At 45.5% G+C, this 57,671-nt stretch carries 47 protein-coding genes (1 of these 47 running past the window's edge); 15 read left to right on the top strand and 32 right to left on the bottom strand.

What is annotated here, in order from left to right; translation table 11 throughout:
* From gltB to purF, 4 genes are all read right to left on the bottom strand, one after another.
* Positions 1–1,141: the start of a glutamate synthase large subunit gene (gene gltB / locus AB5026_RS08545; protein ID WP_215638515.1), read on the bottom strand. Its footprint begins 3,413 nt before the window's first position; the window shows 1,141 of its 4,554 coding nt (coding positions 1–1,141); it begins with the start codon at positions 1,139–1,141; its stop codon lies off the left edge, out of view.
* Complete coding sequence (locus AB5026_RS08540) at positions 1,138–2,766, bottom strand: CTP synthase (protein ID WP_022426745.1); 1,629 nt, start codon at positions 2,764–2,766, stop codon at positions 1,138–1,140. The genes gltB and AB5026_RS08540 overlap by 4 nt, the downstream gene beginning before the upstream one ends.
* A 321-nt stretch (positions 2,767–3,087) precedes the next feature.
* Positions 3,088–3,312: an HPr family phosphocarrier protein gene (locus tag AB5026_RS08535; protein ID WP_022426744.1), complete on the bottom strand. Its 225-nt coding sequence runs from the start codon at positions 3,310–3,312 to the stop codon at positions 3,088–3,090.
* A 287-nt stretch (positions 3,313–3,599) separates the two neighbouring features.
* On the bottom strand, positions 3,600–4,994 hold the full coding sequence (purF, locus tag AB5026_RS08530; protein ID WP_015525743.1) for an amidophosphoribosyltransferase: 1,395 nt from the start codon (positions 4,992–4,994) through the stop codon (positions 3,600–3,602).
* Positions 4,995–5,385: 391 nt separating this feature from the next.
* Between purF and AB5026_RS08525 the strand changes: the two genes are divergently transcribed.
* Positions 5,386–7,488 (top strand): glutamine synthetase III, encoded by a 2,103-nt coding sequence (locus tag AB5026_RS08525; RefSeq protein ID WP_114001431.1) that lies wholly within the window; start codon positions 5,386–5,388, stop codon positions 7,486–7,488.
* A gap of 292 nt (positions 7,489–7,780) precedes the next feature.
* On the top strand, positions 7,781–9,505 hold the full coding sequence (locus tag AB5026_RS08520) for an ammonium transporter (protein WP_173739920.1): 1,725 nt from the start codon (positions 7,781–7,783) through the stop codon (positions 9,503–9,505).
* A 111-nt stretch (positions 9,506–9,616) separates the two neighbouring features.
* Here AB5026_RS08520 and AB5026_RS08515 read toward each other — a convergent pair whose 3' ends face one another.
* The 9 genes from AB5026_RS08515 to AB5026_RS08475 all read right to left on the bottom strand — a co-directional run bounded on the left by AB5026_RS08515 (position 9,617) and on the right by AB5026_RS08475 (position 19,930).
* The gene (locus AB5026_RS08515; RefSeq protein WP_022426741.1) at positions 9,617–10,267 is read right to left on the bottom strand and encodes a trimeric intracellular cation channel family protein; all 651 of its coding nucleotides are present in this window, start codon (positions 10,265–10,267) and stop codon (positions 9,617–9,619) included.
* Between the two features lie 216 nt (positions 10,268–10,483).
* On the bottom strand, positions 10,484–10,996 hold the full coding sequence (locus AB5026_RS08510; protein WP_021651124.1) for a transcription repressor NadR: 513 nt from the start codon (positions 10,994–10,996) through the stop codon (positions 10,484–10,486).
* Between the two features lie 188 nt (positions 10,997–11,184).
* A complete protein-coding gene (nadC, locus tag AB5026_RS08505; protein ID WP_021651122.1) occupies positions 11,185–12,039 on the bottom strand; it encodes a carboxylating nicotinate-nucleotide diphosphorylase in 855 nt (284 codons plus the stop codon).
* 101 nt (positions 12,040–12,140) lie between these two features.
* The gene (locus AB5026_RS08500; protein WP_173739921.1) at positions 12,141–13,400 is read right to left on the bottom strand and encodes an FAD-binding protein; all 1,260 of its coding nucleotides are present in this window, start codon (positions 13,398–13,400) and stop codon (positions 12,141–12,143) included.
* Between the two features lie 73 nt (positions 13,401–13,473).
* Positions 13,474–14,379 carry a quinolinate synthase NadA gene (nadA, locus tag AB5026_RS08495; RefSeq protein ID WP_161209440.1) on the bottom strand — a complete coding sequence of 302 codons (906 nt, stop codon included), beginning with the start codon at positions 14,377–14,379 and terminating at the stop codon, positions 13,474–13,476.
* Positions 14,380–14,818: 439 nt separating this feature from the next.
* Entirely contained in the window at positions 14,819–15,739 is a 921-nt protein-coding gene (locus AB5026_RS08490; protein ID WP_015525733.1) for a sugar phosphate isomerase/epimerase family protein, read from the bottom strand.
* Positions 15,736–17,844, bottom strand: coding sequence for a cytidylate kinase family protein (locus AB5026_RS08485; protein WP_114001428.1), 2,109 nt, complete (start codon positions 17,842–17,844; stop codon positions 15,736–15,738). Before AB5026_RS08485 ends, AB5026_RS08490 begins: the two co-directional genes overlap by 4 nt.
* Positions 17,845–17,889: 45 nt before the next feature.
* Complete coding sequence (locus tag AB5026_RS08480; protein WP_173722613.1) at positions 17,890–18,723, bottom strand: sugar phosphate isomerase/epimerase; 834 nt, start codon at positions 18,721–18,723, stop codon at positions 17,890–17,892.
* Positions 18,724–18,925: 202 nt separating this feature from the next.
* Positions 18,926–19,930, bottom strand: coding sequence for a Gfo/Idh/MocA family protein (locus tag AB5026_RS08475; protein ID WP_015525730.1), 1,005 nt, complete (start codon positions 19,928–19,930; stop codon positions 18,926–18,928).
* A gap of 512 nt (positions 19,931–20,442) precedes the next feature.
* Here AB5026_RS08475 and AB5026_RS08470 point away from each other — a divergent pair.
* Positions 20,443–21,726: an O-acetylhomoserine aminocarboxypropyltransferase/cysteine synthase family protein gene (locus AB5026_RS08470; RefSeq protein WP_173739922.1), complete on the top strand. Its 1,284-nt coding sequence runs from the start codon at positions 20,443–20,445 to the stop codon at positions 21,724–21,726.
* A gap of 189 nt (positions 21,727–21,915) precedes the next feature.
* On the opposite strand, the gene AB5026_RS08465 is transcribed toward AB5026_RS08470, so the two are convergent.
* Entirely contained in the window at positions 21,916–22,209 is a 294-nt protein-coding gene (locus tag AB5026_RS08465) for a phage holin family protein (RefSeq protein WP_092069275.1), read from the bottom strand.
* 255 nt (positions 22,210–22,464) lie between these two features.
* Positions 22,465–23,178 (bottom strand): TraX family protein, encoded by a 714-nt coding sequence (locus AB5026_RS08460; RefSeq protein WP_021885873.1) that lies wholly within the window; start codon positions 23,176–23,178, stop codon positions 22,465–22,467.
* A gap of 542 nt (positions 23,179–23,720) precedes the next feature.
* Between AB5026_RS08460 and AB5026_RS08455 the strand changes: the two genes are divergently transcribed.
* On the top strand, positions 23,721–24,713 hold the full coding sequence (locus tag AB5026_RS08455; RefSeq protein WP_092069272.1) for an aldo/keto reductase: 993 nt from the start codon (positions 23,721–23,723) through the stop codon (positions 24,711–24,713).
* A gap of 203 nt (positions 24,714–24,916) precedes the next feature.
* Here the strand turns inward: AB5026_RS08455 and AB5026_RS08450 are convergent, their stop codons facing one another.
* Positions 24,917–25,927, bottom strand: a complete 1,011-nt coding sequence (locus AB5026_RS08450) for a GGGtGRT protein (RefSeq protein WP_015525727.1) — start codon at positions 25,925–25,927, stop codon at positions 24,917–24,919.
* A 40-nt stretch (positions 25,928–25,967) separates the two neighbouring features.
* Positions 25,968–26,660: an iron-sulfur cluster assembly scaffold protein gene (locus tag AB5026_RS08445; RefSeq protein WP_015525726.1), complete on the bottom strand. Its 693-nt coding sequence runs from the start codon at positions 26,658–26,660 to the stop codon at positions 25,968–25,970.
* A gap of 246 nt (positions 26,661–26,906) precedes the next feature.
* On the opposite strand from AB5026_RS08445, the gene AB5026_RS08440 reads away from it, so the two are divergent.
* Positions 26,907–27,644 carry a TraX family protein gene (locus AB5026_RS08440; protein ID WP_173739923.1) on the top strand — a complete coding sequence of 246 codons (738 nt, stop codon included), beginning with the start codon at positions 26,907–26,909 and terminating at the stop codon, positions 27,642–27,644.
* Positions 27,645–27,771: 127 nt separating this feature from the next.
* Here AB5026_RS08440 and AB5026_RS08435 read toward each other — a convergent pair whose 3' ends face one another.
* From AB5026_RS08435 to AB5026_RS08405, 7 genes are all read right to left on the bottom strand, one after another.
* The gene (locus AB5026_RS08435; RefSeq protein ID WP_021651109.1) at positions 27,772–28,440 is read right to left on the bottom strand and encodes a transferase; all 669 of its coding nucleotides are present in this window, start codon (positions 28,438–28,440) and stop codon (positions 27,772–27,774) included.
* Entirely contained in the window at positions 28,437–30,488 is a 2,052-nt protein-coding gene (locus AB5026_RS08430; RefSeq protein WP_021651108.1) for a DNA topoisomerase, read from the bottom strand. Before AB5026_RS08430 ends, AB5026_RS08435 begins: the two co-directional genes overlap by 4 nt.
* Position 30,489: 1 nt before the next feature.
* Entirely contained in the window at positions 30,490–31,245 is a 756-nt protein-coding gene (locus AB5026_RS08425) for a formate/nitrite transporter family protein (protein ID WP_015525722.1), read from the bottom strand.
* Between the two features lie 181 nt (positions 31,246–31,426).
* Positions 31,427–31,663 carry a DUF3343 domain-containing protein gene (locus AB5026_RS08420; RefSeq protein WP_015525721.1) on the bottom strand — a complete coding sequence of 79 codons (237 nt, stop codon included), beginning with the start codon at positions 31,661–31,663 and terminating at the stop codon, positions 31,427–31,429.
* Positions 31,664–31,762: 99 nt separating this feature from the next.
* On the bottom strand, positions 31,763–32,848 hold the full coding sequence (gene asd, locus AB5026_RS08415; RefSeq protein ID WP_021651107.1) for an aspartate-semialdehyde dehydrogenase: 1,086 nt from the start codon (positions 32,846–32,848) through the stop codon (positions 31,763–31,765).
* Positions 32,849–32,941: 93 nt separating this feature from the next.
* Positions 32,942–34,321, bottom strand: a complete 1,380-nt coding sequence (gene argH / locus AB5026_RS08410; RefSeq protein WP_015525719.1) for an argininosuccinate lyase — start codon at positions 34,319–34,321, stop codon at positions 32,942–32,944.
* Between the two features lie 151 nt (positions 34,322–34,472).
* Positions 34,473–35,138: an epoxyqueuosine reductase QueH gene (locus tag AB5026_RS08405; RefSeq protein ID WP_368213107.1), complete on the bottom strand. Its 666-nt coding sequence runs from the start codon at positions 35,136–35,138 to the stop codon at positions 34,473–34,475.
* Between the two features lie 129 nt (positions 35,139–35,267).
* Here AB5026_RS08405 and AB5026_RS08400 point away from each other — a divergent pair, with 129 nt between their 5' ends.
* Positions 35,268–36,035 carry an ABC transporter ATP-binding protein gene (locus AB5026_RS08400; protein WP_092069257.1) on the top strand — a complete coding sequence of 256 codons (768 nt, stop codon included), beginning with the start codon at positions 35,268–35,270 and terminating at the stop codon, positions 36,033–36,035.
* Positions 36,028–36,822 carry an ABC transporter permease gene (locus tag AB5026_RS08395; protein ID WP_022426268.1) on the top strand — a complete coding sequence of 265 codons (795 nt, stop codon included), beginning with the start codon at positions 36,028–36,030 and terminating at the stop codon, positions 36,820–36,822. The genes AB5026_RS08400 and AB5026_RS08395 overlap by 8 nt, the downstream gene beginning before the upstream one ends.
* A 29-nt stretch (positions 36,823–36,851) precedes the next feature.
* Here the strand turns inward: AB5026_RS08395 and AB5026_RS08390 are convergent, their stop codons facing one another.
* Positions 36,852–39,278, bottom strand: coding sequence for a putative bifunctional diguanylate cyclase/phosphodiesterase (locus tag AB5026_RS08390; RefSeq protein WP_368213106.1), 2,427 nt, complete (start codon positions 39,276–39,278; stop codon positions 36,852–36,854).
* 159 nt (positions 39,279–39,437) lie between these two features.
* Complete coding sequence (locus tag AB5026_RS08385; RefSeq protein WP_110102068.1) at positions 39,438–40,091, bottom strand: DUF3786 domain-containing protein; 654 nt, start codon at positions 40,089–40,091, stop codon at positions 39,438–39,440.
* Between the two features lie 356 nt (positions 40,092–40,447).
* Between AB5026_RS08385 and AB5026_RS08380 the strand changes: the two genes are divergently transcribed.
* A complete protein-coding gene (locus AB5026_RS08380) occupies positions 40,448–41,587 on the top strand; it encodes a glucose-1-phosphate adenylyltransferase (protein ID WP_021651100.1) in 1,140 nt (379 codons plus the stop codon).
* 1 nt (position 41,588) lies between these two features.
* Positions 41,589–42,710: a glucose-1-phosphate adenylyltransferase subunit GlgD gene (glgD, locus tag AB5026_RS08375; protein ID WP_015525715.1), complete on the top strand. Its 1,122-nt coding sequence runs from the start codon at positions 41,589–41,591 to the stop codon at positions 42,708–42,710.
* Positions 42,711–42,796: 86 nt separating this feature from the next.
* On the opposite strand, the gene AB5026_RS08370 is transcribed toward glgD, so the two are convergent.
* Both AB5026_RS08370 and AB5026_RS08365 read right to left on the bottom strand, forming a co-directional pair.
* The gene (locus tag AB5026_RS08370) at positions 42,797–43,507 is read right to left on the bottom strand and encodes a hypothetical protein (RefSeq protein ID WP_368213104.1); all 711 of its coding nucleotides are present in this window, start codon (positions 43,505–43,507) and stop codon (positions 42,797–42,799) included.
* Between the two features lie 170 nt (positions 43,508–43,677).
* Positions 43,678–44,676, bottom strand: a complete 999-nt coding sequence (locus AB5026_RS08365; RefSeq protein ID WP_368213103.1) for an acyltransferase — start codon at positions 44,674–44,676, stop codon at positions 43,678–43,680.
* Positions 44,677–44,910: 234 nt separating this feature from the next.
* Between AB5026_RS08365 and AB5026_RS08360 the strand changes: the two genes are divergently transcribed.
* From AB5026_RS08360 to rfbD, 4 genes are all read left to right on the top strand, one after another.
* Entirely contained in the window at positions 44,911–46,092 is a 1,182-nt protein-coding gene (locus tag AB5026_RS08360; RefSeq protein WP_368213101.1) for a methyltransferase domain-containing protein, read from the top strand.
* A 129-nt stretch (positions 46,093–46,221) separates the two neighbouring features.
* Positions 46,222–47,118, top strand: coding sequence for a glucose-1-phosphate thymidylyltransferase RfbA (gene rfbA / locus AB5026_RS08355; RefSeq protein ID WP_015525711.1), 897 nt, complete (start codon positions 46,222–46,224; stop codon positions 47,116–47,118).
* Positions 47,119–47,210: 92 nt separating this feature from the next.
* Positions 47,211–48,245, top strand: coding sequence for a dTDP-glucose 4,6-dehydratase (rfbB, locus tag AB5026_RS08350; RefSeq protein ID WP_015525710.1), 1,035 nt, complete (start codon positions 47,211–47,213; stop codon positions 48,243–48,245).
* Positions 48,242–49,174 (top strand): dTDP-4-dehydrorhamnose reductase, encoded by a 933-nt coding sequence (gene rfbD, locus AB5026_RS08345; RefSeq protein WP_092069245.1) that lies wholly within the window; start codon positions 48,242–48,244, stop codon positions 49,172–49,174. Before rfbB ends, rfbD begins: the two co-directional genes overlap by 4 nt.
* Before the next feature lie 120 nt (positions 49,175–49,294).
* Here the strand turns inward: rfbD and AB5026_RS08340 are convergent, their stop codons facing one another.
* From AB5026_RS08340 to AB5026_RS08325, 4 genes are all read right to left on the bottom strand, one after another.
* The gene (locus AB5026_RS08340; RefSeq protein WP_129975947.1) at positions 49,295–50,920 is read right to left on the bottom strand and encodes an LCP family protein; all 1,626 of its coding nucleotides are present in this window, start codon (positions 50,918–50,920) and stop codon (positions 49,295–49,297) included.
* Between the two features lie 219 nt (positions 50,921–51,139).
* Positions 51,140–52,978 (bottom strand): glutamine--fructose-6-phosphate transaminase (isomerizing), encoded by a 1,839-nt coding sequence (gene glmS / locus AB5026_RS08335; protein ID WP_110102076.1) that lies wholly within the window; start codon positions 52,976–52,978, stop codon positions 51,140–51,142.
* An 81-nt stretch (positions 52,979–53,059) separates the two neighbouring features.
* Positions 53,060–54,448, bottom strand: coding sequence for a phosphoglucosamine mutase (glmM, locus tag AB5026_RS08330; RefSeq protein ID WP_129975949.1), 1,389 nt, complete (start codon positions 54,446–54,448; stop codon positions 53,060–53,062).
* 128 nt (positions 54,449–54,576) lie between these two features.
* Positions 54,577–56,277 carry an AAA family ATPase gene (locus AB5026_RS08325; protein WP_129975951.1) on the bottom strand — a complete coding sequence of 567 codons (1,701 nt, stop codon included), beginning with the start codon at positions 56,275–56,277 and terminating at the stop codon, positions 54,577–54,579.
* Positions 56,278–56,547: 270 nt separating this feature from the next.
* Between AB5026_RS08325 and AB5026_RS08320 the strand changes: the two genes are divergently transcribed.
* Both AB5026_RS08320 and AB5026_RS08315 read left to right on the top strand, forming a co-directional pair.
* The gene (locus AB5026_RS08320) at positions 56,548–56,916 is read left to right on the top strand and encodes a hypothetical protein (protein ID WP_243113522.1); all 369 of its coding nucleotides are present in this window, start codon (positions 56,548–56,550) and stop codon (positions 56,914–56,916) included.
* Positions 56,906–57,562 carry an Rpn family recombination-promoting nuclease/putative transposase gene (locus AB5026_RS08315; protein ID WP_243113524.1) on the top strand — a complete coding sequence of 219 codons (657 nt, stop codon included), beginning with the start codon at positions 56,906–56,908 and terminating at the stop codon, positions 57,560–57,562. The genes AB5026_RS08320 and AB5026_RS08315 overlap by 11 nt, the downstream gene beginning before the upstream one ends.
* Positions 57,563–57,671 lie beyond the last annotated feature (109 nt).

Raw genomic sequence — 57,671 nt, 5'->3', positions numbered from 1 at the left:
AGCCATCCGATGTGATATAGTATCTGGATGGACGAAGACCGTTTCTGTCAAGAACCGCTCCCATCACATCACCATCTGAGAACAGAATGGACGCAGGACCGTCCCATGGCTCCATCATAGTCGCATAGTACTGATAAAAATCTCTCTTCTCCTGAGAAATCGTATCGTTGTTTGCCCATGGCTCCGGAATCGTGATCATCACTGCAAGTGGAAGATCCATTCCACTCATAACCAGGAATTCCAGTGTATTGTCAAGCATTGCAGAGTCAGAACCATTGCGGTTAACTACAGGAAGGACCTTGTGAAGCTCATCCTTCAGATACGGAGACTCCATGTTTTCCTCACGTGCAAGCATCTTATCGGCGTTTCCGCGGATCGTGTTGATCTCACCGTTATGTACGATGAAACGGTTCGGATGTGCTCTCTCCCAGCTTGGATTCGTGTTGGTACTGAAACGGGAATGTACCACTGCAATGGCAGACTCGTAATCCTGGCTCTGAAGATCGCCAAAGAAGGTACGGAGCTGTCCTACCAGGAACATACCTTTGTATACGATGGTACGGCTGTTCATGGAAACTACGTAAGTATTATCATTACTCTGTTCAAATTCACGACGTGCGATGTAAAGCATACGGTCAAAGGCAAGACCTTTTTCCACATCCTCCGGCTTTTTAACAAATGCCTGCATAATGCACGGCATGCACTCTTTCGCTTTATGACCAAGAACCTCCGGGAAGACCGGTACTGTACGCCATCCAAGAAGCTCCAGACCCTCTTTTTCCACGATGATCTCGAACATCTTCTTTGCCTGGGCACGTTTGATCTCCTGCTGTGGGAAAAAGAGCTGGGCTACACCGTATTCTCTCTCTCCGCCGATATCAAAGCCTTCTTTTTTACAGACCTTCTTAAAAAATTTGTGGGAGATCTGAAGAAGGATACCGACACCATCACCGGTTTTTCCTTCTGCATCCTTACCAGCACGATGCTCAAGATTCTCTACGATCTTAAGAGCATTGGCAACTGTATCATGTGTTTTCTTTCCTTTTATATTAACAACGGCTCCGATACCGCAGTTATCATGTTCAAATTCAGGGCGGTAGAGGCCCTGCTGCTGATTTGCTACTTCTCTCATTTTTCTCATCCTTTCATTGCAGCTTCTTCTGCCGTCTTTTTATCAACTGCCGCCTGCACAAATCCACGGAACAGTGGATGTGCATGGTTTGGCCTGGATTTAAATTCCGGATGTCCCTGTGTTCCCACAAAGAACGGATGTCCGGCAATTTCGATCATCTCAACAATGTGAGCATCCGGGGATGTTCCTACAATGGACATTCCCTTTTCGTCCAGTTCCTTACGGAATGCGTTGTTTACCTCATAACGATGTCTGTGACGTTCCTGGATCTCTTTCTTTCCAAAAAGCTCATAGGATCTGGAGCCTTCTGCAAGCACACACGGATAGCTTCCAAGACGAAGAGTTCCTCCAAGATCTTCCACATCCTCCTGATCCGGCATCAGGGCAATGACCGGATGTGTTGTTTCCGGTGCCAGCTCAATACTGTTGGCATCTTCATATCCAAGCACATGGCGGGCAAATTCCACAATAGCCATCTGCATTCCCAGGCAGATCCCAAGGTATGGGATCTTATGAACTCTTGCATACTGTGCCGCAAGGATCATTCCTTCTGTACCACGGTTTCCGAATCCTCCCGGAACCAGGATTCCATCTACAGAATGGAGAGTCTGATCCAAATTTTTTTCATTGAGTTCTTCGGAGTCCACCCAGGTGATATCAACCTTTGCACGGCAAGAGATCCCGCCATGCTTCAGTGCTTCCACAACACTCAAGTATGCATCATGAAGCTGTGTATATTTACCAACCATGGCGATTTTCACAGTTTTATCCGGGTGGCGGAGATTTTCTACCATATTTTCCCAGTCTGTAAGATCTGGTTTGCGATTCTCCAGTCTTAAGCTCTGCAGTACTACGTCTGCAAGCTTTTCTCTCTCCATTGCAAGAGGAGCTTCATATAAATATTCCACATCCAGATTCTGAAGCACATTGCTTACAGGCACATTACAGAACAGGGCAATCTTTCCACGGATATCCTCGGTAAGAGGATACTCACTTCTGCATACCAGAACATCCGGCTGGATTCCCATTCCCTGAAGTTCTTTTACACTGGCCTGGGTGGGTTTTGTCTTCATCTCTCCGGAAGCACGGAGATACGGGATCAGAGTTACATGGATAAGGATCGCATTGTCATGTCCCACATCATGCTGGAACTGACGGATGGATTCCAGGAACGGCTGGCTCTCAATATCACCGACTGTACCACCAACCTCGATGATCGCAATTCTGTCTTCGTCTGCGGATTTTGCTCTGTAAAAACGGCTCTTGATCTCATTGGTAATATGCGGGATCACCTGAACGGTACCTCCGCCGAAATCACCATGACGCTCTTTCTGAAGAACAGACCAGTAAATCTTACCGGTTGTCACATTGGAATTTTTGTCAAGGCTTTCATCAATGAAACGCTCATAATGTCCAAGGTCAAGGTCAGTCTCTGTACCGTCATCCGTTACAAAAACCTCTCCATGCTGAATGGGATTCATAGTTCCCGGGTCAATATTAATGTAGGGATCAAATTTCTGCATGGTCACCTGATACCCTCTGGCTTTCAGAAGGCGCCCAAGAGACGCTGCGGTAATTCCTTTTCCCAGACCGGAAACAACTCCACCTGTTACAAAAACATACTTTACTGCCATCTTCGATTTCCTCCTCCATTTTGTGTCCCACAACAAAAAGGCGTCCGGAACAGATTTCAAGGGGTGAGAATTCCCCTGTGGTATCCGTTCCTGACGCCTTTGTCAGTTATCTTTCATATAAAATATGGTTTACTATAAACTATTTTTTTTTATTTGTCAATAACTGATTTTTCATATAGTCTGCGGAATTTCTTCCTATGAAATGGATGTAAAGAAAAAACAGACGCCTGCTGAGGATTTCAAACTGATCTCCTGTCTCTGCAGTCACGTCTGCCTTTTCTTTTTATGTCTTTCATATCTTGTCTGTCTCTGCACTGTCTGTCAGGCAACTGCATATTTCTGAAGGAAACGATCAAACTCATGATCCTCGCCATGACAGGTTACTGTAAGAACTCTGGTCAGATCCATGCTGAGGATTCCAAGAATAGATTTTGCATCAATTAAAATTCTGTTATATGAAATATCTACATCAAAATCACATTTACTTGCAGCCTTAACAAATTCTTTAACATCCTCTGTCGCATTCAATCTAATTTTTTTAGACATAAATATCATCCTTTCTTTTATCTCGGCAAAAAACCGGCCTTTTTTCGGTCTTGCTGTTTTCCTGTATATTCCAGACCAGCGGCCTTTTTCATCTGGTTGTCCCACATTATGTCTCATATTGTCAGATTTGTCAAGTTGATGTTTTTTATCGTTTTTAAGAGTCTTTCTATAAAAACCCGGATTTTATATGACAAAATCCGGGTTTTTTATATATTTATTGTGCAGTTTTTACATTTTCGTTTTTCAATCCATTATTTTTTACTGTGAGATTAATTCCACATAGTTCATTAATCCTGTTTGATTTCTGCCGGTATTTCCATCGGATAATTGCCATCAAAACATGCTTTACACAGCGGAAGTCCACCTGCCATGCCTTCCAGATAATCGATCTGCATATAACCCAGGGAGTCTGCACCGATCATCTTACGGATTTCTTCCGTGCTGTGCTGTGCTGCGATGAGCTGGTCATTGGACGGCACATCGGTACCAAAATAACAGGGATGTAAAAATGGCGGGGAGCTGATACGTACATGGACTTCTTTTGCTCCTGCTTCTTTCAGCATGTGGATCAGATTGGCAATGGTAGTTCCGCGGACAATGGAATCATCCACCAGAACGATTCTCTTCCCCTTCACCACGGATTCCAGAACGCTCAGCTTCAGATGGACACTGGACTCTCTCTCCTGCTGTGTAGGCTTGATAAAAGTTCTTCCAATGTAACTGTTTTTATAGAACGCAAAGCCAAACGGGATTCCGGATTCCTCAGAATAGCCTTTTGCTGCCGGAAGTCCGGATTCCGGTACACCGGTCACCAGGTCCGCTTCTACCGGATAGGATTTTGCAAGAGATTTTCCTCCACGGATCCTTGCATCATAGATTTTCACGCCATCCATGGTGCTGTCCAGTCTTGCAAAATAAATATATTCAAAAACACAATGAGCATGCTTTTTCTTCTCAGTCAGTTTACTGGATTTCAGTCCGTTCTTGGTGATCGTGACGATCTCACCCGGTTCAATATCACGGATAAATTCCGCTCCTACAGATGTCAGCGCGCAGCTTTCAGATGCAAGGACATAGGCATTATCTCTTTTTCCAAGACAGAGGGGTTTCAGTCCGTAAGGATCACGGGCACCGATCAGCTTCCGGGGGCTCATGATCACAAGAGCATATCCTCCGCGGATCTTCTCTACGGTTTTATGTACTGCTTCCTCTACAGTGGCAGAATGCACACGTTCTCTTGCGATATGGAACGCGATAACCTCTGAGTCGGTAGTTGTATGGAAAATTGCGCCTGTCTGGATCAGCTCCCATTTCAGAGCTTCTGTATTAACCAGATTTCCGTTGTGCGCAAGTGCCAGACTTCCCTTGATATAAGAAAGTACCAGCGGCTGTGCATTCTCTGCGACAGATTCTCCGGTGGTGGAATAACGAACATGTCCGATTCCGATATCACCATTCATATTATGTACAACATCTTTTCGTAAAACTTCGCTTACCAGTCCGAGATCTTTATGGAACTGTACGTTTCCTCTTTCTCCGTCCGTCCTTGAAACGGCCATTCCGCAGGACTCCTGTCCCCTGTGCTGCAGCGAGGTAAGACCATAATAAATAGATGGTGCAATATTCCCTCCATCCAGATCATAAATCCCGAATACGCCACATTCTTCCTTTACTCCTGACATATTTCCCTCCATCTGTTCTTTCCGTATTGTACATCTTTGTCACTGGTCAAAAAGCTTCTTTTGCCTCGATCACTTATAGCGATCGCTGACTTTTCGACTGTATAACTACGATATCAGATTATAATAAAAGGACAAGATTTGTCAACCCTGCCTATTTTCCGACAGTCCGATCGCCCTGGTCAATTTTTTAGATTTTTTCAAAAAAGCTCTTGACAATATTTTATTTTGGTGTATACTGCAACACATAAAGCAAAGGCGCTTTGGATACGGCAGGTATCTGAAGCGCTTTTTTTGTTTTCCGGTCCGTTTATACCCGGTTCTTCCGGCAGCGGTCCTTATAAAATAATTAAAAATTATAATGAATGAGTGAAATCGAAAGGAGTGTACCTATATGGCACAGAGTATCCCTGAAATGTATGGCAGCCTTGTATTCAATGACAAAGTGATGCGAAGCAAACTGCCAAAGGACATGTACAAAGCATTAAAGAAAACAATTGAAAACGGAACTCATCTGGAACTGGACGTTGCAAATTCCGTAGCAGTTGCAATGAAAGAATGGGCTACTGAAAACGGTGCGACACATTACACACACTGGTTCCAGCCGATGACAAACGTAACTGCTGAGAAGCATGACAGCTTCATCTCCCCTACAGGTGACGGACAGGTGATCATGGATTTCTCCGGTAAAGAGCTGGTAAAAGGTGAGCCGGATGCATCCAGTTTCCCGTCAGGCGGACTTCGTGCTACTTTTGAAGCAAGAGGATATACAGCATGGGATCCTACTTCACCTGCATTCATTAAAGATAAAACTCTTTACATTCCTACTGCATTCTGTTCCTACAGCGGAGAGGCACTGGATAAGAAAACTCCTCTTCTTCGTTCCATGGATGTTCTGAACAAAGAAGCAGTTCGTATTCTTCACATCCTCGGAAACAAAGAGGTCCGTCACATCGACACAACCGTAGGACCTGAGCAGGAATATTTCCTGGTTGACAAGGATCTTTACAAAAAGAGAAAAGACCTGATCTTCTGCGGCCGTACTCTTCTGGGCGCTTCTGCACCAAAAGGACAGGAAATGGAAGATCATTACTTCGGAGCCCTGAAGCCTCGCGTTGCTGCTTACATGCATGATCTTGACGAAGAGCTTTGGAAGCTTGGCATTCCAGCCAAAACAAAACATAACGAGGTTGCTCCTGCACAGCACGAACTGGCTCCTGTATTTGATACCACAAATGTTGCTGTTGACCACAACCAGCTGACCATGGAGATCATGAAGAAGGTTGCCGACAAGCACAACATGGTCTGCCTCCTTCACGAGAAACCATTTGAGGGAATCAACGGAAGCGGTAAACACAACAACTGGTCTATGAGCACAGACACAGGTGTAAACCTTCTTGATCCAGGAAAAACACCGGCAGAAAATACACAGTTCCTGGTATTCCTGGTAGCTGTCATCAAAGCCGTTGACGATTATGCTGATCTTCTCCGCGTATCCGTTGCAAGCGCCGGAAACGATCACCGTCTTGGAGCAAACGAGGCACCGCCTGCGATCGTATCCATCTTCCTTGGAGATGAGCTGACAGACGTACTGAAATCTATTGAAAACGATACCTTCTTCAGCAATAAGCATGCGGTACAGATGGATATCGGAGCAAAGGTACTTCCGCACTTCATAAAGGATACCACAGACAGAAACCGTACTTCACCATTTGCATTTACCGGAAACAAATTTGAGTTCCGTATGCTTGGTTCTGCAGCATCTGTCGCAAACCCGAACATCGTACTGAATACCGCTGTTGCAGAGGTTCTTGCAGAATTCAGCGCAGCTCTTAAGGATGTTCCGGAAGAAGAAATGGAAAGCGCAGTACATGCACTTCTTAAGAAGACCATTGAAGAGCATAAACGCATCATCTTTAACGGAAACGGATATACAGACGAATGGGTTGAAGAAGCTGAGAAACGTGGTCTCTACAATCTGAAAACAACTCCGGATGCACTTCCGCATTTCATTGCTGAGAAGAACATTGCGCTGTTTACAAAGCATGGCATTTTTACAAAGGAAGAGCTTTTCTCCCGTTACGAGATCTGGCTTGAGAACTATTACAAGACCATCAACATCGAGTCCAACACTCTGGCTGAGATGATCCAGAAGCAGGTAATTCCTTCTGTATATACATATGTTGAAAAGCTTGCAGATACTGCAGCTGCAAAGAAATCCGTAGTAGCTGATATTTCTGTAGCAAGTGAAGCTGCTCTGATCTCCAAACTGAGTACACTTGCAGACACCATGGCAAAAGATCTGGAAACTCTGAAAGCAGATACAGCAAAAGCTCTTGCTTCTTCTGACGATGTACTTGCTTGCTCCAAGGCTTATCAGGAAACTGTTCTGGAAGACATGGAAACTTTAAGAAAATCTGCAGATGAGGCAGAGGCTCTGATCCCGGATGAGTTACTTCCTTATCCGACCTACGACGAGCTGTTATTCTCCATCTGATCACGGATATCAGATAACAATTTCATACGGTAAATACAGGGGATATCCTTTATGAACTCTACTTCATAATTCATTATCGATTTCCTCATCCATTAATCACACGATACAGATATCCCCTGTTTTACATATACTGATTTTGATTTCGTAAAGGCGCGGAAGAGAATTTCCTCTCTCCTGCGCTTTTTCGTTATACTGATACTGGATAAATTCTATCTGTTTTTTCTGTCCGGTATTACAAAAATTCTTTCTATACATAATAGGAAAGAAAAAAATTGGGAAAGGGAGTGTTACTATGTATTCTTCAGTAAACACAACTTGGGTCCTCGTCGGTGCAGCACTGGTCTTCTTCATGCAGGCTGGATTTGCAATGGTCGAAACAGGATTCACAAGAGCAAAAAACGCAGGAAATATCATCATGAAAAACCTGATGGACTTCTGTATCGGTACACCGGTCTTCTGGCTGGTTGGATTTGGCATCATGTTCGGTGCAGGAAACGGTTTCTTCGGCAAGATCGGCGGAATCGCCTCAGAGGCAAACTACGGAAACGCAATGCTTCCGGATGGAGTTCCTTTCTGGGCATTTCTCATCTTCCAGACTGTATTCTGTGCTACTTCTGCTACCATCGTATCCGGTGCCATGGCAGAGCGTACTAAATTCATCTCCTACTGTATCTATAGTTTACTGATCAGTCTCGTTGTATATCCGGTATCCGGTCACTGGATCTGGGGCGGCGGCTTTATCAGCCAGATGGGATTTCACGATTTCGCAGGTTCCTGTGCCGTTCACATGGTTGGTGGTGTTGCTGCACTGATCGGTGCCATCATCCTCGGACCTCGTATCGGAAAATATTCCAAATCCGGTAAATCCAGAGCAATCCCGGGACATAACCTTACGGTTGGTGCACTTGGTGTATTCATTCTCTGGTTCTGCTGGTTCGGTTTCAACGGTGCATCTACTGTCAGCATGGAAGGCGATGCCATTGTAAGCGCCGGAAAGATCTTCGTAACAACAAACCTTGCAGCTGCTGTTGCTACTGTAACAGTTATGCTGATCACATGGATCCGCTACAAAAAGCCGGATGTTTCCATGTCCCTGAACGGTTCTCTTGCAGGACTGGTAGCCATCACAGCAGGCTGTGATACCGTATCTCCTACATCTGCAGCTATCATCGGAATCCTCTCCGGATTCATTGTAGTATTTGGTATTGAATTTGTTGATAAAGTTCTCAAAATTGATGACCCGGTTGGTGCTGTTGGCGTTCACGGTCTTAACGGTGCTTTCGGAACTCTTGCTGTCGGTCTTTTCTCCGACGGTGCAGGTACCGAGTGGAAAGGTCTTCTCACAGGCGGTGGTTTCCATGGCTTCGGTGTTCAGTTTATTGGTATGGCTATCACCATCGCATGGGTTACTGTTACTATGACAATTATCTTCCAGGTGATCAAACACACCATCGGACTTCGTGTTTCCGCTGAGGAAGAGATCGCAGGTCTGGATATGAAAGAGCATGGCCTCGCAAGTGCATACGATGGATTCTTTGTACAGGATACCATGACAAAGGCTCCGACTCCAATGGGAACTTCCGTAAAAGCCCCTGTTGTAAAACATGCTCCTTCTGCTCCTGCTGAATCTGTTCCTGAAATTCCTGCAGACGGCGTACACAAACTGACAAAGGTTGTTATCATCACACGTCAGAACAAGCTGGATGAGTTTATGCAGGCTATGAACGAGATCGGCGTAACCGGTATCACTATCACAAACGTTATGGGCTGTGGTGTTCAGAAGGGTGCTCCAACCTACTATCGTGGTGTTGAGGTTGACATGAACCTCCGTCCGAAGGTTAAGATCGAGATCGTTGTAAGTCTTGTACCGGTTCAGAAGGTTATTGATACTGCAAAAGAAGTTCTTCATACCGGTCAGATCGGTGATGGTAAGGTCTTCGTTTACGATATCGAAAACGTTGTCAAGATCCGTACCGGCGAGGAAGGCTTCCTGGCTCTGCAGGATACAGACGCATGATTCTCTTATGAGAGGAACAGATAAAATCTTCTACGCAATATAAACCAAATAAAAGCCAAAAAGCTCCGGAACATTATTCCTTAAATGTTCCGGAGCTTTTCATATCTTTTTTTATTCTCTTCTCAGTCTCGGCAGATTCCACCGGTAATGTGCCGCCAGGTACCGGATCAGGATCACTACCACCGTTCCGATCACCATGGCCGGCACTCCGCCCCACAGCCTGTATATCCAAACACAGGCAATGGCCCCTACAATAGACGCACAGGCATAAATATGGCGCACAAAAATATATGGCGGTACTCCTGCCATCATATCACGGATCAAGCCGCCTCCAACTCCTGTGACAGTCCCAAGAAATACAAGAAAAAATGTTCTTTCCATATACCCCTGGGAAATCCCCTTATCAACCCCCATGACAGTAAACACACCAAGGCCAACCGTATCCATCACCAGCATCACCTTATCATAGACCAGCCGGTTCCCGCCTTCCAAAAGCTCCTGCTTCCAGTACATCACTGCAAATACAATACAGGACGTCACGGTTGCCACAATGGTATACAGCGGATCCTGAAACATTCCCGGCGGCACGATTCCCAGGATAATATCCCTGGTAGCTCCTCCGCCCACTGCAGTCACCACTCCAAGAACGCAGACCCCGAAAATATCCATTCCTCTCTGCGCCCCCACCATAGCTCCGGAAGCAGCAAACGCAATAGTTCCTGCCATCTCCAGCATAAATGTAAACATACTCTGATAATCCATTTCCCCCTCCATGCATATCAAGCCGTATTTTTTCTCACCCTCATATCTGCATCCTGTTTTCCCTGTCTGCACATTTCCACAAGGTGCACATTTCCGCAGGGTGCAAGAAGGAACCCTGCCATGCAGGATTCCTTCTCTTATCTTCGTGATCACTATATTTCATATTAACAGAATTTTCTCATTCTGTATATCTTTTCTTTTTGTATCTGACTTCTGCTATTCTGCTTCGATCAGAAATCCTCGCCGTTTCAGCATATCCTGGATCATATCCAGGATTTCCTCGGATTCTGCTTCTACTTTATGATAATGATAATCCGATGTGATATTCTTCAAAGGACTGGACTTGCCGCTTCGGATATCCTCCATAAAATTCTCAACCTGGCGCCTGGAGCTGATATTCAGTTCTGCCTCGATATGCCCGTAAACTCTGTGATTCACCATTACATTGATCACTTTTCCGCCAAGATCCACAATCCCGCAGAGCTCGTTTTCCAGATCCGCATCTGTATGATGCACCTTGAATATCCGGCTCACAGTATGGGGAGCAGTAAAAATATATCCTCTATTGGTGGAGATCACGTCATTCCCCTCCGCGCGTATCAGCGCAATATCCTGCACGATCACCTGTCTGCTGACCTGAAATGTTCTGGCCAGAGCACTTCCTGAGACCGGCCGTTCACTGTTTTTAATTTGATCCATGATCGCTGTCCTGCGTTCTGAACCAGTCATTTAAGTTCCCCTTTCCTGGCTGTGCCTGTACTTTTTGTTCCGATACCTCTCTCCTTCATTCTCGCGATCTCTCCAACCCGGCCCGACATCACCTGCTATGCCTCTGCTTCCGGCAATTCACGCTTCTTTTCTGATATTCGGGGGATTTCCTGTCACAGCACTCGGTATTCTGTAAAATCCTGCATTTTTTAGGAAAGTGGATGAAGATTCTTAAGCGAAATATCAAGGATCGGTGCAGAATGCGTTAATGCACCACTTGATACATAGTCTACACCAACATCCCTGATCTTTGCAATGTTTTCTTTTGTAACATTTCCGGAACATTCAGTTTTTGCTCTTCCGCCGATCAGCTGCACCGCTTCTTTCATCATCTCCGGAGTCATGTTATCAAGCATGATGATATCTGCGCCGGCCTCAACAGCTTCTTTTACCTGATCAAGAGTTTCTACCTCAACTTCGATCTTGCGGACAAAAGGAGCGTACTCCTGTGCCATTTTTACAGCATTCGCAACGCTTCCTGCTGCTCCGATGTGATTGTCTTTCAGAAGGACTCCGTCAGAAAGATTATATCTGTGGTTCTGTCCGCCGCCTACACGAACAGCATATTTCTCAAAAATACGCATATTCGGCGTTGTTTTTCTGGTATCCAGCAATGTGATCCCTGTTCCTTCAAGAAGTGACGCAACCGAATGTGTATAGGTTGCGATCCCGCTCATTCTCTGAAGATAATTCAGCGCCACACGCTCGCCGGAAAGAAGCACCCGGATATCTCCTGTAACTTTTCCCATTTTCTGACCTTTTTTTACTTCATCGCCATCCTTGCAGAACAGCTCCACTTTTGTGTCAGCATCCAGAAGCGTAAATACACGGCTGAAGATTTCCAGTCCCGCAATGATTCCATCCTCTTTACAGATCAGATCTACCTCTCCCGGAACTGCTTCTTTCATAACAGAGTTTGTGGTAACGTCTTCGCTTGAAATATCTTCCTTTAAAGCCTCCAGGATCAGGTGATCTACCTGAAGTGTCATTGTGATCTTATTCATTTTACAATACCTTCTCTTTCTTAATTATCACATCAGCCCTGTTCTCCAAAGCAAGGCTACTCCTGTCTTTCATAATACGGATATTTATATTCCGGCTGCATTCACGCCGCACCTGCAGCACTTTTCTTTTCTGCTGAGATTGCTTTGGCTGCACGTTTTGCAAATACAAGGCTCTCCAGCAGGGAATTACTTGCCAGTCTGTTCGCGCCATGTACACCGTTGCAGCTGGTTTCTCCCACTGCATAAAGCTGGTCCATGCTGGTCTTGCTGTCAGAATCCACCCAGATACCGCCCATGAAATAATGCTGAGCAGGAACAACAGGGATGCATTCTTTTGTCACATCATAGCCTTCTTCCAGACATCTCTGATAAATATTCGGAAAATGATTCAGGATCGTATCTTTATCAATATTTTCCATGGAAAGCCATACATGGTCTGTTCCTTCTTTTTTCATTTCTTCCCGGATCGCATTTGTTACTACATCTCTTGGAAGAAGTTCATTGACAAAACGCTCTTTTTTGCTGTTATAAAGTACTGCACCTTCTCCTCGAACCGATTCTGAGATCAGGAATCTGCGGCCCGGTCTCTTGGAATACAGCGTTGTCGGATGGATCTGCACATAATCCAGATGTTCCAGACGCACATTGTGTTTTTTTGCAATATCAAGAGCATCCCCTGTGAGATGCGGATAGTTGGTGGAATGCGCATATCTTCCTCCGATCCCGCCGCTGGCCAGGATCGTATCCTGTGCATAAATCTCTACCGGGATCTCTCCGCCCGGCTGGATCTCTTCCTGGGTCTTCACCGCTTCTTCGGCTTCCATAGCTTCAAGACGTGCTCTGTTCGCTTCTGCGGAAACTGCCTTCAGACCTGTACATTTGCCATTTTCCACAAGAATATCCTGCATGGTAGTATATTCCAGAATTGTTACATTTTCAAGCTTCAGGACCTGCTGGAGCAGTTTTTCGGAAATTTCTTTTCCTGTGATATCCTCATGATAAAGGATCCTCGGTCTGGAATGTGCACCTTCTCTTGTATAGGCAAAATCATCTCCATCCATCTTGAAATCCACGCCATATCCGACAAGGTCATTAATGATGTCTCTGGAGCCTCGGATCATAATGTCTACCGACTCTTTTCTGTTTTCGTAATGTCCTGCCTTCATGGTGTCTTCAAAATAGCTGTCGTAATCGTTTTCATCACGAAGCACACAGATCCCGCCCTGGGCCAGGAAAGAATCACTGCTCCTCATATCCTCTTTTGTGATGATCACGATCTTTTTGTCCCGCGGAAGCTTCAAGGCACTGAACATACCTGCAACACCTGTTCCCACGATCACTACGTCTGTTTTAATTCTCATTGCTTTTCGCCTCTCTGTCTTGATTTCTCTTTTCAGCCAACTCAGACAAATCTTTTATACAAATGTGTTTTATTTATTTTGCCAGTTCCAGCATCCGCTCCAGCGGTCTCTTCGCGTTTTCACGTGTCTCGTCTGTTACATGAACCTCATTCTCCCCGGTTTTCAGAACGTGGAGAACTTTTTCCAGAAATACTTTTTTCATGTTTTTGCAAACCGGTACGGTTTCTGTGAAGTAGAATTTTTTATCCGGGCAGGTAGTTTCCAGCTTGTACTGAACGCCACATTCTGTGCAGATGATAAACTCTTTATTGTCACTTTCCTGTGCATATTTAATGATTCCGGATGTGCTTCCGATGTAATCAGCCTGTTTCAGAACTGTCTGAGGACATTCCGGATGTGCCAGAACCAGTGCATCCGGGTGCGCTTCTTTTGCTGCTTTTACTTCTTCCGGATTCATAAATTCATGGACAATACAGAAACCTTCGTTATAAATAAAGTTCTTCTCAGGAACCTGTTCTGCAATAAAATGTGCAAGATTTCTGTCCGGGATAAAAAAGATGTTTTTGTTCGGAAGCGCTTTTACGATCTTTACTGCATTTGCGGAAGTAACACATACATCAGAAAGCTCCTTCAATGTTGCTGTGGAATTAATGTAACAGACAACTGCCACATCGTCATATTCCTCTCGCACCTTGCGGATGCCTTCTTCTGTTGCCATATGAGCCATCGGACAGTCTGCATCCATGGCAGGCATCAGAACAATTTTATCCGGACTTAAGATCTTGGCGCTCTCTCCCATAAATCCTACTCCACAGAACACGATCGTCTTCTCTTTCGCGCTGGCTGCGATCTTGCTGAGATAAAAGGAATCTCCTATATAGTCAGCAACATCCTGCACTTCGGGACGCACGTAGTAGTGTGCAAGGATGATGGCATCTTTTTCTTTTTTTAATTTCTGGATTTCTTCTGCAACTGTCATTATCTTTCACCTTTCCTGCAGGATTTCTTTTTTGAATTCCTGCTTTTGCTTTCTAGTACAGCGAATATTAAGTAACCGCCATATTGACTTGTCTGATTTTTCATCTGCTGCGTCAATATAGCAGAAACTTAATTTTCGCTGTACTAGTCTTTATTATGCAGATACTTCTGATCTGCTTTTTATTATCATGTAACTTTTTTCAAAACATCTTACACATAATACCACAGTCCTTTACATGTGACAAGACAGTTGTTTGATATATGTAAAGTTTTTTTTGTAAAGAAAGACATCAAAAAACACGGTTTCCACAATGAAACTTTCATCCTGGAAACCGTGTTTCTGCACACATTCATTATTTTATCAGTCTTATTCACCGTTCTGCGTACTGTCAGCTGCTCATTTATTACAGTTTTCTTTCTGATCTGCCGCGATCACCCGATCATTTCCCCAGCAGTTCTCTCTCAATCCGCTCTCTTGCTTCCGGGGCCTGCTTATCCATCTTTTCCGGAAAACCAAACATGGAAACGCAGGCAATGTTATCGCCGCCGGCTTTCGGTGCATCCGGTTTCAGCTGCTTGCTGGCAAAATCCATTTCTCTCAATGTTTCAAAAATACCATCAAAATCCACATCACCCTCACCCATTGCAAGATGCTGATGCACCGTCACATCCGCTTTTCCACGGCCATTCAGCCACGGCGGATTTAAAATGTATCTGCAGTCCATGGTCTGGTTAAAGGTATCCGCAAAAAGTACATGGGTCAGTTCATCTCCCGCATATTTCAGCATGGACCGCACATCTCCTTTGCCCTCATCGTAGAAGAAGCCGTGAGGAGAAGAATACACATAACCAAGATTTGGAGAACGGAAGGATTTCACCATATCACAGGTCTCATTATTCAGCTCACAGAAATCATAAGGATGAGACTGGATCTCCACACGGATACCCTCACGCTCGATCAGCGGAAGCAATTCCTCCATGGATCTAAACCACATTCCATTGCAGATCTCCTGCTGGTTCGGATCACCCGAAAGCTCTGTATTGATAACCTTCACTCCCATATCTCCGGCGATCTGGATCATCCGTTTCCAGTTTGCAACTGCAAACTGTCTCTGTTCCTCCGTCGGACCAGACCAGCGATACACCACGATAAAGGACGAAATCTCAACGCCAGTCTCTTTAAGAGCCTGTCTGTATTCCTGTTCACATTCTTTTGAAAACAACGGATGCTTATAGAACGGATTGATTCTCGGATGCGGAGACTGTTCAATATATTTATATCCCCAGTCCGCCACCTGATGGACCATACGGTTGATATCCATCTGTTTCGCAAGAACATCTACGTCAAATGCGATCTTCATGATGCATTCCCTCCTTTTTCCTCTTCTTTATTCCGGATATAATCCAGAATCAGGCTGGCCGCTCCGGCTACACCTGTTTTGGATACATTGATCACCATATCGTAATAATGGGGATCGTCTCTGCGGATTCCGGTAAACTTCTCATAGTATTCATTTCGGATCTGATCACGTTTCTTCAGTTCTCCAAGAGACTGGCCTTTATAATATTCCTGGCCCTCTTTTTCCCGGTAAGCATCATCTGCATAAACGAAAAAGCTGTATGTATGCGGCTCTCCACGAAGCACATAGTTGGCACATCTTCCCAGGAATACACCTGGTCTTCTCTCAGAAAGCTCACGGATGATCCGGCTCTGCACCTCAAACATCTGAACACCTGTATAATCTGCTGCCGCACCTGCCGATGAATGTCCATACGGGGAAAATGTAAGCTCAGAATCCTCATAATTGTAGGAATCCAGATACTGCCTTACACTTTCCAGATCTGCTTTTTCCATACCGAACTTTTCTGCCATAAGACAGATGATCTGGCGATCATAAACCTTGCAGTCCAGTGCTTTTGCAACACCCTCGGCAATCTTTCTTCCACTGCTGCCATACAGTCTTCCAATTGCCACGTTGATCCGGTTTCCGGAAGCTTCCGGTAACGGCATGGCCTGGATCTCGCCCGGCACAGAGACGCTTTCCTCTCCCGATTCTCTCTGGATCAGTTCACGCATCATTTTGTCATAAACTTTGTCCAGCTGGTAGCATGCTGCGATCACAAACATCACTACCCAGATCGCTATCGGAACATACAGATAAAATCCCTTGATCACGCGGATTGCCTCTGCAGACTGCTCTGCCGCTGTCGCCTTTGTTCCGTCAAAGTATGCCGCCGAAAGAATTCCTCCCATAATAGCAGAAGTCAGTCCGGAACCGGCTTTCTGACCCATGCTCATAGATGAGAACATCAGACCCTCCACACGCTTGCCTGTTTTCCACTGGCCATACTCAATAGCATCGCTTGGAAGAGAATACTGCACACCATAGAATGGGGCGATTCCGATACCTCTCATGATACAGGTTACAACACCAAGCGAAACACTGGTAATATTCATCAGGAACAGAAGCTGTCCTGCAACGCCCAGGATGCAGCCGACACAGATGAGATTTCTTTTTCCATAGCGGGGAAGCACCTTCGGCAAAAGGGCAATTCCTGCCACAGTTGCCAGTTTCTCAGCTGCGGAAAGAGGCATGACGAGGTCTACATTTCCGAGTACATACTGGCAGTAATAGGTAAGGTCCGTTCCGATAATGATCTGATATGCGGTATAAAAGATCATCAGCCCCAGAGCGATAAGGAAATACCGGTTGGTAACGGTTGCTTTAAATGCTTCCACAAAAGGAATATCTTCCTTTTCCTGTTTTGCTGCAGAAACACGCTCTGTACAGACCATATAAGTATTCACAAGTACACCGACAGAAATGATCGCATAGCCGGCAGTTACCAGGATCCAGGCCATCTGCTGATTGCCGGTAATATTCGCTACGATATTGATCAGCGGCAGTGTGAACGCAGTAATGATCATACTTGCTGTGATCGACAATACCATGCGGATGTTACAGATCACATCACGTTCACGACGGTCACGGCTCATCAGAGATCCCAGTGCATGGAATGGCTGGCTGATAGCAGTGTATACAACCGTATTCATGATATTATAGGTAACAAAAGCATAGATGATCTTTCCCATATTTCCCATTGGCGGCATGGTGAACAAAAGCACCGCTGCCAGCGCATAAGGAACCGCAAGTCTTAAGATCCAGATCCTGGCTTTTCCATACTTGGAATGAGTCCGGTCGATAATAGTTCCCATCAGCACATCGGAAAATCCATCAAAAACACGGGACAAAAGCATGATCATTCCTACCGCACCTGCTGATATTCCAACAACGTTGGTATAAAAATAGATCAGCAGAGTTGTAGTCATGGTATACATCAAGGTCAGTGCCGGATCACCAAAACAGTATGCCAGCTTTTCCGACAACGGAACCTTGATGAATTCATTCAAGTCTTTCCCCTTCTGCTTGTAATTCAACAATTCAGGGATTCCCTTACCAGCCATAGTATCTACCTCCTATCGGTTTAAGGTCGGACCTTTCTGAATGAATTATCCGAAATATTTCTGCACAAAGTCTCTGGTAACTTCCGCAGCCTTTTTCACGTTGTCCTCATGGCTCATTGCATAGTACTCCGGACGGAACTCTTCGATGGTGCAAACGCCATCAAAACCAATCTCCTTCAGTGCAGCTGCGATTCCTGCATGATCTACAACACCCTCACCCGGCCACAGTCTCTTGTCGTCTCCGCAGGAGCCAAGCGGAAGATCCTCACAGTCATTTAAATGGTATGCAAAAATCTTCTTGCCATCAGCAGCTCTCAGATCCTCAAGGCGGGAGCACATCTCATGGAAATGGAAGGTATCAACGGTAACACCTACATTATCTCTGTCTACTGCTTTTACCACATCATAGGCTGTTCCAAACTGGTTGATGGAGCAGTTCGGTGCACCACAGAACTCCAAGGAGATCTTCATATCCGCGCCAACCTTATCGGAAAGATAACGAAGACGTGCAACTGCTTCTTCTTTGATTTCACTGACAGATTTGTCTTTTACATCAAAGCTTGGAACGGTGATCAGCATTTTCATTCCAATCGCTTTGGAAACCTTCAGGATAAAATCAACTTCTTCGTCAATCTCTTTTTCCCCTGCCTCATCTCTCTGGTTAAAGAAGATCAGAGTGTTATATGCCCATGGTTTCAGATGATGATTCTTAAACCAGTCTGCAAGTTCTTCCAGTGTATGCTCTTTAAGATAGTCCTTTACGCAGTCAAAGCGGATCTCAATATAATCAAAACCATATTTCTCGCACATCTCCAGGTCTGCCGTAAGAGACTGTCCTTTACATTCCAGTGCAGTTGCTTCATTAAATCCTAATTTCATCTTCAATACCCTCCATATGTTTTTACTTTTCAGCCAATTTTTCCGGTTAATCTCACCGGCAGGTTTTCCACTGCAGTTTCAACAAAGCCGAAGCGGAATCGGATCCTGCCGGTAACTGCCGCCGCAGACTCATTGGGGAAGTCTGTAGCAATAAGTTGGTATGATAACTCACACTTGATGAGGTGGAGCTCGTAAAATATATTTATTTATAAAATTCCGGCTTCTCAACTGCTGAAACGATTTTCTCGATCTGTCCGGTTTCCTGCGCTTTTACAAGAGCATCTGCTGTGATCGCTGCCAGGTATCCATCCCATGCATTCGGTCCTGTGATCACTCCTGCCTCTGCGTTATCAACCCAGTCCTGAACCTCTTTATCATAAGCGTCTTTAAATCTTACGAAGCAGTCTGTGTCAATAGCAGTGGACACTGCCGCATTCTTGCGGATAGACGGATAAGCCGGCTGTGCCATTTTCAGTGCACCGTCCTCACATACAACTTCACAGTTGATGTCATATCCAAACTTGCAGTTTACAAATACTTCTACATCAATGCATACACCTTTTTTAGTACGGAGCATCATGATCTGCGGATCCTTCAGCTCAGAGTGGGAATATTTCGTCACTTTTGGCATTACTACCTGTGCTGATTCATACTCATCATCTACAAGCCAGTGAAGGACATCGATCTCATGGATTGCGGTATCGTGCACAGCCATTGGTGTATTGTAATTGGTACCTACCTCCGGATTTCTGTGTGTACAGTGAAGGATCAGCGGCTCGCCGTATTCTCCGGTTGCAAGTGCTTCCTTGATCTGCTGATATCCCTTGTCATAGCGTCTCATAAATCCAAGCTGGATGAGATGTTTGCCGGCTGCCTCCTCTGCCTTTACTACTTTCAGGCAGTCCTCAGCAGTTGTACATAATGGTTTCTCACAGAAAATCCTCTTACCGGCCTCGATTGCCTGAAGAAGAGAATCTACATGTGCGAAGCCCGGAGATACGATAAATACTGCATCTACGTTCTCTGCATTGATGAGCTCCTTACTGTCTGCATAGACTTTTGCTCCGCAGATCTCGGCTGCTTTCCTGGCACTTTCCTCAAATACATCGGAAACAGCTACTACTTCTGCTCCCTGGATCTTCTCTGTCAGTCTTCTGATATGATCTCTTCCCATTCCGCCGCATCCGATAACTCCTACTCTTAACATTTTAAATTCCTCCGTTCATTTTTTATTGTTTTCTGTTTTTGTGTTCTTTTTGATGATGTTATATTATCATTTTGTGCACGTGAACGCAATATCTTTTTTGTACAAATTTTCCATTTTGTTTTTATGCGATTTTCACCATTTGTTACTTCATTCACATATTTTGTTTATTTTACAGTATTTTTTCGGCATTCACTCACATTTTCGCATCTATAAAATGACTTACTATGCTTATTATAAACGTTGATCATATAGCGTTTTATTATGTGCACAAGAACGCAATATTTCATTTCCCTTATACCCTAGTAGAGTTTATGTAGAATATTATTGTATTTCAACACATAAAGAGTTATACTTATATGTAGTTTTATTTAAAATACACAAATGCATTTTTCATACTTTATTTAACCGAACTTTAAGGATCAAAGCTTCTCTCAGAAATCCCTGAAACGCAGGCAGGCTTCCCTGATTCGGTTAAATTCATACGAAAAACACAGCAGAAAGGACTTATCCCTATGAGCGACTATAATTTAGAAACTAAATGTATCCACTCCGGCTATACCCCATCCAAGGGCGAGCCCTGTGCACTTCCTGTCTATCAGAGCACTACTTACAAATATGACACCACTGACGAAATGGGCCAGTTATTTGATCTGAAGGCAGACGGATATTTTTACACCCGTCTCCAGAACCCGACCAACGATGCCGTAGCTGCAAAGATCGCAGATCTGGAAGGCGGTGTTGCTGCGATCCTGACTTCTTCCGGACAGGCAGCCAACTTCTACGCAGTATTTAATATCTGTGAGGCAGGCGATCACGTTGTTGCCGCTTCTACCATTTACGGAGGAACCTTCAACCTTCTTGCCGTCACCTTCAAGAAGCTTGGCATTGACTGCACCTTTGTTGATACCGATGCAACAGAAGAAGAGATCGCTGCCGCATTCAAACCGAACACAAAGGTTCTCTTTGCAGAAACTATCGCCAATCCGGCTCTGGTAGTTCTTGATATCGAGAAATTTGCACACGTTGCACACCAAAACGGCGTGCCTCTTATTGTGGATAACACCTTTGCCACACCGGTAAACTGCCGTCCCTTCGAGTGGGGTGCAGATATCGTTACCCACTCCACCACCAAATATATGGACGGACATGCCGTTCAGGTAGGCGGCGCCATTGTCGACAGCGGTAACTTCGACTGGGATGCCTATGGCCATAAATATCACGGTCTGACAGAGCCGGATGAATCCTATCACGGTGTTGTCTATACAAAGCAGTTTGGAAAAAAAGCTTACATCACTAAGGCTACTTCCCAGCTGATGCGTGATCTGGGCTCTATTCCGTCTCCGATGAACTGCTTCCTTCTGAACCTCGGCCTGGAAACGCTTCCACTGCGTGTTGAACGCCATTGCTCCAACGCCCAGAAGATTGCAGAATACCTAAACGCACACGAAAAGGTTTCTCATGTAAATTACGCAGGACTTCCGGAGGATAAATATCACGCACTGGCTCAGAAATATATGAAGGATGGTCATACCTGCGGCGTTATCTCCTTTGAACTGACCGGTGGCCGTGATGCAGCAGTCCGTTTTATGGACAGTCTGAAGCTTGCCACCATCGCAACTCATGTTGCTGCTTCCATCACTATGGTCCTTCACCCAGCCAGCCATACCCACCGTCAGATGAACGACGAGCAGCTGGTTGAAGCAGGAGTTTCTCCCGGAATGATCCGTCTTTCCATTGGTATCGAAAATGTGGATGATATTATCAAAGATCTGGATCAGGCACTGAAAAATGCATAAATAACCAATTCAAAAAGGAAGGATACATCTGCTCATGCATGATGTATCCTTCCTTTTTATGATATATTTTCTCCTACTCTCAATTATGGCATTTCCGCAAATTACCTGCATCCTGTTCTGAACGGCTTTCTTCTGGCGCATAAATTCCTGCAGCTGCTGCAAGTATCTGAAACTACCTTACAAAATCCATTATTCATCTTTTTCCAGCTGTTTGATCAGCTGGTTCACATATGTAGAAAGCCCCGCCACCAGGACTCCCTGTGTCGTGGATGTAAATACTGCCATTGCAATATCCTGTGCATTTTTACAGGAACAGGTAGCAAAAACATAAATTCCGCATATAAGGATTCCTGCACACCCCAATATCAGCGGAATATATTTGTCCTTCACAGCCTGAGCCTCCTTCAGTGCGATCCCCATAAAATACAAAGCGATTGCTGTGATCAGCAATTCCGGTTTAATATAATTCACAAGCGCTTCCATGAATATTCTCAGTATCTCCTCTGCCGCTTTGATTTATTTTATGAATTTCTCCAAGAAATATTTCACAAATTCCCCAAAAATGTAAGCTACGTGTAAGCTATCTGTAAGCTACGCATAAATTTTCATGCGTTCTCAGACTGATTTGTTCTATTTTTCTTTAGACACAAAGAAAGGGGCTGTGAAATAACAGTCATCTACGCAAAAAGAGGACTTTTCGTTCATTTTAAAAGAAAACTCCTTTTTAAAATTTCATATTCAAATCTTAAGACACATTCTTATAATTCCTAAAATCAGCAAATGTACTGGATAAAAAAGATAATTAAACCACTTATTCTGTTTTCCACGTTCTCCATTATAAGTAAGTGTCAGGCCAAATCCAAGCAAAGCCCATGGTTCTTTGAACATGGAAAGATAGGAAAATGGAATCGCAAGTGCCTGTCGGTCATGAAAAATATAATAGAAATATCCAATCAGCACCGCATGATGTTCATAATCTAATCCCAGATTCATTGCAGCAAAGCACAATACTGCCACAATGAGAAATGATACGAAATACCATAAAGCTTTCGGCAATGCTGCCATCTTTTCCTTGAGTACATCAATCAGCCAGATCATGGCAAGCACCAAGGCTAACGTAAACATAATATTGTTCCAGTTGGCTTCAAAAAATGTAGCTGTTGTACACATATCAAAAGGAATTTCTGATATTACTCCAAATACAAGAAGTGTAATTAAATACTTCCATTTATTTTTTGTGTGGAAATAGCCTTCCACGAGAAGGAAGATGAATATTGGAAATGCGATTCTTCCTAAAATATCAAAAAAGTCACTCAACCGATTCAATGCTCCTCCATCCAAATTCGGATAGATTAACGCTTTGTTTGTGTGATCGATAAGCATAGATAGAAAAGCAATGTATTTAAGCTGCGCCCCTGAAAATATTTTTATTCTTTCTTTTATATTGTTCATAAAAAATAGTCCTTTTTTTAATTTCTTCAATTACATTCACTTATTGGGTCATCTTTACCCACCCCACTGGATATAGCGAAAAGGAACCGTTGAATAGTAGAAAGCTAAGATTGTGATAACTCTATATTACTATAGTTGTTTTGAAAAAACTATATAAAAGAAGAGTTTATGAAGCATAAAGCTTTAAAGAAAATCGAAGGAGGAAAGTCCACTCAAAGAGTGAATATACAAAAACAAAAGATTAAGGTGCAGAAACTTCATCTGGAATTGTTGGAGAAATTGCAGTAGCATACAGGTTACTGTTCACTCCCGTGTCAATCACTTCGCTGATTGACACGGAGGATGCATGTTTTGGCTTGAATGCATCTCGCCCCATCGCCAAAGGCGATTTAAAATGGTGAGATGCGTTTCTGGTCGCACATCGTGTGAACAGTAACGCATACAGCGAAAACAGAGGCTGAAATGAAGAGCTGGATGCAATTGAAGAAAAAATATGATATCCTAAGTGTAGCAGAAAGATATAATCATGGAGGTATATACACATGTACATTGCAGACAAAAAAAGATACGACACAATGGTTTACAACCGCTGCGGTAAAAGTGGCTTGAAGCTGCCTGTTGTTTCACTTGGACTCTGGCACAATTTTGGTGATACAAGTATCTACGAAAATATGAAGCAGATGTGCTTTACCTCTTTTGACAATGGAATCACTCATTTTGACCTTGCCAATAATTATGGGCCTGCTTATGGCAGTGCAGAACGCAATTTCGGCAAGCTTTTCAGGGAAGAACTTCATCCATACCGAGATGAAATGCTCATCAGCACAAAGGCCGGATTTGATATGTGGGAAGGACCTTATGGCAATTGGGGAAGCCGCAAGTACCTTATTGCAAGCCTGGACCAGAGTCTTAAGCGACTTGGACTTGATTATGTCGATATCTTCTATCATCACAGAATGGATCCTGAGACACCACTTGAGGAGACTATGGGTGCTCTTGACTCTATCGTTCGAAGTGGAAAAGCCCTTTATGTAGGTCTTTCAAATTATGATGGTCCCACACTTAAAAAAGCTACAGAAATCCTAACCGATTTGAAATGTCCTTTCGTAATCAACCAGAACCGTTATTCTATCTTTGACAGAACAATTGAGAATAACGGGCTTAAGGACACTGCCTATGAGCTTGGAAAAGGTATCATAGCTTTCTCTCCTCTCGCACAGGGACTTCTTACGAAGCGCTACCTCAATGGTATCCCTGCTGATAGCAGAATTGCCACTGACGGACGATTCCTTAATGAGACTGCACTTACATCAGAAAAGCTTTCCCAGATTCAGGCACTTAACGAAATTGCTATGGAAAGAGGACAGACGCTTGCCGAGATGGCTCTTAGCTGGATTCTAAAAGATGATAAAGTAACAAGTGTCCTAATTGGAGCTTCAAAACCTGAGCAGATTCTTGATAATATCAAGATAATCGGACATACTGATTTTTCAGATGAAGAACTTAAGAAGATTGATGATATCGTTAATTCTTAATCAATGAAAGGGGCTGTGATCGGCTCTTCTTTTTGTTTCCTTCGCTCTGTTACCTACCTGTTGCCTATCTTACCATTTTCAAGACTTCTCACACTGACTCAAATTACATCTTCTTTTTTACGATCAAAATTAAGAAAAGTACCGCAGCCCTTGGAACTACGGTACTTTCAAGGTTTGTTGACTCTTTAATTAAAAAGGTTTTATTAGAACTTGCCAGCGTCAGCAGCTTCCTGTACGGAAACAGCTACAGCAACTGTCATACCAACCATCGGGTTGTTTCCAGCGCCGATAAGACCCATCATCTCTACGTGAGCCGGTACGGAAGAAGATCCTGCGAACTGAGCGTCAGAATGCATACGTCCAAGTGTATCAGTCATACCGTAGGAAGCAGGACCTGCTGCCATGTTGTCCGGATGAAGTGTACGTCCTGTACCACCGCCGGAAGCAACGGAGAAGTATTTTTTGCCTTTCTCGTTGCACTCTTTTTTGTATGTTCCTGCTACCGGATGCTGGAAACGAGTCGGGTTTGTGGAGTTTCCTGTGATGGAAACGTCAACGCCCTCTTTCCACATGATCGCAACACCTTCCGGAACGCTGTTAGCGCCGTAGCAGTTAACCTTTGCACGAAGTCCCTCAGAATAGGATTTACGGAATACTTCCTTAACCTCGTTCTTATATGGATCATACTCTGTCTCTACATATGTAAAGCCGTTGATACGGGAGATGATCTGAGCAGCATCTTTTCCAAGACCGTTCAGGATAACACGAAGAGGTTTTTTACGAACCTTGTTTGCTTTCTCTGCGATACCGATCGCACCCTCAGCTGCTGCGAAAGACTCATGTCCTGCAAGGAAGCAGAAGCAGTCTGTCTCTTCCTCAAGAAGCATCTTTCCAAGGTTTCCATGTCCAAGACCTACTTTACGTGTGTCTGCAACGGATCCCGGGATACAGAAAGCCTGAAGGCCTTCTCCGATAGCTGCTGCTGCGTCAGCGGCTCTTCTGCAGCCTTTTTTGATCGCGATAGCTGCACCTACTGTGTAAGCCCAACAAGCGTTCTCGAAGCAGATCGGCTGAATGCCTTTGATCTGATCGTAAACGTTCAGTCCTGCGTCTTTAGTGATTTTCTCAGCTTCTTCGATAGAAGCGATTCCATAGCTGTTTAAAACAGAATTGATCTTGTCAATTCGTCTCTCATATGATTCAAATAAAGCCATTTCCTGTAACCTCCTGATATTTTTACCTTACGAAGTGTAATTACTCTTTTCTTGGGTCGATGATCTTAACAGCATCTGCAACACGGCCGTACTGACCTTTTGCTTTCTCCCATGCTGTGTTCGGGTCATCACCTTTCTTAATGAAGTCAGTCATTTTTCCAAGGCTTACGAACTGATATCCGATGATCTCATCGTTCTCATCAAGAGCGATACCTGTAACATAACCCTCAGCCATCTCAAGGTAACGAGGTCCTTTTTTCAGAGTTCCATACATTGTACCAACCTGAGAACGAAGTCCTTTTCCAAGGTCCTCAAGACCAGCGCCTACTGCAAGTCCGTCCTCGGAGAATGCAGACTGGGAACGTCCGTAAACGATCTGAAGGAAAAGCTCTCTCATAGCTGTATTGATTGCATCACATACAAGGTCTGTGTTCAGTGCCTCCATAACGGTAAGTCCTGGAAGGATCTCAGAAGCCATAGCTGCAGAGTGAGTCATTCCTGAACATCCGATTGTCTCAACAAGTGCCTCCTGGATGATTCCCTCTTTAACGTTAAGGGAAAGCTTACAAGCACCCTGCTGCGGAGCACACCAGCCAACACCGTGTGTAAATCCGGAGATATCCTTTACTTCTTTTGCCTGAACCCATTTTGCTTCTTCCGGGATCGGAGCGGCACCATGATGTACGCCCTGTGCCACTGGACACATTTCTTCTACTTCGCGTGAATAAATCATTTTAAAACTCCTTTCAAGTATAGATTGACCGATGTTATTGAGAAAAAAAGTTCGATAACACCCTATGGCTATTTTCTCACAAAACCTTTGTTTCGTCCAGTCATATTTGATAAAATTTTGCCATAAAACGCATAATATTGGTAGTTATTCCGGCAGTATTGCATGCCTAACTGTCAAATATTTCTGGCAACTACTGTATGTATGTGATAATATATTAGCAAGTTTAACCTTGGAGGTATATTTTTCATGAATGCATCTGTGGATTCTGTTTTTCCAGAAAAATACCGCATTCTCAGCGGAAGCGCTCTGAAGATGATCGCGGTCATCACCATGCTGATCGATCATATCGGAGCTGTGCTGCTCAGTATGTATCAGCCTGCACAGAAAATCCTGTTTACACTTTTCGGCAGAGAATATACTGTATATCTTATTTTCCGCGATATCGGAAGAGCTGCTTTTCCCATCTTCTGTTTTCTCCTGCTGGAAGGCTTCCGGCATACACGGAGCAGGTTCCTCTATGGAAGAAATCTCCTTCTTTTTGCGCTGCTCTCAGAAATTCCGTGGAATCTGATGTTTACAAATACGCTGCGTTACGAAAGACAAAATGTGTTTTTTACGCTTTTCCTCGGATATCTGGCCTTTTGTGCCATCGAATATTTCCAGACCAGACCTTCGATGCAGCTTCTCTGCATCCTGGGACTGCTTGTTGTTTCCATTTTTCTGAAAGCAGACTATGGATGGCGGGGGTATATCTTCCTGCTGATCATGTACTATATGCGAGACGATAAGCCAGGCCAGGCAATCCTCGGAAGCTGCTGGCTTTACTATGAATGGAGAGCCTCCTTTGCCTTTCTGTCCATTAACCTGTACAATGGAAAAAGAGGCTTCATCCGCGGAAAATCAGCAAAATATTTCTTTTACTGGTTTTACCCAGTCCATATTATAGGACTGGTCATACTTCGACAGCTTTTGTTTTTATCTTAATCCCGCCCGCTCCGGTCGGTTCATCCTTCCACGACCAATACTGTTGCATCGCATCCATCCCTCATCAAAAAAAAGCTGCACTCTCTCAAAAGTGCAGCCTAAATGCGTGTCCAGAAGAATCTGTTTCTTATTTTTTCTTTACGATCTCTTTTGCATTTTTATAAATGGAATCTGCAGGAACACATCCACGTACCGGTGACAGCGGGTAGATATTAGAATTCCGTCCGATCACAGTACCGGGATTCAGCACAGAACCGCATCCGACTTCAACATGATCTCCGAGCATCGCTCCGAATTTCTTAAGACCGGTTTCGATCTTTTCATCCCCGTCTTTTACGACAACCAGCTTCTTGTCTGATTTTACGTTGGAACAGATCGATCCGGCACCCATGTGGGACTTATATCCCAGCACAGCATCTCCAACATAATTATAATGAGGAACCTGAACCTTGTTAAACAGCACTGCATTCTTAAGCTCTGTGGAATTTCCCACAACTGCGCCCTCACCAACGATAGCCTTGCCGCGGATAAATGCACAGTGGCGCACCTCGGCGTCTCTGCCAATGATAGCCGGTCCGGTGATACTTGCAGTCGGCGCAACTGTAGCGGATCTTGCGATCCATACATTTTCGCCCTTCTCCTCATATTCAGAAGGATCCAGTGTTTTTCCCAGCTTAATAATGAAATCTCCGATCTCCGGAAGAACCTCCCACGGATAGGTTTTTCCCTCAAAAAGCTCTGCTGCAATGGTCTCATTCAGATCCAGCATATTGCTGATAGTAAAATCTTTCATCATGATGATTTCTTTCCTCCCTGTCTGGAAGCTCGCTCCGGCTTCCTGTAGTTTACAGCGGCCACATCAAAAAACTGCCGCAGGTTATACTGATAATTGCTTGCCTCCACCTGCCGGGTACGTACCCGCACAAAATGCTCCAGCTTGTCCATATATTCCTGTTCCGTGATGCTGCCCTCTGCCACATAGGTGAGCCCCTTTTCCCAGCTTGCCGTAAGCTCCGGGTTCAGAAGCTGCCGGATAGAACAATTTACCACATCGAAGATCATTTCCCCAAGAAGTGTTGGAGTGATCACCTGGGTCTTTTTGTTCAGTGCCAGATATTTGATGTTAAAAAGCTTCTTCAGGATCTCGGCACGGGTAGCACTGGTGCCGATCCCGCTTCCCTTGATCTGGGCTCGAAGCTCCTCATCCTCGATCAGCTGTCCTGCATTTTCCATGGCAAGGATCATGGAACCGGAATTGTATCGTTTGGGCGGTGAAGTCTCACCCTCCTTGATACTCAAACCGTTCACAGGAAGTATATCACCCTTTTTCAGCTTCTGCAACGCCTCCAGGAGCACAGTATCACAGGAAACCTCGTCTTCCTCTCCATTTCTGTTTTTCTCACTGTCTGAAGCCCTTTTCCGCGAAAAAGAATTCGTGGCGATCTTCAGATAGCCTTCTTCTTTGAGAACCTTAAAGGATGAAAAGAATGCCTCGCCGTCCAGCTTCGTCACAAGACTCACCTTCTGATAAACGGCCGGCGGATAAAAAATACACAAAAATCTCCGTACAATGGTCTCGTACACACGCTGTGCAGTAAGAGACACGCTTCCAAGCGCATTCAATCCCTGACCGGTAGGAATGATCGCGTAATGGTCTGTGATCTGCTTGTCATTCACATATCTGGTCTTTGCAATGCTTTTCCAGGATTCCATCCCCAAAACCTCTGCCGCCGCAACACCGGCCTGCTGATAATTTCGAAGACCGGATATATTCTTGTATATCTCCTTGGCCACTGCCGTGGAAAGAACTCTGGCATCCGTTCTCGGATAAGTCACCAGCTTCTTCTCATAAAGCTCCTGTACGATCCGGAGTGTCTCGTCCGGACTGATCTTAAACAGCTTTGAGCACACATTCTGAAGCTCCGCCAGGTTAAAAAGAAGCGGCGGATTTTTGTTTTCTTTTTTTCGTTCCACCTTTTCCACAATACAGGAAAGGGGCTGGTTCACCATCAGCTGATCGATCAGCATCTGTGCATGCTCTTTTTTCCTGAAGCCGTTTTCTTTATAAAGATACGGGGACTGGAAATACCGGCTGCCTTCCACAGCTCTCCATTCACCGTCAAAATTTTCACCTGCAAGTCCAATACTGCCAAGGACACGGTAAAACGGTGTCTTCACAAAGACACGGATTTCCCGTTCTCTCCTCACTACCATGCCAAGAACACAGGTCATCACACGCCCTACTGCAATAGCCTGATATTTGGAATGGAGATAATTGGTGACACTGCTTCCGTAGCGCAAGGTCAGAACTCTGGAAAAATTGATTCCCATAAGATAATCTTCCTTTGCGCGGAGATACGCAGATGCTGCCAGATTATCATACTCCGAGATATCCGTCGCTTCACGGATTCCTCTTAAGATCTCTTCCTCTGTCTGGGAATCGATCCACACACGTTTCTGGACTTTCCCCTTTACTCCTGCCATCTGGGCTACCAGACGGTAGATATATTCACCCTCACGTCCGGAGTCGGTACACACATAAATGGTATCCACATCCGGCCGGTTCAGCAGTCCTTTTACGATCTCGAACTGCTTTTTGACCCCGGGGATCACTTCATATTTAAATTCGCGCGGCAAAAAAGGCAGGGTATCAAAACTCCACCTTTTAAACTTGATATCATATTTTTCGGGATAGCTCATGGTAACCAGGTGTCCTACACACCAGGTTACCACAGAATCATCAGATTCCAGATATCCGTCTTTTCTCTGACCGTTGATCTTCAAAGCCTTCGCAAATTCCTGTGCCACGCTGGGCTTCTCCGCTATGTATAAAGCCTTTGCCATACTATTTATCTGCACTCATCTTTCTAAGCGGCCATGCCAGAAGCACAGCTCCGCCAACTATATTTCCCAGTGTTACGATTACCATGCTTTTAAGCATAGCGCCGACAGACAATCCTGGCACCATACAGAATGCAACTGTAAAAATACCCATATTTGCAATACAATGCTCAAATCCGCTGACAACGAAACCTGAAATACAGATCACGATCATCAGGAACTTGCCTGACTCACTCTTCAGCTTAATGCCGCAGAGAACAGCAAGACAGACGAAGAAATTACAAAGTACCGCACGGAAAAACATCTGTCCTGCCGGAATACTCAGTTTTCCGTTTATAAATCCGGCAAAATAATCTGCTGTACCGGACGCTCCGGCACCTACAAAGATCAGCGCCAGGATCAGGCATCCCACAAAATTGCCGATGTAACTGATTCCCCAGACCTTTCCAACATCTTTCCATGATACGCTCTTGTCATACGCACCAAAAGCCATTACCAGATTGTTACCGGTAAACAGCTCTCCTCCTACCATTACGATCAACAGGACCGCAATGGAGAACACGATGGCTCCAAGGAATTTCCCCCATTCCGGGAAAGTTTTGGAAAATACATTTCCAACAACGTTACTGTAGATCATCGCCACATCAATAAAAAATCCGGCCATGATCGCCCGCATAAAGTATTTTCCGAAATTGCTGTTCAGTAAGTTTATCTTACCCTTCGCAGCGGTTGACAGTTTCTCTACATCCTCCCTGTTCATAAATAGCACCTCCACATATTTTTAGCAAGCGTGGCACTTTGTTGCTGCTTCTTTGTTCACAGCAACACGCTTTCCGGAAATCTGTTTGTTATATTGTAACACTTTACTAATTATTTAACAATAAAAATGCGAAAATTTTCAAAAATTTCCGTTTTGTTACATACAACAAACAATATCCGTTTTATACCAGAACACGATAGATGCCATCCCAGGCCAGTTCCTTTTTTTTCAGGAAATTTTCTGTTTCCTCCTCTGATTGCTCCACGCATTTCCATGCCAGTCCGCACTGGGCACTGATCTCTGAAGGGATCGGGATCAGCCTTCCCGGAAATTCAGATTCCTTGGCCGTTCTTTCCATTTTCATGGCAGCCGTGGTTGTGGAAAATGTCACAACTGTAGTAATTACTTTTCTGCGCATATCTCCTTTGTTCCTTCCACATACGCAAAAACAGGACACCGGAAAAACCGATATCCCGTTTCTGATGATTTTCTTTATTTCCTGTAAAGGATCCAGTTCTTATTTAGCCTGGATATATCCTTGCGCTTTCAGAGTTTCTGCACAGAGAACTGCTCCGCCTGCGGCACCTCTTACTGTGTTATGGGAAAGTCCGATGAACTTGTAATCATAAACAGTATCCTCACGAAGACGTCCTACAGATACTCCCATTCCATTCTCATAGTTTACATCCATCTGTACCTGCGGACGGTTGTCCTCCTCAAGATACTGGATGAACTGCTTCGGAGCGCTTGGAAGCTCAAGCTCCTGCGGAAGTCCCTTAAACTCAACCAGCTTCTGGATCAGTTGCTCTTTGGTAGGTTTCTTGCGGAATTTAACGAATACAGCTGCTGTATGTCCGTTGAGGACCGGAACACGTACACACTGGCATGTGATGACAGGTGTGGTAGCCGGAACGATCACGCCGTCCTCGATCTTGCCCCAGAGTCTTAATGGCTCCTTCTCACTCTTCTCTTCCTCACCACCGATGTACGGAATGATGTTGTGCTCCATCTCCGGCCAGTCCTTGAAGGTTTTTCCTGCTCCGGAAATAGCCTGGTATGTAGTGGCAACTACTTCATACGGCTCGAACTCTTTCCATGCGGTAAGTACCGGAGCGTAGCTCTGGATAGAGCAGTTCGGTTTAACAGCTACAAAGCCGCGTTTTGTTCCGAGACGTTTCTTCTGGAATTCGATAACCTCGAAGTGCTCCGGATTGATTTCCGGAACTACCATCGGAACGTCCGGTGTCCAGCGGTGTGCGCTGTTGTTGGACACAACCGGTGTCTCTGTCTTTGCATATTCTTCCTCGATCGCCTTGATCTCATCCTTAGTCATATCAACTGCGGAAAATACAAAGTCAACAGTAGCTGCAACCTTCTCAACCTCGTGGATATCCATAACAACCAGCTTCTTTACTGCCTCCGGCATCGGAGTATCCATTTTCCATCTGCCGCCTACAGCCTCCTCGTAGGTCTTGCCTGCGCTTCTCGGGCTTGCCGCTACAGTAACCACCTCAAACCACGGGTGATTCTCCAGAAGAGAAATGAATCTCTGACCAACCATTCCAGTTGCACCTAAAATACCGACTTTAAGCTTTTCACTCATAATAAAACTCTCCTCATCTCGTGTCCCTCCATGGCACACATTTGTCTTTTCTGTAAATACTATACCAATTTTTCCTAAAATGCAAGCATTATCTTAATTTTTTTCAAGATATTCTTTATTCTGAGCGATCACCTGCTCCATCACGTCCGGTCCCGGCGCTCCCAGAGTCACACGTTTTTCCACGCAGGTCTTCATACTGATGGCTTCATAGATGTCCTCCTCAAACACAGGACTGATCTCTTTGTACTCGGAAAGCGGAAGCTCATCCAGAGAGATTCCCTTATCCAGACAGAGAAGGACCAGTCTTCCGACGATGCCGTGAGCATCACGGAACGGTACACCGTGGTTAACCAGATAGTCTGCTGCGTCTGTGGCGTTTGTAAAGCCTCTCTTTGCACTTGCCTCCATGTTGGCTTTGTTGAACTGCATAGTGGAAACCATGCCGGTAAACAGGGCGATACAGCCCTTTACGGTGTCGATGGCATCAAAGGTCAGCTCCTTGTCTTCCTGCATATCTTTGTTGTATGCAAGCGGGATTCCCTTCATGGTTGTGAGAATAGATGTCAGCGCTCCGTAAACACGGCCTGTTTTTCCACGGACAAGCTCTGCGATATCCGGATTCTTCTTCTGCGGCATGATACTGCTGCCTGTGCTGTATGCGTCATCGATCTCAACGAAACGGTACTCATTGGAATTCCACAGAATGATCTCCTCTGAAAAACGGCTCAAATGCATCATGATCGTAGAAAATGCACTGAGAAGCTCGATGACATAATCTCTGTCAGATACGGAATCCATACTGTTTCTGGTTGGTGCATCAAAGCCGAGAAGCTCTGCAGTATAGGCACGATCCAACGGATAAGTGGTTCCTGCCAGTGCTCCCGCTCCAAGCGGACAGGTATTCATTCTCTTACGGATATCAAAAAGTCTGTCACGGTCTCTGCGGAACATCTCAAAATATGCGCCTACATGGTGTGCCAGAGTTACCGGCTGTGCCTTCTGAAGGTGGGTAAATCCCGGCATGTAGGTGTGAACATTCTCTTCCATGATCTTCTGCAGGGCAAGAAGAAGGTCCTTCAGCTCCTTATCTGTCTCATCGATCTCGTCGCGGACATAAAGCTTCATATCCAGAGCTACCTGGTCATTACGGCTTCTTCCTGTGTGAAGCTTCTTTCCGGCATCTCCGATACGGTCGATCAGGTTTGCCTCCACGAAGCTGTGGATATCCTCATACTCCGCTGTGATCTCCAGCTTGCCTGCTTCCACGTCTGCAAGGATACCGTCCAGTCCTTCTGTGATCTGCTCCTTTTCTTCCTCTGTCAGAATTCCCTGTTTTGCAAGCATGGCAACATGTGCCTTGCTTCCACGGATATCCTGTCTGTAAAATTTTTGATCAAAGGAAATGGATGCGTTAAAATTGTAAACCAGCTTGTCCGTTTCTTTTGTAAAACGGCCTCCCCATAACTGTGCCATATTGATTCTTCCTCACTTTTCTTTTTTGCGGCAGAACTGTCTTCTCCGGACATACACGAGCTCCGTCTCCCGGACGTCTGCACTTTTCTGTGTTAGTGTAACATATTTTTATAAAAATGCAAAGTTTTTCATAATTATACGTTTGCTGTCTTCAGCCGTTGTTACTGTTCACTCGGTTCTCAGTAACCAGCCGTTCTCTGTCCATGGCTTCTTTCTTTGAAAATACACAGCCGCAGTAATTCTGCCGGTACAGAGCATGCTCATGAGACAGTTCAATAGAACGCTTGTAGCCATTCTTTTTCTTAAAATCCGAAGTCAGATGTGGCACTTTATAGATTTCTTCCAGCTCCTCACCGATCTCATTGATCTTCTGTGCATTTTTCAGAGGACTGATACTTAAGGTTGTGGTGAAATAATCATATCCTCCCTCCTTCGCCAGCTTTGCCGCCTCTTCCATCCGCAGGCGGTAACACCGAAAGCACCTCTCTCCTCCTTCCGGAACATCTTCCAGGCCTTTTGCCAGCTCATAAAACTCCTCCGGGTCATACCGTCCCTCCACCAGCGTTACCGGATGTACAAACTCCATCTCCCCGATCAGGCGGCGGATCTCAGCCACGCGGTGTGAATATTCCTCCACCGGTGCGATATTGGGATTATAAAAAAATATCGTAATCTCAAAATACTGCGACAGGTATTCCATCACATAGCTACTGCATGGCGCACAGCAGGCATGCAGAAAAAGTCTGGGGGTTTTCCCTTCCTTCTGGTTTCTTTCAATCAGTTTATCCAGTTCTTTCTGGTAGTTTCTCTTGTTCAATGTTTGTAATTCCTTTCTCTATGACTGTTTTCAGGCAGACAGCAAAGTATACATCTCTGCCATTGGCCTTCTCCTGTTTCAGACATATGATAATATTATACCATTATCTACGAAAAGGAGGCAATATCCATGAATCCTGTCCTGAAAGTGCGGGACGTGTGTCTCTCCTATCACACATTGTCCGGTGAGACACCCGCCCTTTCTCATATATCCTTTGATCTGATGCCCGGTGAATTCCTGTCCATTGTAGGACCTTCCGGATGCGGAAAATCCACTCTTCTGAATCTCATTGCCGGCCTGCTCACTCCGGAGCACGGTTCCATTACTCTGGGAGGCCGGCCGGTATCCTCCGGCAGTGCCGCTGTAGGATATATGCTCCAGAAGGATCATCTTCTGGAATGGCGGAGCATCTACAAAAACATCCTTCTCGGCCTGGAGATCCGGAAAGAACTCACACCTGAAAAGCTGGCACATGCAGAAGCCCTTCTTCAGACCTACGGTCTGGACCGTTTCCGTGATGCCCGCCCTTCCCAGCTTTCCGGCGGTATGCGCCAACGTGCCGCTCTGATCCGGACCCTGGTGCTGGAACCGGAGCTCCTTCTTCTGGACGAACCATTTTCCGCTCTGGATTACCAGACACGCTTAAATGTCAGTGATGATATCGGAAAAATCCTCAAAAGCTCCGGCAAGCCTGCGATCCTGGTCACTCATGACATCTCCGAAGCCATCAGTATGGCCGACCGGGTACTGATCCTTTCTGCACGTCCTGCCACTGTACGAAAGATCATTGATATCGATCTGGATATCAGCGACCGCACTCCCCTCTCCTCCAGAAATGCTCCGGATTTTAAGAAATATTTTAACATCATATGGAAGGAGCTCAATGAAAATGCCTGAAATTTCCAGACAGCAGAAACAATATCTTGCACGGCAGAAAAAAGAAAAACACATTATCCTGGCTGCACGGACACTTCTTTTTGTTCTGTTTATGGGACTTTGGGAAATATCCTCTGATCTTGGATGGATCGATTCCTTTATCTTCAGCAGTCCTTCCCTGATCGCAAAGACCTTTCTTTCCATGTGCAGGGATCAGTCCCTGTTTGCACATATTGCCGTGACACTGGCAGAAACTCTTGTCAGTTTCTTTTTTGTTGTGATCCTGGGTGTAGGAACCGCAGTACTTCTCTGGTGCTCCCGACGGATCGCACGGATCCTGGAGCCATGTCTGGTGGTACTGAACAGTCTCCCGAAATCTGCTCTGGCCCCTCTTCTGATCGTATGGCTTGGTGCCAACGAACGTACCATTGTAGTCGCCGGCATGTCTGTAGCCATCTTCGGCTCCGTTATCAATCTGTACTCCGGTTTCTGCCAGGCAGATCCGGAAAAGCTGAAGCTGATCGAAACTCTGGGGGGACACAAAAAGGAAAAGCTTCTGAAGATCGTCCTGCCCTCCTCCGTTCCTCTTATCCTGAGTGTGATGAAGGTCAACATCGGGCTTTGCCTGGTAGGCGTGATCATCGGAGAATTTATCGGTGCCCGAAAAGGCCTGGGATACCTGATCATTTACGGAAGCCAGACATTCAGACTTACATGGGTCCTGATGTCCATTGTGATCCTCTGCATCATTGCCATGCTGCTGTATTTTGCACTTTATCTTATTGAAAAACAGGTCCGGAAGCATTAGCTGTAAAAAGGGCGTGTAAAAATGATCTCTCATTTTTTACACGCCTCTTTTGCTCTTATAACCTTTGTTTCAAAGTTTTCCCACGGCAAAGGCCGTGCATAATAAAAGCCCTGGATCTCATCGCAGCTCAGGCTTCGCAGGATCTCCACCTGTTTTGCTTTCTCCACGCCCTCGGCAAGAACCTTCATTCCAAGGCTGTGTGCCAGCGAAATGGTATGACGGATCACCTGCTGCCCACGAAAATTCTCTATGTAATCGATCAGACTTTTATCCAGCTTCAGAGTATCGAATGGCAACTGGTTCAGGCTTGTCATAGATGAATAGCCGGAGCCAAAATCATCCATATGCAGCTCGAATCCTGCATCCACCATCTTCTCTATGAGCTTACTGATCCGATCATTATACAACGCAGCAGTTTCTGTCAATTCAATGGGAACAGAAGAAAACGGAATGCCATTTTCTTCCACGATCTTCACATAACGACAGATCATATTATCGTAATGGATACTGGCACGTGACAGATTCACCGAAATCGGAAGTATCTTTTTCCCTGATCTTATACGTTCCCCCTGGATGCTGCATACCTTTCGGAAAACATATTCATCAAGGCGTACGATCAGACCATCCTTCTCAAAAAGAGGGATAAATTCTCCCGGCGAAACCATAGTTCCTTCCGCTCTCTTCCAGCGCACCAGTGCCTCCGCCCCAACGATTTCTTCTGTCTCCACACTGTATTTCGGCTGCAGGTAGACTACGAATTCTTCATTGCGTATAGCCTCCACGAAAGCATTCTCCATCTGTCCGTTACGGATATGCCTCTTTCTCATCTCATCATCATAAAAAGCGATCTGGTGCTCATAGTCATCCCGGATACTCTTCATGGCCAGAAAAGCCCTGTCACAGATCAGGGTAAAAGGCAGTGTCTTATCCACATTCTCATAGACCCCATAGTTGACCACCAGATTAGGAATCGGTGCTCCACTCTCGACCCTGTGGATAAATTTCTCCATATCTGCCATACGGATCTCTTTCTTTCCATATATGATGGCTACAAACTGGTCTCCTCCATATCTGCCCACCGTCCCGTAGCGAACCTGATTTCTATACGTATCTCCCAGATAAGTAAGAACCTGATCACCGATCTTCTCTCCATAGGTTCCATTGATCCATTTAAAGTTCTTTATATCTGCCACCACCACATGAAAATCCTGATTCGTATTAAAGCGCATCAGCGTCTTTGCATGATGGAAAAAGGCCTGTCTGATATAAAGCCCTGTAAGATCATCATATTCCAGAGCTGAGAGTACCATCACGGACTCTCTCAGCTTGATCACATTGTTGATCTTACTTTTTAATATACGGACATTATACGGTTTCCGTACAAAATCCACTGCTCCCAGTTCCAGACATCGCACCTCATCCTCCAACCGGTTACTTCCGGTTATGATGATCACAGGCACAGAGGTCAGCATCACATCATCACGGATCAGCTCCAGAAACTGAAATTCATCACATACCGGCACACTCATATCAAGAAGAATTGCAGAAAGGGTTTTGTAATTCTCAGACAGACGCTTCATCCCCTCTGCTTCATTCATCGCAGAGATAACCTCAAAACTGCCCTCCAGATGTTCTGTAAGCGCTTTCCGATCCGTCTCGTCATTCACTACAATAAGAAGTTTTCTTCCGGATGCTGTTCCTCCTGGTTCCAGTATGGCCTCCATCTCACTGTACCGTACATCCATATCCTCATTGGCAAAAGCAAACACCACGGTCTGAAAATCCTCAGCCGTTCCTACCCTGGCACATTTCACATAGAAATATTCAATCCTCCCGTTGCTTCGGCGTACACGATAATGTACCATCAACTGGGGAATCCTTGTAAGACGTTGGCATATCTTCTCAAAATCCATCATCTGATGCATCCGGATCCTGTCCTCTGCCGCAACACTGCTCTCAATATAAATATCCATGATCTTCTCATAGGATTCATCCCTGCGAAGTCCCTCCTCCCCATAAGCTCCACTCTGCCCCTGGAAGCGGCATACCTGGACCTTATGAGTCTCTCTGTCAACAGAGTAGATATTGATAAAATTTTTTCCGAGAACATTAATGATCCCCATAAGAATCGGATTCTCCATCATTCCGCTGCTGATCTCATCATTCGTCTTTGTATCCGAAAAAACAAGGGCATGTCCTGTCCCGCCGGATTCCAGCGGAATCTCCACAGCATCAACCGAACGCAGGATATTCCGTCCCGGTTCCAGATAATTCTTCGGACCTTTGATCCCGTTAACGACCGGACAGATCTCACAGGGAGTTTCTCTGTTTCTCAGACAGTGATAGCATTTCTCGCCCCTCTTCAGCTGCGGATAGATCTCACGTGCTGCCAGGTTATAGCTGATAATCTTATAATCCTCATCTATGACATACATTCCCGATGCATTTTTCCCCACGAGCATCACCTCCGGATTCGTAAATTTCTCATAGATCCTTCGTGACAGTTACTGTCTCAAAATCCTTAAATATTCCTTCATTATATACGATTTTTCTGATAACTGCAATTATCTTTCGTATTATTTATTTTTCATATTGGTTTTATTATATTTCGGTTATCAGCGCATCTGAAAAGATTTCCCCCTGAGCGGAACCCCGGCAAGCTCCGCAAGCCTTTTGATCCCGGAATCTGCTATGGATACCGCACTCTCCACATGATTGAAATCTGTGGCACTGTAATCAAACAGGATATTTCCCTGTGCTTCAAACTCCTCGTCCCGTTCCCAGAAAAAGAATCTCATAGGCATACAGTCAAAGGCCCTGATCTCATATCCCACATCACCCTGGGGCAGTTCCCTGCCGTCAAGCTTCTGAAACGCCTCCCTCAATTCCTTTTCATGGCCGGAAAATGTAGCACTGAACACATCCGTCTCTCCGATCTGATACGCCGGCGCAAATGGTCTTGCATTCCTGAGATCTGCAAAAGGGACCCACTTATCCATAATAAAAGCCCCCTCTTTCGCATACCCCAGAAGCGTATAAATATTCAGCATCTCCGTAGTATCCGGTTCTCTCTGTCCATCCAGGCTCTGGATACTGCCGTCTTCCAGACTCACCCCATATCTTCTTCCGAAATGAATGATCGTGAGAAACCCGTTTTCTTCCTTCAGTTCCGGCACCCGTTTATGCAGATCTGCCTGATCCATCTTCAAAAAGCGTTGTGCCCACTCTTCACATAGTTTTACATAGTTGGAAATTCTTTCTTCTTTCATCCTGTCTTCTCCCTGTCTGATATCGATATCCTTTCTCCGCTGTATTCCGGACTTTTTTTACAGAATACACTGCTTTCACATTTTCCGCAAGAATCTTCGCCGATGTATCCGAAATCCGGCTATTTTCAGTGTTACTGTTTTTTCAGAATCCCGGAACCTTCTTAAGCGTTTCTTTTTTTCGACAGATCATCCATCAATTTTCCCAAATCCGTCTAATTTCCCAATATAAAAATAACGTTTTTTTGCACAAAAAACTGGATTTTCTTTTTTAAAAGGTGTATAATATTAACAAAGTTTATTGTTTTTATGGTTAAAGACACCTGGCAGTAAACAAGAAATGAAAGTGAGGATTCGCCATGAAACAAAACAGTATGTTAGCAATGATCCTGGCCGGTGGAAGAGGAAGTCGTCTTCACGAGTTGACGAATAAAGTTGCCAAGCCAGCCGTTGGTTATGGCGGTAAATACCGTATCGTGGATTTTCCGCTCAGTAACTGTGCCAACAGCGGCATTGATGTCGTAGGTGTACTGACACAGTATGAATCAGTTTTACTGAACAGCTATGTAGCAGCCGGTGGCCGCTGGGGCCTTGATGCCAAGGACAGCGGAGTTTATGTACTTCCTCCACGTGAGAAGGCTGATGCCGGTCTGGATGTATACCGTGGAACAGCTGATGCGATCTCTCAGAATATTGATTTCATCGACTCACAGAACCCGGAATACCTTCTGATCCTTTCCGGTGACCACATCTATAAGATGAATTATGCAAAGATGCTTGATGACCATATCCAGCATAAGGCAGATGCGACTATTGCAGTTATCGAGGTTCCCATGAAGGAAGCCAGCCGTTTCGGTATCATGAACACCGGTGAAGATGACCGCATCGTGGAATTTGAAGAGAAACCGGAACACCCGAAGAGCAATCTTGCCTCCATGGGTATCTACATATTCAACTGGAAGCTTCTGCGCAAGCTCCTGCTGGCAGATATCAAAAATCCGGATTCCAATCACGATTTCGGTAAAGACATCATCCCTACACTCCTTGCACAGGACAAGGCACTCTACGCCTACAAGTTCAAAGGCTACTGGAAGGATGTAGGAACCATCGATTCCCTCTGGGAAGCAAACATGGATCTTCTCAGTCCTAACAGTGAACTGGATCTTAACGATCCTACCTGGAAAATCTACACTGAGGATGCTACATCTCTTCCACAGTATATCTGTGATACAGCTGTGATCAACACTGCTTTCATTACTCAGGGCTGTGTTGTAGAAGGTGAGATCACCAACTCCGTACTTTTCACAGGCGTCAAGGTCGGTCCTGGTGCCAAGATCATCGACAGTGTCCTGATGCCGGGTGTTGTTGTTGAAGCAGGTGCCGTTGTCCAGCGTGCTCTCGTTGCAGACGGAGTCGTGATCGGTGCCAATGCTCGTGTCGGTTCCAAGGACAGTGAGCACATCGAACTTGTATCAAAACGTGTAAAGGGGGCTGAGTAATATGTTTAAAGCATTTGGAATCGTGAATTCCTCAGAAAGAAATATCCATGTGGAGGGGCTTCAGGACTACCGTGCGATCGGCGCCTTTTCATTTCTCGGAAGATATCGTGTCATCGACTTCCCAATCTCAAATATGACCAACAGCGGAATTGAGTACATTCAGGTCTATGTAAAGAACAAACCCCGTTCTCTTGTAGAACATCTCGGAACCGGACGTCACTACAACATCAACTCCAAGAGCGGTAATCTCCAACTCCTCTTTTCAGAGCATTCCGGAGTCAACGATATCTATAACACCGATATCGACAACTACTACTCCAATCTGGAGTGCATCGAAGCAGTTCATTATCCGTATGTTGTTATCGCTCCGAATTACATGATCTACACCACCGACTATTCCAAGCTGATCGATGCCCATATCGAATCCGGTGCAGATGTGACCATGCTTTATCATTCCGTTGATAATGCCAAGGAGAACTATCTGAACTGCCACATCCTGAACCTGAACCGTCAGAAGGGTGTTCTCTCCATTGAGCACAACCACGGCAATGCAAAGAACCGCAACATTTTCATGGATACCTACGTAATGAGCAAGGAGCTTTTCATCAGCCTCATCCATAAGGCAAAAGAGATCTCCTCTCTTTATACCCTTGCAGACGTGATCAATGCCGGCTGCAGAGACGGTGAGCTGGATGTGCGTGGTATATCTCATCGCGGATATTTTGCATCGATCACTGATTTCAAGAGCTATCACGATGCAAATATGGATCTGATCGACTACAAAACTGCAACCGATCTTTTCCATGATAACTGGCCGATCTATACACGCACCAACAACTCCTGTCCGACCCATTATTTTGACACAGCCAATGTTTCCAACTCCGTTATCTCCAACGGCTCCATGATCGAGGGAACTGTAGAAAATTCCATTGTCGGACGTGGCTGTACCATCAAAAAGGGCGCTGTTATCAAGAACTGTGTAGTTCTTGCAGACTGCACCATCGGTGAGAATGTCCATATCGAAAATCTGGTGGTAGACAAGCATGCCAAGATCACGCATGCCAAGGAGATCATCCGTCCTGCGGATGAGCCTGGCTACATCAAACGTAACGATACACTGTAATATTCATATATAATAAGGCCTCCGGTTCCTGTGTTACGAACCGGAGGCCTTATTTATCTCTGTACTCAGCTAAGCATATGGATCCATCATTTCAGAACAGACTGAATCCATTTCAACGCATTATCCTTATTCTTCACGTTACCCGGAAGGCAGATACACACCGGATCATATCTCAGGCCAAATTCCTGAGCAACACTACTACTGCCGTCAAGCTCCAGATGCTGATCATCCACAGCGCCCAGAGACTCAAACACCTCATCTCCAAACGTTTCCCTGAGATTTGCATACATTCCGCTATCTTTCTCATGTTCATAGAGTTCCTTCGGCATGATCAGGACATCAACGGTAGCACTCTGGATTTCCGTCACATATGCGATCCTGGCATAGTAATCAAAATCCTCTCCTGTCTCGTCCGTCATCAGATTCTGCGCCACACTGACTTCTGCATATTTATCCTCTGTTCCCAGTGTCTTCAAAACATCCTCTTCCACCTTCTCAGAGTCATAATTCCCTGCATTCACCACCGCAATGGAAAGCACCGTCTTCATCTGTGCGTGACGATAAATATTCACTCCCAGACAGACTCCGCCAATGGCAAGAAGCACGCACAGCATATGTATCTTATAATACATCCAGATATACTGAATCTTCTTACCTGTTCCCATTCCCTTCAGTTTCTCTCTTTCGATCCGGCAGCGTTCCTTCTTCGTCAGATCAGTTTCGTTGGGCATCTCCGGATTCAGTACACTCTCATCGTGTCCGTCACTGCCGGCCTCCGCTCTGTTTTGTAAATCCATAAAACTCTCCTTTGTCTTTCATGTCTCAGTATTTTTTACCCTGAAGCGGGATATTCCAGTCGCTTTCCCCGCATCCTCCTGGTGGGTGCTGTGACTTATCAATAAAGGATATTTTAGCATATTTTGGTACAAAATCACAGCGCATAAATATGAAAATACCATAAACTCTTCTATTTCCGACAGATTCTCATTCCATATCCATACATTACCGCCACAGCAGTCACAAGAACACAGACCATCACCGGTCTCATCCACAGATATAAAAGATTTTTCTCAATTCCAGCTGCCACAGCCACATCCTTCAGGATATCCGCCACACAGAGATGGAACAGATAAATAAAAAATGCATATTTCTGACCGATGGCTACCGGAAGCTCGGGCACTTTCCGATTTTTTCCCATGATCGCAATGAGAAAAAGACCAACAGCCATAAATACTGAACCCAGAAACAATTCCAGTTTGCCAAAATACCGGTATTCCAGCAGACTTGCAATCCCGCCGCCAGCTACCATGCCATACAAAAGAAACACTTTTTTTCCGGCAAACCAGGCTTCCAGCTTTTCCTGATGTCTGTGTATCAGATGTCCCAACATAAAAAACGGAAATCCGGTAAACAGATAGTTGCGAAACTGCATAACACGGAAATGCTTTTCCGGGAACAGGAAGATCGAAAATTCCTCCATTCCGAAATGAATCAGAAGAAGCACCGGTATCAGAACATATGCCTGCTTACAAATCCGGAATCTTGCTGCCAGGGCAAAAAGAAGATAACAATAGAGCAGTGCCGGGAGAAACCACAGATGCCATTTCACCTGAGAGCTGTTATTATATAGAAGAAACTGGCGAATATGTTCCCCCGAAACCAGGGCTTCCAGCCATTCCTTCTGGCTTGCTCCGTCGATGTAATTCTGGATCAGCTCCCACAGACAGCAGACCGGAAATGCCACAAGCATCAGCTTCAGAACATGCCGGATCTTTTTTCCGGTTCTTATAAATTCCGTATCATCGCCACGGAAACAAAAATATCCGGATACCATAAAAAACACAGGTACTGCAAATCTGGCAAGTACATTGGCTATAATTCCGGCACTTCCCGGAAAATGGACGTGAAGAAGCACAACTGCATAAGCACAGATCGCCTTTACCATATCCAGAGTACGGTTTCGCATAAAAATTACTCCTTTTTATATCGAACGCTTATCCCGGAAATATGATTCCAGGGTTCCCTTTTTTTCGAAACGATATACTAACAAACCAGCAGAATTTTGTCAATGCTGTTTTTCTCCTGTACGGTTTACTCTTATACGTTTTACTCTTGTACGGCTTCCGGATCTGAATTATAATTCTTTTATGACTTCTATGACAGGATGTTTGTTATTTCCTCAGAAAGGATTCTATTTTTTATGAAAAAAGACGGCTACTATTCTTCCGGCGAATTTGCCCGCATGGCACACGTAACTCTGCGTACTGTCCGCTATTATGATAAACAGGATATCCTGAAACCCTCTCTCGTCACCGAATCCGGCGCACGTTTTTATACAGACGAGGATTTTGCAAGGCTTCAGCAGATCCTCCTTCTGAAATACCTGGGCTTTTCCCTGGATGACATCCGTGAAATGACCATCGGTGATTCCGATTATCATTTCATGCTGAATTCTCTGAATATCCAGCTTCGTCTGGTCCGTGACCGGATCGAACAGATGCAGCTGGTGGAAAAAGCGATCCAGGATACCGCACAGATGATAAAGGAACAGAACACCATTGACTGGAGCCAGATGCTGAACCTGATCCACCTGACCGGCATGGAAAAAAGCCTCAAGAATCAGTATCAGAATGCCACCAACATTTCCTCCAGGATCAATCTCCACAGCCTGTACTCCCAGAACAAACAGGGATGGTTTCCCTGGATCTTTGAGCAGTGCCGGATCTCACCTGGTCTTCGTATTCTGGAGCTGGGCTGCGGGGACGGAACGCTATGGACCGACAACCTCTCCCTTCTGCCGGAGGATATCTCCATCACACTTTCCGATATTTCCAGCGGTATGCTCCGCGATGCCAGACGAGCCATCGGTTCCTCGGATACCCGGTTTGCATTCCGGGCCTTTGACTGCCGAAAAATCCCCTGCAAGGACGAAAGCTTTGATCTGGTGATCGCCAATCACGTGCTTTTTTACTGCGATGATATTCCTTCCGTCCTGAAGGAAGTCCGCCGTGTCCTCGCTCCCGGCGGAAGATTTCTCTGCAGTGCTTACGGAAAGGCACATATGCAGGAGGTCAGCCAGCTGGTGCAGGATTTTGATGAACGGATCGTGCTTTCCGCAGACCGGCTTTATGAACGGTTCGGACGTGAAAACGGCCAGGGTATCCTGGCGCCTTTTTTCCCAAAGGCTCAGTGGCTTTCTTATGAAGACTGCCTTCTGGTCCAGGATGCGGAGCCGCTAATCTCCTACGTCCTCTCCTGCCACGGCAACCAGAATCAGTATATATTGGACCGTTACAAGGAATTCCGGGCCTACACCGCCAGAAAAACTGCCAAAGGATTCCGCATTACCAAGGATGCCGGCGTATTTCTTTGTGAAAAATAGCCAAAAATAAAAAATATGAAAAAAGCTCTTGAAGGTGACCTTGCGTCACCTTTTATAATACAGTTACAGTAACAAAGTTATGTGCAGGCACGACTTATGCTGCACATCATCACGCAAAGGAGAAAACATATGAAAGGAATTATTTTAGCCGGAGGCTCCGGAACACGTCTTTACCCGCTTACCATGGTGACCTCCAAACAGCTTCTGCCGATCTTTGACAAACCGATGATCTACTATCCTATGTCTGTTCTTATGAACGCAGGCATCCGTGATATCCTGATCATCTCCACCCCGCAGGATACCCCGAGATTTGAGGAGCTTCTCGGTGACGGCCATCAGTTCGGTGTCAACCTTACCTATGCTGTACAACCAAGCCCGGACGGACTTGCTCAGGCATTTATCATCGGCGAGGAATTCATCGGCAACGACACCGTATGTATGGTCCTTGGTGACAACATTTTCGCAGGACATGGCCTCAAAAAGCGCCTGAAAGCTGCTGTAGACAATGCAGAAACAGGCAAAGGTGCCACTGTTTTCGGATACTATGTAGATGATCCGGAGCGTTTCGGCATCGTGGAATTCGACCAGAACGGAAAAGCTGTTTCCATTGAAGAGAAACCGGAAAAGCCAAAAAGCAACTACTGTGTAACCGGTCTCTACTTCTACGACAACAAGGTTGTAGAGTACGCAAAAAATCTGAAACCAAGCGCAAGAGGCGAGCTTGAGATCACTGACCTGAACCGTATCTACCTTGAGAAGGGACAGCTGAACGTTGAGCTTCTGGGTCAGGGCTTCACATGGCTGGATACCGGTACACACGAAAGCCTTGTAGAGGCAACCAACTTCGTAAAAACCATGGAGCAGCATCAGCACCGCAAGATCGCATGCCTTGAGGAGATTGCTTACTTAAACGGCTGGATCACAAAGGAGGACGTGCTCAAGGTTTACGAAATCCTTAAGAAAAACCAGTATGGCCAGTATCTCAAGGATGTTCTGGACGGAAAATATCTGGACGCGCTTCACTAAGCCGATCTGTTTTCCGACACTGCATTTACCTGCGGACTCCGTTTCGACGGAATCCGCATAAGATCAATCATTTATTATAAAGGAGATTTTTTATGACAATCATCGTTACCGGCGGCGCCGGATTTATCGGAAGCAACTTTATTTTTCATATGATGGAGGCTCATCCGGATTACCGTATCGTATGCCTGGACTGCCTGACCTATGCCGGAAACCTTTCCACTCTTGCACCGGTCATGGACAAACCGAACTTCCGCTTTGTAAAGGAAAGCATCACAGACCGTGACGCTGTTTACAAGCTTTTCGAGGAAGAGCATCCTGACATCGTGGTAAACTTCGCAGCTGAGAGCCACGTAGACCGTTCCATCGAAAACCCGGAGGTATTCCTTGACACCAACATCAAGGGTACTGCTGTTCTCATGGATGCCTGCCGTAAATACGGAATCCAGCGTTATCATCAGGTTTCCACAGACGAGGTTTACGGAGATCTTCCTCTTGACAGACCGGACCTCTTCTTCACAGAGGAAACTCCGATCCATACAAGCAGCCCGTACAGCTCCTCCAAAGCAGGTGCTGACCTTCTTGTTCTCGCATACCACAGAACCTACGGCCTGCCTGTGACCATCAGCCGCTGCTCCAACAACTACGGCCCGTATCACTTCCCGGAAAAGCTGATTCCTCTGATGATCGCCAACGCTCTGAACGACAAACCACTCCCGGTTTACGGAAAGGGCGAAAATGTCCGCGACTGGCTCTATGTTGAGGATCACTGCCGTGCCATCGACCTGATCATCCACAAAGGACGTGTAGGCGAGGTTTACAATGTAGGCGGACATAACGAGATGAAAAACATCGATATCGTAAAACTGATCTGCAAGGAGCTTGGCAAACCTGAAAGCCTGATCACACATGTAGCAGACCGTAAAGGCCATGACATGCGCTACGCTATCGACCCGACCAAGATCCACAACGAGCTTGGATGGCTTCCTGAAACAAAATTCGCAGACGGAATCAAAAAGACCATCAAATGGTACCTTGACAACAAGGAATGGTGGGAAACCATCATCTCCGGTGAGTATCAGAACTACTACGAAAAAATGTATGGAAACCGCGAGGAGGTTAAAGCATGAGATTTTTCGTAACAGGTGTTGGCGGCCAGCTTGGCCATGACGTAATGAATGAACTGTCCGGCCGTGGACATGAAGGCGTAGGAAGTGACATTGCTCCTTCCTACAGCGGCATCGCTGATGGTACTCCTGTTACCACCATGCCTTATGTGCAGCTTGATATCACAGATAAAGAAGCGGTAGCAAAAACCATCCGTGAGGTAAAGCCTGATGCAGTGGTACACTGTGCCGCATGGACAGCCGTAGACGCTGCAGAGGACGAGGAAAACCGTGAGAAGGTACGTCTTGTCAATGTTGTAGGAACACAGAACATTGCGGACATCTGCAAGGAGCTTGGCATCAAGATGATGTATATTTCCACAGACTACGTTTTTGACGGCCAGGGAACCACACCATGGGATCCGGACTGCAAGGACTACGCTCCACAGAACGTATACGGTCAGACCAAGCTTGACGGTGAACTGGCAGTATCCGGCACTGTAGATAAATTCTTTATCGTACGTATTGCATGGGTATTCGGCAAAAACGGCAAAAACTTTATCCGTACCATGGTAAATCTGGGAAAAACCCATGACAAGCTTACCGTAGTCAGTGACCAGATCGGAACTCCGACCTACACCTACGACCTTGCACGTCTTCTGGTAGACATGGTCGAGACAGAGAAATACGGCTACTATCACGCAACCAACGAAGGCGGCTTCATCAGCTGGTATGATTTCACTAAAGAGATCTTCCGCCAGGCTGCTGCCCTCGGCCACAAGGAATACGAAAAAGTAGAGGTATCTCCTGTCACAACTGCAGAGTACGGCGTTTCCAAGGCTGTACGTCCATTCAACAGCCGCCTGGATAAATCCAAGCTTGTAAAAAACGGCTTTCAGCCACTTCCAACATGGCAGGATGCCCTGGAAAGATATCTGAAAGAGATCCTGTAAAAAAAAATCCATCGGTGATCGCCGGTGGATTTTTTTCGTTCTGTTTCTCATGAAAAAACAGCCGGTGGAAAGCTTTACGCTTCCCCGGCTGTTCTTATGCTAAAATTTAATAATTTTATCTTACTGCTGTGCAACAGTTCCGTCTGCTGCCTGGGCATCTGCTGTGCCATTCTGTGTGGCATCTGCAGTCTCACCCTGCGCTTCTGCTGTACTTCCCTCTGCAGCTGCCTGTGCATCATTATCCGTAGTTGCTGCCGCTGATGTTGCACTGTCTGCCTCCTCCTGGGAAACAGTCTCTCCGTCACGAACCTTCTTCATCATGGCCTCCGCCTTCTGAACGGTAGACTCATCCGGAATCATAACGTAAGCCTTCTGGCTCATAGAATACGGCTTCTGTGTGTCACCGGTACCATTTACACTGTAGCTTACGATGTTCCAGTCACCGCCGTTGTTCAACTGCTGCTGGAGCAGTCTGGCGATCTCCTCGTAGGAGATATTGGTCTCAAAGCATCCCTGGATGCTGGAAAGAACAGAAGAATAATTCTTCAGAAGCTCCGGTGAAAGAGCCTTGTTGATCACACCCTTGATCACTGCCATCTGGTTCTTGCCACGCTGACGGTCGCCCTCTTTAAAGGCATAACGCTCACGGCTGAATACCAGAGCCTGCTCACCGTTCAGGTAGTTCTCTCCCTGATTGAAGTGATATCCTGTCTCATTCTTGGAATCAAAGTCATAGTCAGAATAAACAGTAACTCCGCCAAGCGAATTGATCAGCTGCTCAAATCCCGCAAAGTTGATACGGAAATAATAGTTGATATCCTCATTATAAAGCATTCCCAGAGTATCCATACATACATTGATACCATAGATACCTGCATGTGTCAGCTTATCTCTCTGTCCGCCTGAAATAGAAAGCGGTACAAAATAATCACGAGGTGTGGAAACCAGAAGCACCTGTCTGGTAGCTGTATTTACCGTAGCAATGATATTGGAATCGCTTCGGCTCTTTGCAACAAGGCCGCTGCGGCTGTCGATACCACTGATAAAGATGGTATATACAGAACCGTCATTGGTACGCTCTTCAGCCTTCGCCTCTGTCTCCTGGGGCTCAATGGTCGTCTCCACCTTCTTCACGGTCAGCTCTTTGATCCTGGAAGAAATATCGGAATATCCATCCATCTCTTCAATAACACTTAAATATGCGCTGTTCAGCACGATCGCACCTGTCTGTCCGTTCAGAAGACCGTCAACCAGCTCTGTAAGTCCTGCATACTCCTGGACCTGCACAGTCTTGCCTGTCTCGGAATCCACTTCCTGGATAGCCTTGTCCGAATTGGCTCTGTCAAGATCTGTCAGCACACCATACACATAATCTGCTGTAGCCTCTATGGAATCTGCAGAATCATCTGCACGGACATAAATGCCGACCTCCGTAATCTCTGTGTTCACACCGGAGATCCCTGCCAGTGTGGAATGTGTCTTATAAACATACATACTTCCGAGAATGAATACTGCTGCAAAAACTGCTGCCAGGATCACTCCCACTACAAATCTTATCTTACCATCCGTACTCCATACAAGCGCCCCGACGATCACGATCAGGACCAGCATTACCAGTCCGATCACTGCAATGAACTTCGTCGGGATCACCTTCATATTCAGAAGCATGACCGCAAATACGATTGCTGTGATCAGAACCACAAGCGTCACGATCAGCCCTGGGATATGTTTCCCCATTTTTCTCATATGCAATCCTCCATTTTTGATGGTACAGAGAATATTACATATGGACACTCTCTGTACAGATTCAAATATCCTAATCATTTTACGCTTTTTTACTGATAAAAGCAAGAAATATCGTAAATCGCCAAATGCAAAAACAGTTCCGTGATATCATGATCCTTTTATGCTCTCACGATGTCACGGAACTGCCGCTAAAATGTTCCTTCTGTGAAATGGATCTCCTTATTCCACGGTAACACTCTTGGCAAGATTTCTCGGCTTATCCACATCCAGACCTTTATTTACACTGACATAGTAACCCAGAAGCTGCAGCGGGATCACTGCCAGAGAAGTTGCAAAATGCGGGTCTGTTTTCGGGATATAAACCGTAAAATCTGCAGTATCCTCGATATTATAGTTTCCAAACGTAGTAAGCCCCATCAGATACGCTCCACGGCTCCTGCACTCCACCATGTTGCTGACTGTTTTCTCATAAAGCTCCGGCTGTGTCAGGACACCGATCACAAGGGTGCCGTCCTCGATCAGGGAAATGGTGCCATGCTTCAGCTCGCCAGCCGCATACGCCTCAGAATGGATGTAGCTGATCTCCTTCATCTTAAGGCTGCCCTCAAGGCTGATGGCATAATCGATCCCTCTTCCGATAAAAAAGATATCCTTTGCATTGGCCTGCTTGGAGGCAAACCACTGAAGCCTTTCCTTATCCTCGATGATCCTGCCGATCTTGTCCGGAAGTGTCTTCAGTTCCTTAATGTAGGACTCACACTGCTCCTCTGAGATCTTTCCGCGGACCAGTGCCATCTGCAATGCCAGCACATAGGAAGCGATCAGCTGTGTACTGTACGCCTTGGTGGTAGCAACCGAGATCTCCGGTCCTGCAAGTGTGTAAAATACATGATCCGCCTCTCTTGCAATGGAAGAGCCCACCACATTGACAATAGCCAGCGTGCGGATCCCCTTCTCCTTACATTCCCGAAGCGCAGCCAGACTGTCCGCAGTCTCACCGGACTGACTGATGATCACTGCCAGGCCGGCAGGATCCAGAAGCGGCTTCCGGTAACGGAACTCCGAAGCAAGCTCCACACGCACCGGAAGACCTGCAAGATCCTCGATCACATACTGTGCAGCCATTCCCACATGGTAAGCAGAGCCGCAGGCCACGATATAAACCTGGCTGATGCTGCGGATCCTCTCATCATCCAGACCGATCTCTGTCAGATCCAGCTTGTCCTCCCGGATAACGGAATTCAGTGTATCTGCGACTGCCTTCGGCTGCTCATGGATCTCCTTCATCATGAAATGCTCAAAACCGGCTTTCTCCGCTGCCTCTGCATCCCACTCAATGATCTTAGGCTCCTTCTCGATCTCCTCACCATCCAGATTGTAAAAAGTGATCTCACCCGGTTTTACACATGCCAGCTCCAGATTTCCGATATAATAAACATTTCTTGTATACTTCAGGATCGCAGGAACATCCGATGCGATATAGGATTCTCCATTCTCCACACCCAGGATCATAGGGCTGTCTTTTCTCGCTACAAAGATCTCTTCCGGATAATCACGGAACATCATTACCAGCGCATAGGAACCACGGATACGCACCATGGCATGACGCACTGCCTCAACCGGAGATCCGCCGTATTTCTGGTAGTAATAATCCACCAGCTTCACAGCAACCTCCGTATCTGTGGAAGAATAAAAAGAATATCCCCTGCGGAGAAGCTTCTCCTTCAGCTCCTGGTAATTCTCGATAATACCGTTATGCACAGCTGCCACATTTCCGTTATCACTGACATGAGGATGGGCATTGACCTCTGATGGTTCTCCGTGAGTTGCCCAGCGGGTATGACCGATCCCGCACATACCCGGAACAGATTCACCTGCGTTTGTTTTCTCCAGAAGGACCTTCAGACGGCCCTTCGCCTTAATGATCTCAATATCCTTTTCCCCGTCACGCACTGCGATGCCGGCGGAATCATATCCTCTGTATTCTAGTTTGGAAAGCCCGTCCAGAAGGATGGGTGCTGCCTGATGCCTGCCTGTAAAACCTACAATTCCACACATGATTTTTTTCTCCTCTTATTGCATTTTTATATTCTTCTGACTGCTCCGTTCTTCAGACACCTGCGGTCTGCATCCAGGACATCACTCTGCCACATGCCCCTTCTTACGGACGATCTCAACCACCTGGTCCACATATTTTCTGCAAAGCTCCTCACTCTCTGCCTCTACCATAACACGAAGCAGAGGTTCTGTGCCGGATTCTCTCACCAGGATCCTTCCGGTGTCTCCAAGCGCCTCAGCCACACTCTCTACTGCTGCCTGCACATCCACATCTGCCTGCGCTGCTGCCTTGTCATGGACACGCACGTTCTCAAGAACCTGGGGATAGATCGCCAGATCAGCAGTAAGCTCACTGAGCTTTTTCTTCCTTGCCATTATAACTTCCATCATCTTCAGACTTGTAAGGATGCCATCCCCGGTAGATGCATACTTGGAAAAAATAATGTGCCCGGACTGCTCACCACCAATACGGCAGCCATTCTGCATCATATATTCATAAACATATTTATCCCCTACTGCAGTCTTCGCATACTCGATATCAAGAGCATCAAAAGCCTTGTAAAGGCCAAAATTGGACATTACCGTAGTCACAACCGTATTGGTGAGAAGCTTTCCGCGCTCCTTCATATAACGGCCGTACACATAAAGGATCGCATCCCCGCTAACCACATTTCCCTTCTCATCCACACAGAGACAGCGGTCCGCATCTCCGTCGTAGGCAAAGCCAACATCCAGTCCCTTCTCCACTACAAACTTCTGGAGACCCTCGATATGGGTGGAACCGGCATTGTTATTGATATTGGTACCATCCGGCTCAGCATTGATCACATAAGTCTTCGCTCCCAGCGCATCAAAAACCGCCTTTGCGATATTCCATGCACTTCCGTTGGCACAGTCCAGTCCAATCCGCATTCCCTTAAAGGAATATACTCCCAAGGAGATCAGATATCCTATGTAACGGTTCCGGCCTGCCGAATAATCCACCGTCCTGCCGATCTCACCGCCCTTTGTAAAAGGAATCTCATGCCATTTCTCTCCGAACAGCTGAAGACGGTCATCCAGATAATCCTCCACCAGAGCGATGATCTCCTCCTCCATCTTCTCACCCTGGCCGTTGATCAGCTTGATCCCGTTATCATAATAAGGATTATGGCTGGCAGAGATCATGATACCGCAGTCAAAGCCATCGGTACGGGCAACATAAGCCACAGACGGCGTTGTTGTCACGTGGAGAAGATAAGCATCCGCTCCGGACGCCACCAGTCCGCCAACCAGCGAATACTCAAACATATAGCTGGAACGTCGGGTATCCTTGCCGATCACGATCCTGGCCGCAGCCGTCTCCCCCGCTCTTCTGCGCAGCTCATTATAATACCATCCCAGAAAACGCCCGATCTTAAATGCATGATCTGCAGTTAACGAAACACCCGCTTCTCCACGGAAGCCATCTGTACCAAAATATTTTCCCATTTCTTGTTCTCCTTTGTGTGTTAATATTTATAACTTATCTTATATATTGATGTGTCATACAGATCGATCAGAATTGTTCTTATCTTTCTGTATGAACATCAATAATATTATCTATATTTCCAGCAGATTTACAGCCTCTGAACAGCCACTTTACATCGCTTCTTACAAAAAGCAACTCCATACGCCAGAATATTATTTCTTCCTTCATTACGTAACCGTTCATCGTACCGCTTTTCTCTGATCTGTGCCAGCGCTCTTTCACATGCATTTTGCAGTCCTGAAAAAGTCTGAGAATACTTCAGCTCGATAACGATCCCGGCATCCGGATCTTCCGGTTCTGCCAGAATATCTGCAAAACCATCTCCAGATTCCGCATTAGACTGAACAAGCCAGTTTGGATCACTACGCAAAAGCCCCAACAAAAGTCCATGATAAAAAATTTCTTTTTCTTCATTTCGTCCTTTTGTATCAAAAATACTGATCGTATTTCCCAGAATCTTTGTAAGGCGTTCCTCAATCTCACCTGCATTCCCTTCATTTATTGCTTTCAGCAGATTTTTCGTCGGCTCCGCCTCTTTCAGCACTGCGCGGTCAAACCATTCCTTTATCTGAAGCACATAAACTTCTCTTATCTCCCTGTTCGGAATGGTCAGACGATACACTCCCCGTTCGGTCTTCCCTGCCTGTGTAAGATATCCTGTAGTAAATAATACACTCCAGAGATTATCCAGACTGTTATCGATTTCATCATAGGTCAACTCCATACGAACCGTTTTCTCAATAGACTCACCTGCGATCAGACGCTCTATCTCATCTCTTGTAGTCTTATCTGCCCTGTCAATAAATCTCCTTACCAGTTCATTCCCACTGGTATTGATCCAGTAAGACAGCGGCTCCGCATCCGGATTCCCACGCAGACAATCTACATGATTGATCACATCCCATGGGCAGTACACATCCGTATTTCCAAAATGATATCCATCATACCATTCCTTTGTTTCGGAAAGATGATCCTCCATGCCATATGCTGTAAGCAATCTGCAGACCTCATCATCTGTGAAACCAAAATGCTCATCAAATCGATGATCCGTGATCGAAAGCACTTTGAAGTTATTAAGTCCTGTAAAAATACTCTCTTTAGACACGCGAAGACACCCTGTTAATACTGCAAAATACAGAGAATCGTTAGTCTTAAGTGCCTGTCCGAACACACCGCGTATCATGAGCACCATTTCTTTATAATATCCATGCTGAAAAGCCTTATCCAGAGGAACATCATATTCATCTATAAGAATGATCGTCTTCTGCCCATAATGCTTATGCAACAGCTGAGACAATATCTGCAACGCAGAAGAAAGAATATTTTCATCCATAGAATATCGGCCATTCTCCACAGAGATCAATGTACGATATATATCTTTATCCGTTTCTGTCAGTCTGTCACTCTCCAATAAAAACAGAAAACGACTGGCCTCTCTGCCTACCAGTTCTGTCAGCTGATAGCGTGCATTCTCAAAGGTAAGTCCATCAACATTCTTCAGTGATAAAAACACTACCGGAAATTTCCCCATATACTGTTCACACAGTTCTTGTTTCCGGGAAATATAAAGACCTTCAAACAGCGCTTCATCTGCCCCGATCTCGAAGAAACAACGAAGCATACTCATATTCAATGTTTTCCCAAAACGCCGAGGTCTTGTAAAAAGATTTACTTTCCCCCACTGATCGATCAGTTGTTCGATAAGCCTGGTCTTATCTACATAATAAAAATCCGCCTGACGAATTTCCTGAAAATTCTCAATTCCCACCGGTAGCTTCGGTCTCTTCATATTCCGCGTTCCACTCCCTTTCAATGCGAAAAATCACATACAAATATGCCAATTGCCACGTGATTCGTGCTTTCAGAGTAGCACAATACGCTCTTTTTGTCTATTGATTTATTTCGACTCCGTTCGACAAACATATCCGCTTTACCTGCGCAGTTCTGAAGCTTTTTCACAAAATCCTCTTTCCAAAAGCAATAAACTATGTTACCCCGAAAATGGATCAGATGATAAAATAACTCTGATCACATAGCAAGATCGAAGGTGGTGAAACCTATGGGTACAAAGGATACCATCACCAAAGATTACATGGCTGACAACCGCGTTTTTACGGATGTGTTCAACCATATGCTGTACAAAGGAAAAAACATCATAGACTCTGACACTCTTCATCCACTGGATACCACAGCTATCGCTGTCCCCTACGGATCCGGCACTTCAGAAGTTCCTGTCCAGAAATTCCGGGACGAATTCAAATCTCTTAATGTTATGCATGATGATTCAAGAATTTATCTTCTCCTGAGGATTGAGAACCAGTCGGAACAACACTATGTAACGCAAGTGCAAAGCAATTGCGTTCATGAGCATGTAGCAAAGCGGAATGCGAACGTCCGCTTTTTCGCCGGTCAAGAACATGATCTATGATGCATTAGAATACGCAGGGCAGGTGGAAAATTCCGCCAGATCACACAGAGAAGCAAAGCAATGGCCCTCCACATCCGGAGAATATCTCACCGGCTTCTACAAGGATGACCGGCTGATTCCGGTCATCACCGTAGTCGTATACTTCGGCTCCGATACCTGGAAAGCTCCCAGAAGCCTCCACGAAATGCTCTCTGTCCAGGATCCCGAGATTCTTTCTCTGGTCCCGGATTACCGGATCAATCTCTTCTCACCTGCCGAGATAAAGGATGAAGAACTTGACAAACTCGAGAGCAATCTCAAAGAAGTCATGCTCTTCATTAAATACTCCAAAGATAAACGGAAACTTCAGGAGCTCACATCACAGAACCCCGGTTTCCGGTCACTCGAACTCAAAGCAGCCCGGGTCATTGACTCCATAACCGGTATCCATTTACGTTTCACAGAAACAGAAAGGAGCGTTAATATGTGTCAAGCTGTTCAGGAAATGTGCGATGATGCACGTGCCGAAGGTCTATCTCAAGGTCTTCAGGAACATGCTTTACTTACTGCACAGCGCATGCTGCAGGATTCTAGGTTCTCTCCTGAGGATATCTCCAGATTTTCAGGACTTCCACTTGCGGATGTTCTGAAATTGCGGGAGAAATGATAATTTGAGAAAATGCTCAGGAAGCGTGAGGCGAGTGTGTGAAACTTTTTCTGTAAATAGCTAATAACAGCAAGGTCTTCTATGGTAAAATATAAATCATAGGAGGCCT

The sequence above is a fragment of the Blautia sp. RTP21359st1_E11_RTP21359_211015 genome (assembly GCF_040910705.1).
Classification (GTDB): Bacteria; Bacillota; Clostridia; order Lachnospirales; family Lachnospiraceae; genus Blautia_A; species Blautia_A fusiformis.
This window is presented reverse-complemented; position numbering and strand designations above follow the sequence as displayed.

Bases quoted from the DNA above. Each gene is read 5' to 3' on its own strand.
- AB5026_RS08540 (WP_022426745.1), bottom strand. From the start codon at position 2,766: ATGGCAGTAAAGTATGTTTTTGTAACAGGTGGAGTTGTTTCCGGTCTG.
- AB5026_RS08535 (WP_022426744.1), bottom strand. From the start codon at position 3,312: ATGTCTAAAAAAATTAGATTGAATGCGACAGAGGATGTTAAAGAATTT.
- purF (WP_015525743.1), bottom strand. From the start codon at position 4,994: ATGTCAGGAGTAAAGGAAGAATGTGGCGTATTCGGGATTTATGATCTG.
- AB5026_RS08525 (WP_114001431.1), top strand. From the start codon at position 5,386: ATGGCACAGAGTATCCCTGAAATGTATGGCAGCCTTGTATTCAATGAC.
- AB5026_RS08520 (WP_173739920.1), top strand. From the start codon at position 7,781: ATGTATTCTTCAGTAAACACAACTTGGGTCCTCGTCGGTGCAGCACTG.
- AB5026_RS08515 (WP_022426741.1), bottom strand. From the start codon at position 10,267: ATGGATTATCAGAGTATGTTTACATTTATGCTGGAGATGGCAGGAACT.
- AB5026_RS08510 (WP_021651124.1), bottom strand. From the start codon at position 10,996: ATGACTGGTTCAGAACGCAGGACAGCGATCATGGATCAAATTAAAAAC.
- nadC (WP_021651122.1), bottom strand. From the start codon at position 12,039: ATGAATAAGATCACAATGACACTTCAGGTAGATCACCTGATCCTGGAG.
- AB5026_RS08500 (WP_173739921.1), bottom strand. From the start codon at position 13,400: ATGAGAATTAAAACAGACGTAGTGATCGTGGGAACAGGTGTTGCAGGT.
- nadA (WP_161209440.1), bottom strand. From the start codon at position 14,379: ATGACAGTTGCAGAAGAAATCCAGAAATTAAAAAAAGAAAAAGATGCC.
- AB5026_RS08490 (WP_015525733.1), bottom strand. From the start codon at position 15,739: ATGAAGATCGCATTTGACGTAGATGTTCTTGCGAAACAGATGGATATC.
- AB5026_RS08485 (WP_114001428.1), bottom strand. From the start codon at position 17,844: ATGGCTGGTAAGGGAATCCCTGAATTGTTGAATTACAAGCAGAAGGGG.
- AB5026_RS08480 (WP_173722613.1), bottom strand. From the start codon at position 18,723: ATGAAATTAGGATTTAATGAAGCAACTGCACTGGAATGTAAAGGACAG.
- AB5026_RS08475 (WP_015525730.1), bottom strand. From the start codon at position 19,930: ATGTTAAGAGTAGGAGTTATCGGATGCGGCGGAATGGGAAGAGATCAT.
- AB5026_RS08470 (WP_173739922.1), top strand. From the start codon at position 20,443: ATGAGCGACTATAATTTAGAAACTAAATGTATCCACTCCGGCTATACC.
- AB5026_RS08465 (WP_092069275.1), bottom strand. From the start codon at position 22,209: ATGGAAGCGCTTGTGAATTATATTAAACCGGAATTGCTGATCACAGCA.
- AB5026_RS08460 (WP_021885873.1), bottom strand. From the start codon at position 23,178: ATGAACAATATAAAAGAAAGAATAAAAATATTTTCAGGGGCGCAGCTT.
- AB5026_RS08455 (WP_092069272.1), top strand. From the start codon at position 23,721: ATGTACATTGCAGACAAAAAAAGATACGACACAATGGTTTACAACCGC.
- AB5026_RS08450 (WP_015525727.1), bottom strand. From the start codon at position 25,927: ATGGCTTTATTTGAATCATATGAGAGACGAATTGACAAGATCAATTCT.
- AB5026_RS08445 (WP_015525726.1), bottom strand. From the start codon at position 26,660: ATGATTTATTCACGCGAAGTAGAAGAAATGTGTCCAGTGGCACAGGGC.
- AB5026_RS08440 (WP_173739923.1), top strand. From the start codon at position 26,907: ATGAATGCATCTGTGGATTCTGTTTTTCCAGAAAAATACCGCATTCTC.
- AB5026_RS08435 (WP_021651109.1), bottom strand. From the start codon at position 28,440: ATGATGAAAGATTTTACTATCAGCAATATGCTGGATCTGAATGAGACC.
- AB5026_RS08430 (WP_021651108.1), bottom strand. From the start codon at position 30,488: ATGGCAAAGGCTTTATACATAGCGGAGAAGCCCAGCGTGGCACAGGAA.
- AB5026_RS08425 (WP_015525722.1), bottom strand. From the start codon at position 31,245: ATGAACAGGGAGGATGTAGAGAAACTGTCAACCGCTGCGAAGGGTAAG.
- AB5026_RS08420 (WP_015525721.1), bottom strand. From the start codon at position 31,663: ATGCGCAGAAAAGTAATTACTACAGTTGTGACATTTTCCACAACCACG.
- asd (WP_021651107.1), bottom strand. From the start codon at position 32,848: ATGAGTGAAAAGCTTAAAGTCGGTATTTTAGGTGCAACTGGAATGGTT.
- argH (WP_015525719.1), bottom strand. From the start codon at position 34,321: ATGGCACAGTTATGGGGAGGCCGTTTTACAAAAGAAACGGACAAGCTG.
- AB5026_RS08400 (WP_092069257.1), top strand. From the start codon at position 35,268: ATGAATCCTGTCCTGAAAGTGCGGGACGTGTGTCTCTCCTATCACACA.
- AB5026_RS08395 (WP_022426268.1), top strand. From the start codon at position 36,028: ATGCCTGAAATTTCCAGACAGCAGAAACAATATCTTGCACGGCAGAAA.
- AB5026_RS08385 (WP_110102068.1), bottom strand. From the start codon at position 40,091: ATGAAAGAAGAAAGAATTTCCAACTATGTAAAACTATGTGAAGAGTGG.
- AB5026_RS08380 (WP_021651100.1), top strand. From the start codon at position 40,448: ATGAAACAAAACAGTATGTTAGCAATGATCCTGGCCGGTGGAAGAGGA.
- glgD (WP_015525715.1), top strand. From the start codon at position 41,589: ATGTTTAAAGCATTTGGAATCGTGAATTCCTCAGAAAGAAATATCCAT.
- AB5026_RS08370 (WP_368213104.1), bottom strand. From the start codon at position 43,507: ATGGATTTACAAAACAGAGCGGAGGCCGGCAGTGACGGACACGATGAG.
- AB5026_RS08365 (WP_368213103.1), bottom strand. From the start codon at position 44,676: ATGCGAAACCGTACTCTGGATATGGTAAAGGCGATCTGTGCTTATGCA.
- AB5026_RS08360 (WP_368213101.1), top strand. From the start codon at position 44,911: ATGAAAAAAGACGGCTACTATTCTTCCGGCGAATTTGCCCGCATGGCA.
- rfbA (WP_015525711.1), top strand. From the start codon at position 46,222: ATGAAAGGAATTATTTTAGCCGGAGGCTCCGGAACACGTCTTTACCCG.
- rfbB (WP_015525710.1), top strand. From the start codon at position 47,211: ATGACAATCATCGTTACCGGCGGCGCCGGATTTATCGGAAGCAACTTT.
- rfbD (WP_092069245.1), top strand. From the start codon at position 48,242: ATGAGATTTTTCGTAACAGGTGTTGGCGGCCAGCTTGGCCATGACGTA.
- AB5026_RS08340 (WP_129975947.1), bottom strand. From the start codon at position 50,920: ATGAGAAAAATGGGGAAACATATCCCAGGGCTGATCGTGACGCTTGTG.
- glmS (WP_110102076.1), bottom strand. From the start codon at position 52,978: ATGTGTGGAATTGTAGGTTTTACAGGCAGGCATCAGGCAGCACCCATC.
- glmM (WP_129975949.1), bottom strand. From the start codon at position 54,448: ATGGGAAAATATTTTGGTACAGATGGCTTCCGTGGAGAAGCGGGTGTT.
- AB5026_RS08325 (WP_129975951.1), bottom strand. From the start codon at position 56,277: ATGAAGAGACCGAAGCTACCGGTGGGAATTGAGAATTTTCAGGAAATT.
- AB5026_RS08320 (WP_243113522.1), top strand. From the start codon at position 56,548: ATGGGTACAAAGGATACCATCACCAAAGATTACATGGCTGACAACCGC.
- AB5026_RS08315 (WP_243113524.1), top strand. From the start codon at position 56,906: ATGATCTATGATGCATTAGAATACGCAGGGCAGGTGGAAAATTCCGCC.